The organism is Ensifer sp. ENS03 (assembly GCF_014852035.1).
Classification (GTDB): domain Bacteria; phylum Pseudomonadota; class Alphaproteobacteria; order Rhizobiales; family Rhizobiaceae; genus Ensifer; species Ensifer adhaerens.
The window spans coordinates 1-57,205 of sequence record NZ_JACVAV010000007.1 but is presented as its reverse complement, the minus strand read 5'-3'; the positions used below and the strand labels follow the sequence as shown (position 1 = coordinate 57,205).

Below are 57,205 nucleotides of genomic sequence, written 5' to 3'. Positions count from 1 at the left end.
CGTGCGGCCGTGGGAAGGGCGCCCGACGCCCTGGTGCTGAGATCAGCTGGGAGACGATCGGCGGACATCGTCGATCGTTCTGTGGAAAGTATCCGTCCTGCAATTCGACGGCGCGTTTTTCAGAAAATGCCTCTTGCGGTTTTTCTGCAATCATTCTAAATCCGCGCCAACGCTTGGTTATCCGAGCTGTGAGGCCTCGTGGCGGAGTGGTGACGCAGAGGACTGCAAATCCTTGTACCCCGGTTCAATTCCGGGCGAGGCCTCCAATAATCTCACCTCGTTAAATTTGGTTTGGCGTTCTGCCTTAGGGCAGCGCGGTAAAATTCGCGACCCCACGTCCGCGCAAGCCACGTCTCCTATGCCTCCGTCGGATCTTATCGCTTCGGTGAATTCGGTAGAGGGGGAACGATGACTCCGCTGAGATCAACCGCATCGGTAGCGTCCGTCAACATTAAGAACGGAGGCAATGGCATCAATGAAAAAGAGACTGATCCTGACGGCGTTGGCGTGTTTTGCGGCGACCGCTATGGAGGCGCGCGCGGACGACCTGGTTTTCCAGCTGAAGAACAACACCGGCGCGGTACTGACGAATTTCTATACGTCGCCGGTCGGCGTCAATGAATGGGAAGACGATGTTTTCGGTCGGCAGGTCCTGAACCCCGGCGAGAGCATGGAGATCACCATATCCGACGGGCGGGACGTCTGCAAATACGACATGCGATTCGAATTCGAGGAAGGCTCGGCCCTCGATACGACCGAGGACACGCAGGATCTCTGCGAACTCGGCGAATACACGATCCACGAATAAGCGATCTGGATTTCAGGTCGCCTTAAATGGAAAGAGCCTCGCCACTTTCTGTGGCGAGGCTCTTTTGATTCGGCGTTCTGCCTGGAATTCAATGGTAGCGGCGGATCAGCCCGACGAGCTTGCCCTGGATCTTCACGCGATCCGGTCCGAAAATGCGCGTCTCGTAGGCGGGGTTGGCCGCTTCGAGTGCAATCGACGCGCCCTTGCGACGGAAGCGCTTCAGCGTCGCTTCCTCGTCGTCCACGAGCGCCACGATGATGTCGCCGGGATTGGCCGAGTTGCCGTTGCGGATGATCACCGTGTCGCCATCGAAGATGCCGGCCTCGATCATCGAATCGCCCTTTACTTCGAGGGCGTAATGCTCGCCGCTGCCGATCATGTCGAGCGGAACGGTAATGTCATGGGTGTTGTTCTGGATCGCCGAGATCGGCACGCCGGCAGCGATGCGCCCCATCACCGGGACGGAAACAGACGTGCTTTCGGCGACCGGCGCCGGCTTCGGCGTGGCAGGAGCGGCGGCCGGCGGCTTTCCGAGGCTGCCCTCGATCACGCTCGGCGAGAAGCCTCTGCGCGGCTGTTGCTGGCCGGCGGCGTAGGCTTCCGGAAGCTTGATGACTTCGAGCGCGCGCGCCCGGTTCGGCAACCGGCGAATGAACCCGCGCTCTTCGAGCGCCGTGATCAAACGGTGAATGCCGGACTTCGACGCCAGGTCGAGCGCGTCCTTCATTTCATCGAAAGACGGCGGTACGCCCGACTCCTTCATGCGTTCGTGGATGAACAGAAGCAATTCCTGTTGCTTGCGGGTCAGCATGGCACGTCGCTCCAGAGGCGTGAAACAAATCAAGAACAGACACTATCTGTTCCATATGTGTTCCGCAAGTGCCTAAAATTCCGTGAATTCAGGCAATTGGCTGCTTCTGTGGGGGGCGATTGGTCACTTTTGCGGGAGCGGGGCGGTTTTCGGCGACGGTTGCGTCCCAAAACAGCGCCGGGCAGGCCGGTCGCGCGCGTGATTCGAACGAATCGCGGCTCTCTTCGCGGAGAGACTTAAGTCGCTTGCGAGGCCGAGCAGGCGTCTTCGAACTCCTTCACCGTTTCGGCGCTGTTGTCTTCCGGAAGCACTGCGTCGGCCGCATCGGTCGCAACGGGCGTATCGCCGTCATAAACGAAGGACTGGATGTAGAACGCGAGCGCGCCCTTCCAAACATTGCGTCCATCGATCTGATGGCACGGCACGGCCCGTTCGAAATCGGTCTGGAGTTCATCCACCGTCGCGGCACTGAGCTTGACGTCAGGCATATTGGGCGATGCGACTATCGAAGCGAGAAGCAGGGCGGCAAGCACGGTGATCGTCCACTTGATGAAGGGGTGGGACTACGGGGTGGTAAACGATGTGAACCGCGCTTTCGTTCCGAAGTCCAGCAAGCATGGCGATCACTCTGCCTTGTTCAACAGCTCTTTGCCCGCAGGCTGTGGCTGATTTGCGCCAGCCGCTCCATCTCAACCTCGTCTCGGCCGTTCTTTATGGACCGGCGCGGAGAATGCATCGGAGCTGCCAGCTTTCGCATCGGGCCTGGGGCGCGCAAAAATCCCTGCGGGGAAGGGCCTTCACCGTCTCGACAGGCCTCTAAAAAAAGATAACTTTGCGTGGAAAGTGGGGTGGTTGCATGCATAGATTGTCGTTGGTGGTGCTCGGCCTGTTGCTCACGGCTGGAGCGGCGTCTGCTGAAGAAGGGCGTTCGAATATCTGGAAACGGATCAACGCCTGGACGGTGGGATCCGATCCTTCCCTGGGAGGCTCGTGTTACGCGGCGACGAGCTATGACGCCGGCGCTATCCTTCGTATCGGCTTTTATCCGCGGGGATCGACGAACCTGGCGTTTCTTTCGATCGGCAATGCCGAATGGAAATCCATCGAGCCGCAGCGGGAATACGATGTTGCCTTGCAGCTCGACCGTGGTCGTCAGTGGCCGGCCGTTGCGTTCGGTGTTGATCTGACCGGAGCCAAGGCCCTTGTCGTCAACTTTTCCAACACCGACTTCTTTACCGAATTCGTTCGCAAAAACACCTTGGCGCTGGCCTTCGAGGGGCGCGTCGTCGCGAGCCTCAGCCTGCGTGATTCGATGAAGGCGGTAAGCGAGATGTTCAAGTGCCAGGAGGCGGTGAGCGCCTTGATCCCGAATGGCGGTCAGGGAGCGGCGAACGATCCCTTTGCGGGCGCCGGTGGCAATGCGCCGAACAACGATCCCTTTGCCGGCGGCGGCCAGACCAAGTCGTCGAAAGATCCTTTCGCCATGTGATGGGCGCGTCCGCTTGCCGCAGAGAGGTGAATATTCCTAAAATATTGCCTGGGATCGGCTAGGCACCCTCGACAGTGACGGGGGGACCTATCAAAATGCGGGCAAACGGGGGTTTTGCATGCGTAGATTGCTGGTCGGATTGGTAAGCTGTCTGATCGCCGCGGGATCGGCCGCGGCTGAGGAGTCCGAAATCATCAAGTGGAAGGATGTCGACGGCTGGACCGTTGCATCCGACACCTCGATGGAGGGCTCCTGCTTCATCTCGTCGGTATTCGACGGCGGGGTCACCTTGCGCCTTGGGTTCTATCCCAAGGGCTCCGAGTCGCCGCTCTATATGAGCTTCGCCAGCGACGACTGGAGGTCGCTCGAGGTCGGCAAAGAGTACGACCTGACCTTCCGCTTCGACAAGACCGATCCCTGGAGCGCCTCGGCGACCGCCGCCGGTGATGCGAGCGGAAAGTTTCTGTTCGTGAACGTCACCGACGCCGAGTTCCTGACGGGCTTCGTGCGCAAGCGGGCCTTGGCCATCGCGTTTGAAGATCGCGTCATCGCAAATCTCAGCCTGCGCGGCACCGGCCCGGCGGCCGACGAGCTGATGAAATGCCAGCGGGCGGTCGACGAGATCATCGCCGACGAGGGCCGCAAGTCCAAGGAGAAGAAAGCCGACCCGTTCAGTGCACCGAGCGAGAAGCGATCGGCGCGGGATCCGTTCAGCCTCTGAAAACAGGTGGCCACGGGATCGGGCAGCGTTTCGCGAAGGCCGGACGGTGGCTTAGCATGGTGGTGTCCCCAGAGAGACTCGAACTGGCGATCTGCTGATGACAAATCAGCCGCTGTTCCGATACCTCGGCAACCGGGCACCTTCTGATCGTTTTGGTGGAGCCGAAGGGAGTCGAACCCTCGACCTCCGCAGTGCGATTGCGGCGCTCTCCCAACTGAGCTACGGCCCCGTAGCATTCAGTCAACACGACCGGCGCCGATCCTGTCAATACGCGCGCCAGCGCGCCCGCTCGAACGCCGTTGCACGATATGCGTTGTTCGATCCGGCCGGGCGCCGAAGGCGGTCGGTCTCTGAACCGCTTCTGCACTCCACCCATTGTCGAACTCTGCCGGCGGGTTTACGCTGCAACCTGACGATGGCGCTACGTGAACCACGTTGAAGTGTTGGCGGTATACGCCAAGCAGGAAATGACGTCCGGGCACTGGCTGTGAGCGCCATGATGCTCGAGCCAATTACACGATTTTCGTATGTGAGATAGGCCCCTGCCGGCCCACTGTTCCCATAAGAAACCTCTCCGTGGCCCGGCGATTGGAGGAGGATTGGCAAATGGCTCAGGCGATGAAGGCAGCCGTCGTTCGGCAATTCGGCGCGCCCCTGACGATCGAAGAAGTGGCGGTGCCCACGCCGCAGCCGGGACAGATCCTCGTGAAGTACGAAGCAACGGGCGTTTGCCATACCGATCTCCATGCTGCAAATGGCGACTGGCCGGTGAAGCCCAGCCCACCGTTCATTCCCGGGCACGAGGGGGTCGGCTATGTCTCGGCGGTCGGCGCCGGTGTCAAAAGAGTGAAAGAGGGCGACAGGGTCGGCGTTCCCTGGCTTCACAGCGCCTGCGGCTACTGTCCGCATTGCCGCACCGGTTGGGAGACGTTGTGTGCGGCCCAGTCGAACACGGGATACTCGGTCAACGGGACGTTCGCCGAATATGGCCTGGCGGATCCTGATTTCGTCGGCAGCCTGCCCAATGGGCTGGAGTTCGGTCCTGCCGCGCCGGTTCTGTGTGCCGGGGTCACCGTTTACAAGGGGTTGAAGGAAACGGAAGTCCGTCCCGGTGAATGGGTTGCCATCTCCGGCATCGGGGGGCTTGGCCACATGGCCGTGCAGTACGCAAAGGCGATGGGCATGCATGTCGTCGCGGCGGACATCTTCGACGACAAGCTGGCACTTGCAAAGCAATTGGGCGCCGACCTGACAGTCAACGGCAAGGCCAAGGATGCGGTCGAGCAGGTGATCAAGGCCACCGGCGGCGTGCATGGAGCGCTTGTGACTGCAGTCTCGCCCGCTGCGATGGAACAGGCGTTCGGTTTCCTGCGTTCGCGCGGCACCATGGCGCTCGTCGGCCTGCCCCCAGGTATGATCTCGGTGCCGGTCTTTGAGACTGTTCTTAAGCGCATCACCGTGCGTGGATCGATCGTCGGCACCCGCCAGGACCTGGAAGAGTCGCTCCAGTTCGCCGCTGAAGGCAAAGTCGCGCCGCATTTCTCGTGGGATAGTCTCGAGAATATCAACGAGATCTTCCGCCGCATGGAAGCCGGGAAGATCGACGGTCGCATCGTGATGAGCCTGCAGTAATCGACTTTGACAGGCCCGGCTGGTCGAGGCTCGCCGGGTCCGTGTCGATGCCCAAGCGACACGTGTCGAGCATTTACTCTTATGCGCCTTCCTTAGATCGCCGGTCACCAGAGGGCCGTCGGGCGAGATGCCGATAGACCTTTTGCAGAAAGGAAATGGCAATGAGCAAAGGCATGTTCTCAGACCAGCATGCACTGTCCAGGCGCGATCTCCTGCTGGTGGCGGGAACTGCGGCGGCCACGCTAACAGCCTACAGTCATGCTGCCCGTGCCGCGCCAGGCCCAAGCAACCTCGTGATCAACGACGTGAAGCGGGATGAGGACGTCTTTGCCTATATCAGCAGGATCAAGGGCGGCTTTGACGAGACGACCTATCGGCAGGTTCTGGGATGCGCGAATGCGTTCAAGGAAGGAGACCAGACGATCGCCGTGGCTGCGGAAAATGATACGTCCCGAACGAACGCCCGAGCCCTCCTGGCAAGAACGAAAATCACAGACCTCGATCAGCACCCGCTGTTTGAGGACGATCTGCAACGACTGATTTGGCAGACCACCGACAGGGCTCAACAAGAAAAGCTGAAAGACTGGACGATGGGCCAGCTGAAGGAGTTTCTTCTGACCAAATCGGAAGATGAGATCAAAGGCGTCATGTATGGCCTGACCAGCGATACCATCGGCTGCGTGCCGAAGCTGATGAGCAATGAAGAGTTGATCACCGTCAGCCAGAAGATTTTCAATGTCATGCCCGGCACCAAGTTGGGCGCCAAGGGATACATGGGCGCACGTATCCAGCCGAATTCGCCGACCGACCACCCCGACGACATCATGTGGCAGGTCTTCGATGCGTTTTCCTATGCGACCGGCGACATCGTCATCGGCACCAACCCGGTGGACAGCACCGTCGACAGCGTCGTCACGGTGGAGCGGGCGCTCAAGGACATCGTGGATACGTTCAAGCTGGTCGACGTCATTCCGTGGTGCGTGCTCGCTCACATCGACGTCCAAGGTGAGGTAAGCGAAGACTTCCCCGGCACAGTTTCCACCGTGTTCCAGAGCCTTGCCGGTACGGATGATTGCAACAAGATCTTCGACATCACCAATGAGAAGATCCTGAAATATGCGCGCGCCAAGGCAGGGGAGCGGTACGGCCTTTACTTCGAAACCGGACAGGGCTCGGAATTCACCAACGGCGCGGCAAACGGCGTCGACATGATGGTGCTTGAGTCCCGGAAGTACGGGTTCAGCCGGGCTGTCGGCATGGAGCTTGCGAAAGTGCAGCCGAAAGGCGCATGGCTGCATGTCAACGACGTCGCCGGCTTCATTGGGCCGGAGGTCTTCAAGAGCCGAGAACAACTCGTTCGGTGCTGCCTCGAGGACATGGTCATGGGCAAGCTCCATGGGCTGACCATCGGTCTCGATATATGTACGACCCTGCACATGACCGTCAGCCTGGACGATCTGGATTGGTGCCAGGATCAGATCATGCCGGCCAATCCGGCCTATCTGATTGCTCTGCCGACCAAGAACGACCCGATGTTGAGCTATCTCACGACCGCATTTCAGGACCACGTACGCGTGAGGGATAAGTTCGGCTTCAAGGTCAACGATGCGATGTGGGATTTCTACAAACGCCTTGGAATTGTCGGCAAGGACAACAGCTACACGTCAAAATACGGCGATCCTCTTTGGGTCTATTATCAGTACCGCCTCGCCAAGGGGGACAAGCGCTCCAAGGACGCCGTTTACGCCGAGGGCAGGCGGATGATGACGGAGGTCGAGGCAAGAGGCGTCGACCTGGCCACGGGCCACGGTGAGAAGATATGGGATCTCAACCCGACGCTCGCGACGAAAGTGAGGGGTCTTTATGACGACGCCAAACTCTCTCTTTGGGCCGAGCTTACGCCGGAGTTCATAGCGGCAGTGCCCAGCGTCGTTCCGGTTCGCACCCTGTCCAAGGACCGGAACGACTACATCGCGCATCCGACGACCGGTGAAACGCTGAGCCCGGACTCAATCAGGGCGATTGACGCGATCAGGACGTCCTGGAAAGGCGATATGCCCAAGGGCCAGATTGTCATCTCAGATGGTCTGAACGCCAAGGCCATCATGGATGACGGCCATCTTTCGCCCTATCTGGAGGAGATGCGCAGGCTGCTCGGCGATGCCGGCGTGTCGGTGAGCGACAAGAATATCCTGGTCACCAGCGGCAGAGTGCGGGCCGGCTACCGGATTGGCGAGATGCTGTTTGCCGACGCCGATCCCAACACGTTTCGCGGAATTCTCCACATCATCGGCGAGCGGCCCGGAACCATGCACCACGCCTACTCGGTCTATATCACCGTTGCGAAGGGCAAGCGTTGGGCTGAGAAGGATATCGATCACGATATGACGAAGCTGGTAAGCAACGTCGCCGATACCGCACTCGCACCCAAGGAGGCGGCGAAGGAAACCCTGACCATTATCCGGGAGATCATCGGCAAGGACGTAAACGGCAGCCGGCGATTCGGGTGACCACAAACGCGCTACAGGGCAACAAGGGCGTCCGTCCGGAATAAGCGTCGGGCCGTGTATACCGCAGGGGCAGCCGCATACTCTCGCTTTCGGGCCCCCAAATCGCGGTTGCTTCTTCGGATCGTGGCTTTCCGGCGTCAGAATCGCTTCTTTAGAAAGTAGCGCGCAATCGCCCCATCACCGCCTTCAAGCTCGCCGAAAACTTCGAAGCCGAGTTTTTCATAAAAGGGCCTGGCCTGGAATTCGAAGGTGTCGAGCCAAAGGCCGACATAGCCGCGCTGGCGTGCGATCTTCTCCGCTTCTTCGACAAGGCGCCGGCCAAGGCCCTGGCCGCGGTACTCATCAGGGACGGCGAGGTAACGGATAAAGGCCCAGCCATAGCCATCCGTCGCATAGAGCCCGCCCGTCGCGACTTTCGTCTCCGGATCGCGAAGCACGATTGCAAAACCGGGCAGATCGACCATGCCGCTATGGGCATCGTTATAGGCATCCAGCGGCGCAACGATGCCGCTGAGGTCATTCTGACTGGGGTCTTCGAGAAGGATGGCTATGATCGGGGTGAGCATGATGGGAACTTGGTCGAATGGCGGTTCGGTCTATAAATTCTCGTTTTGTTCTCTAGAGAAATCCAACCCGAGGAAAACCTCGGGTTGGCAATGATGGTGGTCGTCGTCGTCATCAACGACGGGCCGCTTAGCTGCAGCCGCTCGTCGCGCCGCAGGTGTCGCACTTCTCGCAGGTACCGTTGCGCACCATCGTGAAGTTTTGGCATTCGGTGCACATGTTGCCGGTGTAGCCCTGCATGATCGAGCGGGCGCGGCGCTCAGCTTCCACCTTCTTGGCGTCCGACTTGGCCGATGCCGCTTCGGCGGCCGCCTTGTCGGAGAAGAGGGCGGTTACTTCCTGCTCGACTTCGTCGGCGATCTCTTCTGCCAGTTCCGCAGCGCGCTCTTCATAGTCGCGCTTGAAGGCGACGATTTCGGACGTTGCGATCGCCGTCGTCGTCTCGATCTTGCGCACCGTGTTTCCGGCGATCGCCGTCACGGTTGCGCCAGAGGAGGCGCGGGCAGGGGCTGCCGTCGACGAGCCCTTCGGCTCGCTGGAGGCCCGGTCACCGGTGCCGCCGACGATCGTCGGCTTGTAGCCGCGGGTCCAGCCGGTCGAGATCAGGTTGGTCTTGCCTTCCTGAATGCCCTTGCCGAGCGCGGTGTTGCCGAAGTCGGAGGTGTCGACATGGGCGAGGTCGTGACGGCCGAGATAGGAAACCGCCAGTTCGCGGAAGACGTAGTCGAGGATCGACGTCGCGTTCTTGATCGCGTCGTTGCCCTGGACCATGCCGGCCGGCTCGAACTTGGTGAAAGTGAAGGCCTCCACATATTCTTCGAGCGGCACGCCGTACTGCAGGCCGAGCGAGATGGCGATGGCAAAGTTGTTCATCATCGCACGGAAGGCGGCCCCTTCCTTGTGCATGTCGATGAAGATCTCGCCGAGGCGGCCGTCACCGAATTCGCCGGTGCGCAGATACACCTTGTGACCACCGACGACGGCCTTCTGGGTGTAGCCCTGGCGGCGGTTCGGCAGCTTTTCGCGGGCGCGGATCACCTTCTCGATGACGCGCTCGACGATCTTCTCGGTGATGGTGACGGCCTGGGCGGCGGCGGGCGCCTGGATCAGATCCTCCAGCGCATCCTCGTCCTTGTCGTCCTCGATCAGCGAGGCGTTCAGCGGCTGCGACAGCTTGGAGCCGTCACGGTAGAGCGCGTTTGCCTTCAGCGCCAGCTTCCACGAAAGCATGTAGGCGTTCTTGCAGTCCTCGACGGTCGCCTCGTTCGGCATGTTGATCGTCTTGGAGATCGCGCCCGAGATGAACGGCTGGGCGGCCGCCATCATGCGGATGTGGCTTTCGACCGAGAGATAACGCTTGCCGATCTTGCCGCAGGGGTTGGCGCAATCGAAGACGGGCAGGTGCTCGTTCTTCAGGAACGGTGCACCTTCGAGTGTCATCGCGCCGCAGACGTGAATGTTCGCCGCTTCGATGTCCTTCTTGGAGAAGCCCATGTGGTCGAGCAGGTTGAAGTCCATCGCAGCGAGCTGTTCGTCGGAGACCTTCAGCGTGCCCTTGAGGAAGTCGGCGCCGAGCGTCCACTGGTTGAAGACGAACTTGATGTCGAAAGCGGACTTCAGGGCGGCGTTGACGGCTTCCACCTTCTCGTCGGTGAAGCCCTTGGCCTTCAGCGTCGACGGGTTGATCGCCGGAGCCTGGTTCAGGTTGCCGTGACCGACTGCGTAAGCTTCGATTTCGGCGATCTGGCTTTCGCTGTAGCCGAGAGAGCGCAGCGCTTCCGGAACGGCGCGGTTGATGATCTTGAAGTAGCCGCCGCCGGCGAGCTTCTTGAACTTGACCAGCGCGAAGTCAGGCTCGATGCCGGTCGTGTCGCAGTCCATGACGAGGCCGATCGTGCCGGTCGGCGCGATAACCGTTGCCTGGGCGTTGCGATAGCCGTGCTTTTCGCCGAGTTCCAGTGCCTTGTCCCAGGCGCTCATGGCGTGGATGACGAGGTCCTGGTCCGGATTGTCGGCATGGATGAGCGCGACCGGGTTGACCGAAAGCGCTTCGTAACCGGTCGTCTCGCCATAGGCGGCGCGGCGATGGTTGCGGATGACGCGCAGCATGTTGTCGCGGTTTGGCGCAAAGCCCGGGAACGGACCGAGCTTTTCGGCCATCTCGGCCGAGGTGGCATAGGAGACACCGGTCATGATCGCCGTCAGCGCACCGGCGATGGCGCGGCCTTCGGTCGAGTCATAGGGAATGCCCGAGGACATCAAGAGGCCGCCGATGTTGGCGTAGCCAAGGCCGAGCGTGCGGTATTCGTAGGAAAGCTCGGCAATCTCGCGGGACGGGAACTGCGCCATCATGACCGAGACTTCGAGAACGATCGTCCACAGGCGGACGGCGTGCTCGTAGTCTGCGATGTTGATGCGCTTGGTCGCCGCATCCTTGAACATCATCAGGTTCAGGGAGGCGAGGTTGCAGGCGGTGTCGTCGAGGAACATGTATTCCGAGCACGGGTTCGATGCGCGGATCGGGCCGGCAGCGGGGCTCGTGTGCCAGTCGTTCATGGTCGTGTTGAAGTGCAGGCCCGGATCGGCCGACGCCCAGGCGGCGTAGGAGATCGATTCCCAGAGGTCGCGTGCCTTCAGCGTCTTCATGACGCGGCCGTCCTTGCGGGCGGTCAGGTGCCAGTCGCCATCGGCTTCGACGGCGCGCAGGAAGTCGTCCTTGATCGAGACCGAGTTGTTGGAGTTCTGGCCCGAAACCGTGAGGTAGGCTTCCGAATCCCAGTCGGTGTCGTAGGTCTTGAACTCAAGGTCCTTGTAGCCTTGCTTCGCGAACTGGATAACGCGCTGGACGTAGTTTTCCGGAACCAGCGCCTGCTTGGCCGCGCGGATCTCGCGCTTCAGCGCCGGGTTCTGCTTCGGGTCATAGCAGGCGTCGTCGGTGCCTTCGCAGTTGACGCAGGCCTTCATGATCGCCTTCAGATGCTTGGCGACGACCTTGGAACCGGTGACGAGGGCGGCAACCTTCTGCTCTTCCTTGACCTTCCAGTTGATGTATTCCTCGATATCCGGATGGTCGATGTCGACGACGACCATCTTGGCGGCGCGGCGGGTGGTGCCGCCCGACTTGATGGCACCGGCAGCACGGTCGCCGATCTTCAGGAACGACATCAGGCCGGAGGACTTGCCGCCGCCCGAGAGCTTTTCGCCTTCGCTGCGCAGATAAGAGAAGTTGGAGCCGGTGCCAGAACCGTACTTGAACAGGCGCGCTTCACGCACCCAGAGATCCATGATGCCGCCTTCGTTGACGAGATCGTCACCGACCGACTGGATGAAGCAGGCATGCGGTTGCGGATGCTCATAGGCCGACTTGGACTTGGTCAGCTTGCCGGTAAAGGGGTCGACATAGAAGTGGCCCTGGCCGGGGCCGTCGATGCCGTAGGCCCAGTGGAGGCCTGTGTTGAACCATTGCGGCGAGTTCGGCGCGACGCGCTGGGTGGCGAGCATGTAGGCAAGTTCGTCCTGGAAGGCCGAAGCGTCTTCCTCGGTGTCGAAGTAGCCGCCCTTCCAGCCCCAATAGGCCCAGGTGCCGGCCAGGCGATCGAAGACCTGACGGGCATCGGTTTCGGAACCGTACTGCTCATCCTTCGGCAGCGCCTTCAGCGCATCCGTGTCGGGAACCGCGCGCCAGAGGAAGGAGGGGACATCGTTCTCCTCGACGCGCTTCATCTTGGCGGGAACGCCGGCCTTGCGGAAATACTTCTGGGCGAGAATGTCGGCGGCAACCTGGCTGAACTGAGCCGGCACGTCGATATCGGCAAGGCGGAAAACGATCGAACCATCGGGGTTCTTGATTTCACTCGTAGCCTTGCGGAATTCGATCTCCGCATAGGCGGATTGCCCGGCTTTTGTGAAACGACGTTCGATCTTCATTGTCCCTGGTCCTTCGTGTTGCCTAGCGCCCGCCACAGGCGCAATTGTCCCCGCCCGGCCGCGAGGGCATCCCGCAGCCAGTCTCAGCTTCCGTCCTTGGAGAGAAACCCATAACTGGGTGACCCTGTATCTTGTGAGATAGGCTGTCTGCAAATACTAAATATAGTATCAACAACTTCTTGATGCCAGCCAAATATTGCCCCGGTGGACCCGAAAAATCGCACAGAAATCCTCAGGGCGACCCCATGGTGAAATCCATGACTGCCGCCTTTCAGAACCGCCGATTTGGGGAGAGGAACCGGGACTTGAACAATCCGGTCCGCCGCCGTTGCAACGTGAAATCCATTAACCGTGAATCGTCCGGAGGCGTCAAGGGGTGGTTTGTGACGGAAGTTTGAGCCCTAGATGTTGTGTGGACCGGCTGTGGAAAACGGGGACATCGGTCAACGCCATGAAAATCAGGCACTTCCGGAGGTTGCCTGTGAGACTGACGCAACGGTCGGCACGCAATCGAAATTTTGACGGGTAAAAACCCGCATAAAAAGTGTCCCTTACGGCAGGCTCGGTTGCATCGGTGAAAGCGATATGGGTGGGGCAGTGATTCGTTTTTTGGCGCTCCCGTAAGCACCGGCATTTGGTTCGCAGCCGACGTCGGCGCGGCCTCGGCACGCCTGAACATCAACGCCTTGCGACAGGCCCGAGACTCCAAGCGTGGTGGGGCTCTCGGGCGCGGATGCGCCCTAGGCGGGCCAGACGCGTCTGCGCGCGGTCTGGCCCTGCTGATCTCAATCGACGCGCTTTTGCAGCTCGCGTGCGCCGTTCGGCGCATTCACCTTGCCCTCGGTGATGAAGTAGGCAAACACGTCACGCGGCTCCTTCTTGGCCGTGCGATCAGGCGCACTTTTTTCAAGCCCACTCGGCTCGTCGCCCGCCGCAAACGCCTTGGCACGCTCGGCCCAGAGGTCGAGCTTGTCGGCAGCATAGCAAGTCTTGATGTCGTCGCTGCCCTTTTGCAGGCGCAGATAGACAAAATCGGCAGTGACATCGGCGATCATCGGATAGTCCGCATGCTCGGCGAGCACCACGGCGACGCCGTATTTCTCCAACAGGGAGACAAAATCCGGAGACTGAAAGGTCGGGTTGCGGACCTCGACCACATGGCGCAGCGGCAAGCCGTCCTGCTTATCCGGCAGAAGCTTCAAAAAGCCTTCGAAATCGTCGGGCTCGAACTTCTTCGTCGGCGCAAACTGCCAGAGGATGGGGCCGAGATGAGGCCCAAGCTCGGTCAGTCCCTGCGTCAGGAATCGCTCCATGGATTCACCGGCTTCCGAGAGAACCTTGCGGTTGGTGACGAAGCGGCTCGCCTTCAGGGAGAAGATGAAATCATCAGGCACTTCCGACGCCCACTTGGCGAAGGTCTCCGGCTTCTGCGACGAATAGTAGGTGCCGTTCACCTCGATTGCCCGCAACTGCTTGCCGGCATATTCGAGCTGTCGCTTCTTTGCCAGCGTGTCGGGATAGAAGGTGCCTTCCCAGGGCTCGAAGGTCCAGCCGCCGATACCAACGCGGATCTTTCCGGATTTTGCCATGCCATCCTCCTCAACAACGGCCATCGCTTGACCGCGTGCTTTTCAGTCTTTGATCGATTTCGTCATGTCCACGAGTGCCCACCCTGGACGATAGGGATTGGGTCGGCGACCCGTTTCTTGAAATCCATAGGCGCGATAGAGCGCGATGTTTCGCTCCATGCGCGAATTGGTGTAGAGCCGCACCTCCGGCAAGCCCCACTCGGCTGCTTTGGCATCCACGAAGCGCAGCAATTCGATGCCGAACCCCTGGCGCTGATAGGCCGGGGCAACCGCAAGGCTGAAGATCATAAGGTGATCGGCGTGCCGTTCGAAAACGGCAAGCGCCGAGACAACCTCATCTCGCTCCCGAAGCCAGACCTCGTCGCGAAGGATGCGAGGCGCGTAGTCCTCGGTGACCGGGAGCGGCGGCCCACCAAAGAGCGTCCGATAGGGCTCATAGGCCGCCTCCGTCACGCTTTGCACGGCGGCCAGATCTTCCAGACGAGCAGGCCGCATCATGCCGTGATCACTCCTAAAGCGCGCCGACCAGATCGGCAGACTTACTCTGCTGCTTCGACCTTCTTCATCGGCCGGCGCTCCAGCAGCTCCTTCAGGAACTGGCCGGTATAGGACCGCTTTTCCTTGACCACGTCTTCCGGCGTGCCCTTGGCGATGACTTCGCCGCCGCCGTCGCCGCCTTCAGGGCCGAAGTCGATCACCCAGTCGGCAGTCTTGATGACTTCGAGATTGTGCTCGATGACGACGACCGAATTGCCCTGGTTGACGAGCTCATGCAGAACTTCAAGAAGCTTAGCGACATCGTGGAAATGCAGGCCGGTGGTCGGCTCGTCGAGAATGTAGAGCGTGCGACCGGTCGAGCGCTTCGACAGTTCCTTGGCGAGCTTGACGCGCTGAGCCTCACCGCCCGAGAGCGTGTTGGCCTGCTGGCCGACCTTGATATAGCCGAGGCCGACCTGGTTGAGCGTGACGAGCTTGTCGCGCACCGAGGGAACGGCGGCGAAAAAGTCGACGCCTTCCTCGACGGTCATGTCGAGCACGTCGGCGATCGACTTACCCTTGAAATGCACGTCGAGCGTTTCGCGGTTGTAGCGTTTGCCGTGGCAGACGTCGCAGGTGACGTAGACATCCGGCAGGAAGTGCATCTCGATCTTGATGACGCCGTCGCCTTGGCAGGCCTCGCAGCGGCCGCCCTTGACGTTGAAGGAGAATCGGCCCGGCTGATATCCGCGTGCCTTGGCTTCCGGCAGACCGGCGAACCAGTCACGGATCGGCGTGAAGGCGCCGGTATAGGTTGCCGGGTTCGAGCGCGGGGTACGACCGATCGGCGACTGGTCGATGTCGATCACCTTGTCGATATGCTCGAAGCCATCGATGCGGTCGTGCTCGGCCGGGTTTTCGCGCGCGCCCATGATGCGGCGGGCGGCGGCCTTGTAGAGCGTCTCGATCAGGAAGGTCGACTTGCCGCCGCCGGAGACACCGGTAACGGCGGTGAAGACGCCGAGCGGGATCGAGGCGGTGACGTTCTTCAGGTTGTTGGCGCGGGCGCCGACGACGGTGATTTCCTTTTTCTTCTTCGGCTTGCGGCGTTCGGAGGGAACGGCAACGGAAAGCTCGCCGGACAGATACTTGCCGGTCAGCGATTTCGGATTGGCCATGATGTCCGACGGCGACCCTTGCGCGATGACTTCGCCGCCGTGGATGCCGGCAGCCGGGCCGATATCGACGACATAGTCGGACGTCAGGATCGCGTCTTCGTCATGTTCGACGACGATCACCGTGTTGCCGATGTCGCGCAGATGCCGAAGCGTGTCCAGCAGGCGGGCGTTGTCGCGCTGGTGCAAGCCGATCGACGGCTCGTCGAGCACGTAGAGAACGCCGGTGAGGCCGGAGCCGATCTGCGAGGCCAGCCGAATGCGCTGGCTTTCACCGCCTGAGAGCGTTCCGGAATTGCGCGACAGGCTCAGATATTCGAGACCGACGTCGTTGAGGAAGCGCAGTCGGTCACGGATCTCCTTCAGGATGCGGACGGCGATTTCGTTCTGCTTGGCATTCAGATGCTCCGGCAGGACCTCGAACCAGTCGCGTGCAACGCGGATCGACATTTCGGTCACCTGACCGATATGCAGCTTGTCGATCTTGACCGCCAGCGCCTCCGGCTTCAGGCGGAAACCGGCGCAAGCCGGGCAGGGCGCAGCCGACATGTAGCGCTCGATCTCCTCGCGCGCCCAGGCGCTGTCGGTTTCCTTCCAGCGGCGCTCGAGGTTGGGCACGATGCCCTCGAAGTTCTTGGTGGTGTTGTAGGAGCGGGCACCGTCCTCGTAATGGAAGACGATCTTCTCTTCCGTTCCGTGCAGGATCGCGGTCTGTGCCGCAGTCGACAGCTCGTTCCAGCGGCTGCCGAGTTTGAAGCCAAAGACCTTGCCGAGCGCTTCCAGCGTCTGGTTGTAGTATGGAGAGGAGGATTTCGCCCAGGGCGCAATTGCGCCGTCGCGCAGCGTCCGGTGCTCTTCCGGCACGATCAGCGCCGTGTCGATCTTCTGCTGGCTGCCGAGACCGTCGCAGGTCGGGCACGCGCCGAAGGGGTTGTTGAACGAGAACAGCCGCGGCTCGATCTCGGAAATGGTGAAGCCGGAAACCGGGCAGGCGAACTTTTCCGAAAACAGCACGCGCTCGTGGGTTTCGTTCAGCGACTTGTTGGCCGAGCCGCCGGCAGCGGTCTCTTCGGGTGGCAGCGGCTTGTCGGCGAATTCGGCGACTGCGAGGCCATCGGCGAGCGTCAGGCAGGTCTCAAGGCTGTCGGCAAGGCGCGAGGCGAGGTCGGGCCGCACGACCACGCGGTCGACCACGACGTCGATGTCATGCTTGTACTTCTTGTCGAGTGCGGGCACCTCGGCGATCTCGTAGAAGGTGCCGTCGACCTTGACGCGCTGAAAGCCCTTCTTCATCAGCTCGGCGAGTTCTTTCTTGTACTCGCCCTTGCGGCCGCGCACGAGCGGCGCAAGAATATAGAGGCGCGTGCCTTCGCCGAATTCGAGCACCCGGTCGACCATCTGGCTCACCGTCTGGCTTTCGATCGGCAGACCCGTCGCCGGCGAATAGGGCACGCCGACGCGCGCAAAGAGCAGGCGCATATAGTCGTAGATTTCGGTGACGGTACCGACCGTCGAGCGCGGATTGCGCGACGTCGTCTTCTGCTCGATCGAGATCGCCGGAGACAGGCCGTCGATCTGGTCGACGTCCGGCTTCTGCATCATCTCGAGGAACTGGCGCGCATAGGCCGAAAGGCTTTCGACATAGCGACGCTGGCCTTCGGCATAGATCGTATCGAAAGCAAGCGACGACTTGCCCGAGCCGGAAAGGCCGGTCATCACGATCAGCTTGTTGCGCGGCAGATCGAGGTCGATGCCTTTCAGATTGTGCTCGCGCGCACCACGAATGGAGATGGTCTTGAGTTCACTCATCGGAAGCCAGCTTTTGCATGTCGGTTGAAAGCCCCCTATGTAATGACGCTAACGCCCATGTCGAGGCGCAATCGGCAAAACAGGCGGCCAATTCGAGTCGGTTGACAGGATCATAGCCAAATACTAGAACAAATAAAGAACAAATCGCCCATAAAACGACCAAAACTGTTGTGGATTATGTGCGAGGCGGGGCGTATCGGCGGCATCAGGCCGCTAAGATGCGCGCTCTTGAAATTCCAAGCCGGGTCCATGGCCCGGTGAAACCACGGGAAAAGCAACATGGCTGGAAGCGTCAACAAGGTGATCTTGATCGGAAATGTCGGGGCAGACCCGGAAATCCGGCGCACGCAGGACGGCCGGCCGATCGCCAACCTGCGCATTGCAACGTCGGAGACCTGGCGCGACCGCAACAGCGGTGAGCGCAAGGAAAAGACCGAATGGCACACGGTCGTGGTCTTCAACGAAGGCCTCTGCAAGGTTGTCGAGCAATATGTGAAGAAGGGCGCCAAGCTCTACATCGAGGGCGCGCTGCAGACCCGCAAGTGGCAGGACCAGAACGGCAACGACCGTTACTCGACCGAAGTCGTGCTGCAGGGCTTCAACTCGACGCTGACCATGCTTGACGGCCGCGGCGAAGGCGGCGGCTCCGGTGTCAGCCGTGGCGGCGGCGGTGGAGCGGGTGACTTCGGCGGCGGCGGCAACTATGGCGGCGGCGGTTACGACGATTACGACCAGCCGCGCCAGTCCTCTGGCGGCGGTCGCTCGGGCGGTGGCCAGGGCGGTCAAGGCGGCCAGGGCGGCGGCTTCTCGCGCGACATGGACGACGATATCCCGTTCTGATCGCAAGCGGATCCTGTTTACAGAAAAAAACGCCACGTCCTCGGGACGTGGCGTTTTTCGTTTCCGGTCTTCTTCGACTGCATCGGGCGAAGGATGCGCCCAGCCATCCGACCTCAGGTCGCCATCGCGGATTTGACGCCGTCGACGACGAACTGCACCGCGAGTGCTGCCAGGATTACGCCGAGCAGTCGGGTGAGGATGGCGCGGCCGGTGACGCCGAGAAAGCGATCGACGCGTTCAGCGATGACCAGCGCCAGAAACAGGCTGAGCATCGACAGCGCGATGACGATCAGGAGCTGAGTGCGCTCGACAGCGGTCGGGAACGAGCCGGCAAGCAGGATCGTTGCCGAAATCGCGCCCGGCCCGGCAATGAGCGGCAGGGCCAGCGGGAAGACCGCGATGTTGTGAATGTGGTCCTTGACCGTCGCATTCTCGCCGGTCTTTTCCTTGCGCTCCTGGCGCTTCTCGAAAATCATCTCGAAGGCGATCCAGAAGAGCAGCAGGCCGCCGGCGATTCGGAAGGCGCCGATCGAGATGCCGAGCAGGCCGAGGATGCTGTTTCCGAAGAGCGCAAAGGCCGCCAGGATGAAGAAGGCGATCAGCGAGCCACGGGTGGCCACCTGAAAGCGCTCCTGCCGGCTGAGGCCGACCGTGAGGCTCAGGAAGATCGGCGCGAGGCCAGGCGGATCGAGCGTGACGAGAAGCGTCGTCAGCGCATTGACCAGGAGGTCGACATTGAACATCCGTTTCCCCTTCCGGAATTTGCCCCGGGTTTTCCCGGTGGCATGTCTACATTGTTAGGCAAGCGGCCGGGCATTGGGAAGGGGCAGACAAACAAAGTCTCAGCAATGACTTAATCAGCAATCGCTGCGAGCGTAGAGGCTGGAAATCCGCGGCGCAGCGGGCTTTGACGGACAGGGTCTTCCGATTTCCGGCGCGATGCCCTAGAAAAGCCTGCTCCGGCGGCAAAAGACTGTTCACAACTGCTGTGCGGCTCATCGATCCCGATCGGGATAACTGGGTGAATCGTACAGCGAATCAAGGCATTACAAGGACATCTTCACAGTCCGGGGGGCAAGTGGCGCCAAAGGCCGCAAATTGGCGCTTCCGATGGCAATCCGCTATAAATATCCGACTGATTCTGAACAAAGATCGTGATCACCATTGACTGAGCAAAGCACCCCCGGCGGCGGAAAAACTCCGCCAGGCATCGAGCCGATTTCCATCATCGAGGAAATGCAGCGGTCCTATCTCGATTACGCGATGAGCGTTATCGTCAGCCGCGCGCTTCCCGACGTGCGTGACGGTCTGAAACCCGTGCACCGCCGCATCCTCTACGGGATGAGCGAGCTCGGCATCGACTGGAACAAGAAATACGTCAAATGCGCCCGTGTGACCGGGGACGTGATGGGTAAGTACCACCCGCACGGCAACGCCGCGATCTACGACGCGCTGGCGCGCATGGCGCAGGACTGGTCGCTCCGCCTGCCGCTGATCGACGGCCAGGGCAACTTCGGTTCGGTCGACGGCGACCCGCCGGCGGCCGAGCGCTACACCGAATGCCGCCTGCAGAAGGCCGCGCATTCGCTTCTCGACGATCTCGACAAGGAAACGGTCGACTTCCGCGACAACTATGACGGCACCCTGCAGGAGCCGGCGGTCGTTCCCGCGAAGTTCCCGAACCTGCTCGTCAACGGCGCCGGCGGTATTGCCGTCGGCATGGCGACGAACATTCCGCCGCACAACCTGGTCGAAGTCATCAACGGCTGCATGGCGCTGATCGACAATCCGGCGATCGAACTGCCGGAACTGATGGAAATCATCCCCGGCCCCGATTTCCCGACTGGCGCGCTGATCCTTGGCCGCTCGGGCATCCGCTCGGCCTATGAGACCGGCCGCGGCTCCGTCATCATGCGCGGCCGCGCCCATATCGAGCCGATGCGCGGCGACCGCGAGCAGATCATCATCACCGAGATCCCGTTCCAGGTGAACAAGGCGACGATGATCGAGAAGATGGCCGAGCTGGTCCGCGACAAGCGTATCGAAGGCATCTCGGACCTGCGTGACGAATCCGACCGCCAGGGCTACCGCGTCGTCATCGAACTGAAGCGCGATGCCAATGCCGATGTCATCCTGAACCAGCTTTACCGCTACACGCCGCTGCAGACCTCGTTTGGCTGCAACATGGTGGCACTGAACGGCGGCAAGCCTGAGCACATGACGCTGCTCGACATGCTGCGTGCCTTCGTCTCGTTCCGCGAGGAAGTTGTTAGCCGGCGTACGAAGTACCTGCTGCGCAAGGCGCGCGACCGTGCCCATGTGCTCGTCGGTCTTGCCATTGCGGTTGCCAATATCGACGAAATCATCAAGCTCATCCGCCATGCGCCCGACCCGCAGACGGCGCGCGAGCAGTTGATGGAGCGCCGCTGGCCGGCCCATGACGTCGAGAGCCTCATCCGCCTCATCGACGACCCGCGCCACCGCATCAACGAGGACGGCACCTACAACCTCTCGGAAGAGCAGGCCCGCGCCATCCTCGACCTGCGCCTGCAGCGCCTGACAGCGCTCGGCCGCGACGAAATCGGCGACGAACTCAACAAGATCGGCGAGGAAATCAAGGATTACCTCGACATCCTGTCGTCGCGCCTGCGTATCATGAGCATCGTCAAGGACGAACTCGTCGCCATCCGCGACGAGTTCGGCACCCCGCGCCGGTCCGAGATCATGGAAGGCGGCCCCGACATGGACGATGAGGATCTCATCGCCCGTGAAGACATGGTCGTGACCGTCTCGCATCTCGGCTACATCAAGCGCGTGCCGCTGACGACCTACCGCGCGCAGCGCCGTGGCGGTAAGGGCCGTTCGGGCATGGCGACCCGGGACGAGGATTTCGTTACCCGGCTATTCGTTGCCAATACCCATACGCCGGTCCTGTTCTTCTCCTCGCGTGGCATCGTCTACAAGGAGAAGGTCTGGCGCCTGCCGATCGGCACGCCGCAATCGCGCGGCAAGGCTCTGATCAACATGCTGCCGCTGGAACCCGGCGAACGCATCACGACAATCATGCCGCTGCCCGAGGATGAGGCAACCTGGGAAAACCTCGACGTCATGTTCTCGACGACCCGCGGCACGGTTCGCCGCAACAAGCTGTCGGACTTCGTCCAGGTCAACCGCAACGGCAAGATCGCGATGAAGCTCGAGGAAGAGGGCGACGAGATCCTTTCCGTCGACACCTGTACTGAGCATGACGACGTCATGCTGACGACAGCGCTCGGCCAGTGCATCCGCTTCCCGGTCGACGACGTGCGCGTCTTTGCCGGCCGCAACTCGATCGGCGTTCGTGGCATCAATCTCGGCGACGGCGACCGCATCATCTCGATGGCGATCCTTGGCCATGTCGAGGCCGAACCGTGGGAGCGTGCCGCCTATCTCAAGCGCGCTGCGGCGGAACGTCGGGCGACGAACGGCGACGAGGAAGAAATTGCTCTGGTCGGCGAGGAAGTCGCTGACGGCGGAGAACTGTCGAACGAACGCTTCGAGGAACTGAAGGCACGCGAACAGTTCGTGCTGACGGTCTCGGAGAAGGGCTTCGGCAAGCGCTCGTCGTCCTACGATTTCCGGACTTCGGGCCGTGGCGGCAAGGGCATCCGCGCCACCGACACCTCGAAGACGACGGAAATTGGCGTGCTCGTCGCGGCCTTCCCGATCGAAGACAACGACCAGATCATGCTTGTATCCGACGGCGGCCAATTGATCCGCGTGCCGATCAATGGCGTCCGGCTTGCGAGCCGCGCGACCAAGGGCGTTACCATCTTCTCGACCGCCAAGGACGAGAAGGTCGTTTCGGTCGAGCGCATCAGCGAACCGGAAAGCGACGAAGAGGAAGGCGAAGAGGCGGCCGTCGAGAACGGCGCAGCGGAAACGCCAGCCGAATCCGAAGATTAAGCGCTCGACTTGAAGTGCCAAGGAAACTGAAAGCCCGCCATTTTGGCGGGCTTTTTCGCGCGTAGGACTAGTATTGAGCAGCAGCGGGAGGTGTCTGAAAGTCAGATTTCGGTATTCGCGTCTGCAAGCGCAGTGCCACGAATATAGGCCCGCAGTCCCGCGGCAAGTGCGTCGAACGTGACGCGACAGCGGGGAGCCGTCTTCAGGTTCTCATGCATCACCAGCCAGGTATCGAGCTTCATCTCGAACAGGCCGGGCAGCACTGGGAGGAGGTCGGGATCGCGTGCCGCAAGTCCGTTCTGGCAGATGCCTATGCCGAAGCCGGTGCGGATTGCGGCCAATTGGGCAAGATTGCTGTCGGCCCTCAGCGCAAAGCGTGTGGCCGGCAGTTCGGGCGAGCGGGCGATGATCGCCCGGATCGCCGCAGTCTCTCGGTCGTAACCGATCAGGCTGTGATTGCTAAGGTCTGCCAGTGTCTGCGGCATGCCGCGTCGCTCAATGTAGCGGCGATGAGCGTGAAAGCCTAAGGGAACCGCGCCGAGATGTCGGGCGATTAGCGCATCCTGTGCGGGCGCCACCATGCGCACCGCGATATCGGCCTCCTGGCGCAAGAGGTCCTCGACCGTGTCCGAGGCGGAAAGCTCGATCGTCAATGCAGGATAGGCGGCGTGCAGTTCTGAAAGGATCGGCGGCAGGACCTCGATGCCGATGACTTCGCTAGCGCTGATACGCACAGTGCCGCTGACCGTATCGCGCCGGCCCGACGCCGCGCGCAAGAGCGCAGCCGACGTCGCGGCGAGCGTCTCGGCATAGGGCTTGAGTGCCAACGCGGCGTCGGTCGGCAACAGACCGTGCGGGGAGCGCACGAACAGCGGATAGCCGAGTGTCGCTTCCATGGCGTCCACGTGCCGGCCAACGGTCGGTTGCGTCAGGCCAAGCTCGCGGGCGGCGGCTGACAACGATCCCTCCTTAAGCACGGCGAGGAATGTTCGGTAGAAATCCCAGCTCAAATCCATCTTGCTCATGGATTTCAGTATAGCCGCGCAAGGTTTTTCGGCAATGCCGTTTAGCTCGTGAATGCGTGATCCTGCCTTCATCGAAGCGGATGGAGTGTGACATGACCGAGATGCAGCAGAGAACAAGACGTGTGCTGGTGCTCGGCGCGACGGGCGGTATCGGCAGCGCCGTCGCCCGTGGGCTCCTCAGGCGCGGCTGGCAGGTGCGTGCCTTGAACCGAAACGCCGCGACGGCGGCGCAGGCCGAGCCGGCGTTCGACTGGCGGCAAGGCGATGCCATGAACGCGGACGACGTTCGCACTGCTGCCGAAGGGGTGGATCTGATCGTGCACGCGGTCAATCCGCCGGGTTACCGCAATTGGGGCACCTTGGTGCTGCCGATGCTGGACAATACGATCGCCGCCGCCAAGGCCACCGGTGCACGCATCCTCTTACCGGGAACGATCTACAATTTCGGCCGCGACGCCTTTCCCGTCCTGACGGAGGACACGCCGCAGAACCCGGATACCGACAAGGGTCTGATCCGCAGGGAGATGGAGCGCCGTCTGAAGGACGCCTCGGAGGCAGGTGTCGGCGTCATCATCGTGAGGGCAGGCGACTTCTTCGGTCCCGGTGCGGCCAATAACTGGTTTTCGCAAGGGCTGATAAAGCCGGGCAGAGCGTTGGGCGCGATTTCCTACCCGGGCCGCGAGGGGATCGGCCACCAATGGGCCTATCTGCCCGATGTCGCCGAAACCATGATCCGCCTCGTCGAGCGCGCAGAGGACCTGCCGCCTTTCGCCGTTTACCACATGCGCGGCTTCCTCGACCGCAATGGAACCGAGATGATCGCGGCGATCCGCCGGGTTGTCGGCAAGCCGGCGCTTCCCGTCCGGGCCTTCCCGTGGTGGCTGATCGACTTGGCTTCGCCCTTCGTTCCGCTCTTCAGGGAGTTGCGCAAGATGCGCTATCTCTGGCGCGAACCGTTGAGAATGCCGAACGAGCGGCTGCTTGCCGTGCTCGGCGAAGAGCCGCACACGCCGATCGACGAGGCGGTTGCAACGACGCTCGTCGGACTTGGCTGCCTGAACGCCCCGCGGGCGCTTCCGCAAGGGATTGCCGCAGGCTAGCGCGCGCTCATGTCCAGGATCAATTTCGGACGGGCCTCGATAGCTGTCAGTTCCGGAAGACGAGGCAAGCGCCGCCGCTCTTGCGGATGGTGGCGCAAAGCTTGTTCGCGTCCGCCTGGGTCTCGCGGCCGATGCGTGCAGCGTAGCGGATTCGCAGGCCGAAGCTGGCATTGCGCTCGCGCAGGAGAAGCGCCTTCTCGCTGCGGATCGGCTCCGGCAGGCGCTTGACGGCGCTGACGAACAGTCGCTGCGCCACTGATTTCTGGAAATGCGCGGCAAGCTGTACGCCCCAGGGCGCCCATTCGGCTTCGTCGATCACCTCGATGTCGCGGAGGTTGCGGGTGCTGGCGAGCGCCACGCAGCCGTCGATGAAGCTCTTGTTCTTGTCGAGCGTCAGGTCGAGGATCTTCGGCGGATTGTCGCGCCAGTCCTCGACGCTGTAGGCGGTGATCGCGAGCACGTAGTTGCGCGTTTCCGCCGGCAGCCAATCGACCTCGAGAAAACGCTCCAGCCCGTTCTCGCCGGCATTGTAGGCGGCAGCCGCATAGCCGAGATTGCCGTAGCGCGACTTCAGTTCGTTCAGATACTCTGCCGACTTGCCGAGCGCCTCGACGACATCGAAGCTGTTGTTGAGCCCTCGCATCTTCGCCGTTCCCGGCATAAATTGCGCGATGCCTTCGGCACCCTTGGGGCTGACGGCATTGGGCCGGAACAGGCTTTCGCGCCAGATGAGCCGGGCGAAGAAGGCCGCGGGCAGGTCGTTGACCGTCGCATAGTGGTCGATCACGCCGCAGATATCGCGGGCGAAGTTTTCCTTGCTGATGCAGAGCGACTTGGCGGAGTCGGTGGCCGACGGGCCGGAATAGACGCACTTGGGCTGCGCGGCGAAGTCGTCGATACGAGCCTCTGCCTCGGTCATGTTTAATGCCGGAATGCTGACAGCCAACGCCAGTGCCGCTCTCGCGACACGTGCCCAGGCGCCCGATCTGACCTTCCGCCGAAGACCCACGTCAAAACATTTCCAGAAACAGTCCTTGAAGGTTCATAGCATCTCCCGCCGCCTCGACAAACGGCCATCGTCGAGGCGTCGCCGCGGGTTAGCGCGGCGAGCCCGTCGGAAGCACCAGTTGCATGAATGTCAGATCAAGCCAGCGGCCGAACTTCGTGCCGACCTCACGCAGCCGGCCGGTATCCTCGAAACCCAGTTGGGCATGAAGGCGGATCGAGGCTGCGTTCTCCGATTCGATGCCGGCGATCATCACATGTTTGCCAAGCCGTTCGGCCTCGGCGATCAACGCGACCATGAGTTTCCGGCCGATGCCGCCACCGCGCCGATCCTTGTGAACATAGACGGAGTGCTCGACCGTATGGCGATAGCCATCGAAGGCGCGCCAATCGCCGAAGGACGCATAGCCGATGACATTGCCTTGCTCGCAGACCGCCACCAGCACAGGATAACCCACGTCCGTGCGCGCCTTCAGCCAGGCCACGCGATTGGCGACATCGACCAGGGTCTCGTTCCAGATCGCCGTCGTGTTTGCCACGGCGTCGTTGTAGATCTCGCAGATGACTGGCATATCGTCTTGGATGGCCGCCCGGATCAGCATGCTTGCTCCTCGCATTCGTTCACTATATGACTACGATATGAATACTAAAGTAGACAGTCTGGATCAACGGCTCAGTGAACGAATTCGTCTGGAAAGAGAGGCGCGCGGCTGGTCGCTGAGCGAGCTTTCGGAGCGATCGGGCGTCTCGCGCGCGATGATCCACAAGGTAGAGCGGGGCGATAGTAGCCCGACGGCCACGCTGCTGGCAAAGCTCGCCGGCGCGTTCGGGCTCACCATGTCCACTCTGATCGCGCGTGCGGAGATGAGCCAGGGCAGGCTGTCGCGGCGCCAGGATCAGGCGGTGTGGCGCGATCCGCAGACCGGATATCTTCGGCGCCATGTCTCGCCGATGTCGGACCTGCCGCTCGAGCTTGTCGAGGTTGAACTTCCGGCCGGCGCCGAGGTGCCGATCCCGGCATCCGCCTATGCGCTCCATCGCCGGTGGATATGGGTGACTGCGGGGCGCCTGACCTTCGTGGAAGGGTTGGAGACCTATACGCTCGGCATCGGGGATTGCCTGGAGCTCGGCCCGCCGCAGGATTGCGTCTTCCGCAATGTCGGCGGAGAGACCTGTATCTACGCCGTCGTCCTGTTGCGGACGGGTTGAGCCTAGCTGCCGAGCTCGGCGATGGCGATCCGCGCCATCGTAAGGTCGTTCTCGACGCCGAAATCGTCATGGTCTTCCAGGAACCAGGCCGCGGAAAGCCCGGCATAGGCAAGCACCCAGTTGAGAATGCGGTGCGGGTGAAGGCCGGTCTCCTTCGCGACGATCGGCAGATGCCGCTGCAGCCGGCCCGGAGCGGTGACCAGGGGCAGTTCCGGATTGCAGAACAGGTTGGCGTAGTCGTATCCGCGATCGCCGAGGACGCGTTTCGGATCGATCGCCAGCCAGCCGCGGTCGCCAAAATCGAGGATGTTGGCGTGGTGGACGTCGGCATGCAGCACGACCGGCGGTTCGGGATCTGCAAAAAGGCTTTTCGCCGCCTCGAGCGCGCGGGCAAAGAGACCGCCTTGAGCGGGAGCAGCCGTCTCCAGGGAAGCGAACCATTTGTCGAGTGGAACGAGACCGCCGGGAACCGGTGTTGAGCGCGGCGCATGGAGCTCGGCGACGGTGCGGCAGATGATGCGCGTCACTTCCTCGTCGCTTCCGGTCATCGCCATGTGGAAAAGGTTGCGCTGGCTGTCCGTGCGCTCCATCAGCACCGCGTCGCCATCGGCTTCATAGACCTTTGCAGCGCCATGCCCGTTCCAGTAGAGCAGGGGCAGGCGACCATACTTCTCTTCCGGGTCCTCGGCGACCTTGAGCATCGCCTGCTGGCCGCGATAGCGGACGGGGTAAAGGCGGCTGGAGGGGGTTACGATGACGTCGCCGTCAGGATGCAATGACCATTTTTCTGAATATAGCGAAAACATAAGCTCTTCATTCCCAAAGACAAATGCCCCGCCGAAGAGGCGGAGCATTGCCATGTGGGAGTGTCAGGCGACCTGTTCAAGGGCCGGATAGTCGGTATAGCCCTTGGCGCCACCGCCGTAGAAGGTTGCCTGATCCGGCGCGTTGAGCGGCGCATCGCGCTTCAACCGTTCGACGAGATCCGGGTTGGCGATGAACGGCTTGCCGAAAGCGACAAGGTCGGCTTCGCCGTCCTTGACCGTCTTTACCGCGAGTGCCCTGTCATAGCCATTATTGGTCATCCAGGCAGCCTTGCCGCCGGCAGCGACATAGGTCGAACGCAGGGCGTCGTAGTCGAATGGCTGGTCGCCCTGCTGGTGGTCGCGCGGGCCGCCGGTCGCGCCTTCGATGATGTGGATATAGGCGAGGGGATAGCGGGCGAGGTTCTTGACCACATGGCCGAACACCTCCTGCGGTTGCGGATCAAAGGCATCGTTGGCGGGAGTGACGGGCGAAAGGCGGATGCCGACCCGGCCGGCGCCGATTTCATTCGTCACGGCATCCATGACCTCGAACAAAAAGCGGGCGCGGTTTTCGATCGAACCGCCGTAGGTATCGGTGCGGTGGTTCGAACCCGAACGCAGGAACTGGTCGATGAGATAGCCGTTGGCCGCATGGATCTCGATGCCATCGAAGCCGGCGTCGATCGCGGCGCGCGCAGCCTTGCGATAGTCCTCGACGATCGCTTCGATCTCGGCGGTCTCCAGTGCATGCGGTTCGGAGGTTTCAGCAAAGGAGCCAGTACCGTCCGAATTGACCAGATAGGTCTTCGACTTGGCGCGAACGGCCGACGGCGCAACAGGCTTGCCGCCACCCGGCTGCAGAGAATCATGCGAAATGCGACCGACATGCCACATCTGGACGACGATGCGGCCGCCCTTGGCGTGCACCGCGTCCGTCACCTTGCGCCAGCCTTCAAGCGCTTCCGGCGTATAGAGGCCCGGAACGTCGGCATAGCCCTGGCCCTGCTGGGTGATCGCCGTTCCCTCCGAGATCAGCAGGCCTGCCGTCGCGCGCTGCTCGTAGTAGGTCACATTCAGGGTGTTCGGAACGGCGCCGGGGGATCGGTTGCGGGTGAGCGGCGCCATCACGATGCGGTTTTTCAGCGCGATGTCACCAATGGTGATGGGGTCGAAAAGCGAGGCCATGGGAGGTCCTTTCAGGGGGGCTGCTTGGGAGAAGGTGGTTGATTCAGAGATCGCCGATGCTCTCGAGGAAGGCGGCGATCGTCTCTTCATCGCGGCGGTAGAAGATCCATTGGCCAACCTTGCGGGTTGTCACGAGGCCGGCGCGCTGAAGCACAGCGAGATGCGAGGAAACGGTCGACTGCGACAGGCCGCAGCGTTCGAACTGGCCGGCACATACGCCGAGATCGAGCGGATGCTCCTGGGTCGGAAAATGGCGCTGCGGCTCCTTCAGCCAGGCGAGGATGTTCACCCGCACGGGATGGGCAAGCGCCTTGAGGATTTCGTCTCGGTCCATGGTATATCGCCATATCGTGTTTTAACGATAAATGTATCGCTAAAACACGATATTCAAATCACAAGACCGTGAGCGTGCTGCAGGCAAAAAAAGAGGGCCTCAAGAAAACTTGGGCCCTTGTAGTTGTGAAGGTAATAAGAACCTCCAGAGGGGAACAGCTAATGCGGTGGCGGGGAGGAGAAGCCACCAAGAATGCATCAGCTGCATTTTAATATGGGAAGCGAAGTATCGGCTTTCAATAGCCGGCTGTGATTTTCGTCACGTTTCGCCTGTATCTAACAGTAGACAAAAAAAGAGGGCCACAAGATGACTTGGGCCCTTATAAGTTGTGAAGGTAATTAAACCTCCAGAGGGGAACAGCTGCTGCGGTGGCACTGGGAGGAGAAGCCACCAAAGATGCATCAGCTGAGTTTGGTATGCTGCTTTTTTGGGCGCGCAACAATCATTTTCTGTGCATGACAGCCATGTCATGCGCGCATCCCTGCCTATTTCTGCGGCGAACAATAAAAATGCGCCGCACAATAGAGACGGCGCATCCGTAATATCGATGTAAAAACAGATGGTTGGCGGCCTCTTGGGAAAATGCTCGGAAAATGAGCATTCGCCGAAGCGTCCTAAAAGTTCCAGTTGCGGGCCTTGGCGACGATGTAGTCGCGGAAGACCTTGAGCTTGGCTGCGTTCTTCATCTCGTCCGGATAGCAGAAATAGGTATCGAACGACGGGATGTCGGCGCTGATCGGCAGCTGGATGAGGCCAGGATCGCGACCGACGATATAGTCGGGCAGCATGGCGACGCCGATGCCGAGCAGGCAGGCGCGCTTGATCGAGGTCTGGCTGTTGATCTGCAGGTGCGACACGCGTGGATTGTCGGAATCGCGGCCGGCGATCTCGAGCCAGTTCACGTCGAGCAGATAGTTCGGCGCCGGCTCGCCGAAGGTGATGATGCGGTGGTTGTCGAGATCCTCGACTGACTGCGGCTCGCCATACTTGTTGATGTAGGACGGAGCTGCATAGACGTGCATGTGCACGGTGAAGAGCTTGCGCTGGATGAGGTCCGACTGCTGCGGCTGACGCAGGCGGATGGCACAATCCGCGTGGCGCATGTTCACGTCCAGCTCCTCATTGTCGAGGATGAGCTGAACCTGCACGTCCGGGTGCAGCGACATGAACTCCTGGATCTTGTCGGTGAGCCAGCCCTGGCCGAGTCCGACCGTCGTGGTGATGCGCAGCTTGCCGCTCGGCTTGTCCGTGGTTTCGCTCAGTTGGACCTTGACACTCTCGAGCTTCATCAGCACTTCATGCGCGGTGCGATAGAGGATCTCGCCCTGTTCGGTGAGGATCAGGCCGCGCGCATGGCGGTGGAACAGCTTGATGCCGACATCCTGCTCCAGCGAACTCACCTGCCGGCTGATCGCGGACTGCGAAAGATGAAGCTTGTCTGCCGCATGGGTGAACGACCCAGCCTCGGCCGCCGCGTGAAAAATGCGCAGTTTGTCCCAGTCCAGCGACATGTAGTCCCCCATAAGAAACCACTCCGGAAGACGGGGTCCTGTCTTCCGGGCGTGGCTGATGCATCTGTTCCCACACGGGCGAGGTGCCTCAGCGGCACCACCCCGATTCGCAGCTTCTATTCGGCTGCAATTGCGACGGGCATATGACCCGCCAGGTATTTCTCGGCCTCAAGCGCTGCCATGCAGCCCATGCCGGCCGCCGTAACCGCTTGACGGTAAATGTCGTCCGTCACGTCGCCTGCGGCAAAAACGCCGGGCACGTCGGTCGCCGTCGAATCGGCCGCGGTCCAAAGATAGCCGTTGGACTTCTGCCGAAGCTTGCCTTTGAAAAGCTCGACTGCCGGCGCGTGGCCGATCGCGACGAACACGCCGTCGGTGACCATGTCGGAGGTTTCGCCGGTCTTGGTGTTGCGCAGCTTCACGCCGTTGACGGAAGCGGGCATCGGCGGCTTGGCCGGCGCACCCAGGTATTCCGTGACCTCGTGATCCCAGATCACCTTGACGTTCGGCTTGGCGAACAGGCGCTCTTGCAGGATCTTCTCGGCGCGGAAGCTATCACGGCGGTGAACGACAGTGACCGTCTTGGCGAGGTTCGAGAGATAGAGCGCTTCCTCAACGGCCGAGTTGCCGCCGCCGACGACGATCACGTCCTTGTTGCGATAGAAGAAGCCGTCACAGGTGGCGCAGGCCGAGACGCCGAAGCCCATGAAGGTCGGTTCGGTCTCGATGCCGAGCCACTTGGCCTTGGCGCCGGTTGCGATGATCAGCGCGTCCGCCGTCCAGTCGTTACCGCTGTCGGTCTTGATGCGGAACGGGCGCACCGACAGGTCGACATCGGTCACGAGATCGTTGACGATCTCGGCGCCGACATGGGTCGCCTGCTTCAGCATCTGTTCCATCATCCACGGGCCTTGGACCGGATCGGCATAGCCCGGGTAGTTTTCGACGTCAGTCGTGATCATCAACTGGCCGCCCTGTTCCATACCGGCGATCAGTACGGGCTCGAGCATGGCGCGCGCCGTATAGATGGCGGCGGTATAGCCAGCCGGGCCGGAGCCGATGATCAGCACTTTCACGTGACGGGCAGTCATAATCTTGTCCTTCGCTCATCGGAGAGGATTGCCTCCTCATCCGATTCCATTGCGTCAATGGGAAATCGTCCCATACTTTAGGTATTCCCCACCATGACTTTCAAGAGCGCGCAGCCTGATACACACAAGTGCTTGAGCTTCAAGCCCGCTTTTGCCACCAGATGACGCGCTTAGGGCACAGGCGTCGGCCCGGCATCGATCCGCGCCTCGCCCCGACAATGGAGCGCTCTTTTCGTCGCTCCTGAAGATGTCCACCTCTATTTGCGCATCTACCGGCATCGCCAACGCCATTTTCCCGCGAATAGTCGGCCGGGCTGCTTGTTGTCCAGCGGGTTTGACGATATTTCACGCGGATTCACTTTGCTGGAGAAGCATATGGGGTTGAATGCCGGCCGTGCATGGTTGCACTGCGAAAGCGCTGCGCTCGGCCACGCACCGACTCGAGACGACCTTGCCCTTGACGAGCGCGCCTTGCTGAAAATCTCGACCGAGATGATCGCGGCAGCGCCGGGATAGGCAGACATCAGTCGACGTCGCCCGCCATTGGGGCAACCTCACCATCGGCAGACACAAGTTTTCGACTTTGCCTCGCGCTCAAAGTCACCACGAAAAGGACGAACGTTCATGACGAAACAAGTCGAGCTCGACGCTATCGATCTCAAGATCCTTCGCGAGCTCCAGCGTGATGGCCGGATGACCAATGTCGATCTCGCGCAAAGGGTCGGCATCTCCGCGCCGCCCTGCCTCCGGCGCGTGCGCAAGCTCGAAGAGACCGGCGTCATCAAGGGCTATCACGCACTGCTGAACGCACCGGCGCTCGGCTTCGATCTCGTCGCTTTCTGTATGGTCGGCCTGAAGCGTCAGTCGGAGGCCGACCTCAAGGCGTTCTCGGCCGCTACAGCGGAATGGCAGATCGTCCGGCAGGCCTGGACGGTTTCCGGCGAAAGCGACTTCCTGCTGCATTGTGTTGCCGAAAACCTCACGACTTTCCAGGATTTCGTCATCGAAGTGCTGACGGCCAATGAACGGGTCGACACGGTGCGCACGATGCTGACCATTCGCCAGGTCAAGGATATCGGCCTCGTCCAGATCTAAGGCCCGCCCATGAACAAGCTTCCGCTGTCCGCCTTCATCATCTGCCAGAACGAAGAAGCCTATCTCGGCAATTGCATCGAGAGCCTCGAGCAGTGCTCAGAAATCGTCATCGTCGATTCCGGCTCGACCGACGGAACGGCAGCACTCGTGCAGTCCTACATCGACAAGGGTTGGCCGATCCGTTTCCTGCATGAGCCGTGGCGGGGCTATGCCGGCCAGAAGCAGTTCGCGCTCGACCAATGTACGCAGCCCTGGTGCTTCAACATCGATTCCGACGAACGCCTGGACGAACCGCTGAAGGCACTGCTGCCCTCGCTGCTCGATGCGCCGCCGGAGACGGTCGGCTGGCGCGTCGCGCGCAGGCCCTACCTCATCGGCTACGGCTACACGCCGGAGCGGGCGCACGAGCGGCGAAACCTGCGTCTGATCCGCCAGGGCAGGGGACGATACGATCTCAATCAGAAAGTCCACGAGGGGATCGTGCCGGATGGCGCGGTCGGCGCCGCTGCCAAGGGCAGCCTGCTGCACTATCGGCCGCTGATCATCGACGAGCAGATCCTCAAGGAAAACAAGTATTCGACGCTGAAGGCCGATCAGCAGTTCGCCGCCGGTAAGTCGGCGCGCCCTTACAAAATGCTGTTCAGCCCGCCACTCTATTTCCTTAGGCTTTATTTCCGCAACGGCCTGTGGCGCTGCGGTTTTCCAGGCTTCATTGAGGCGATGACGGGAGCGGTGTACGCTTTCCTGACCGCCGCCAAGATCTATCAGAGGCACGCGCTCAAGCGGCATCCGAACCATGACGACATGGATCGGCGCGCCAGCAAGCGGTGAGGTTTTCATGAAAGTCATGCATTTTCACTTCGGCAAGGATGGCGGCGCTGAGCGTTTCTTCGTCCACCTGGTCAACGCGCTCGCCGAGCGTGGCGTCGAGCAGACCTCGGTCATCCGCCATGGTCGTATCTGGAAGAAGGACATCGAGGGTGCGACGCGCATCATCGAAAGCAACTTCCGTAACCTGTCGCTCGACCGGATCCTCCTGCCGATGAAGGTCAGCAGCATGGCACGCCGCGAAAAGCCGGATGCGCTGTTTGCCTGGATGCCGCGCGCCAGCCGCCTGATGCCCAACTACAAGGGCTGCATCAAGATCTCGCGTCTCGGCGACTATCCGCTGCGGCTCGACTATTTCCGCAACACCGATTGCCTCGTCTGCAACACGCCGGGCATTGCCGAGCATGTGCGCAAGATCGGCTGGAAGCGCGACGTCGAAGTCATCTCCAACTTCACCGGAACCGAGCGGGTCGCGCCCATCAACCGCGCCACGCTCGACACGCCTGAGAACGTGCCTGTGGTCATGTCGATGGGGCGCTTCGTTCCGCGCAAGGGCTTCCACACGCTGATCCAGGCGATCGCCAAGGTGCCGGACGCCTATCTGTGGCTCGTCGGCGATGGCGAAGAACGTGCAAATTTGGAGAAACTGGCCGCCGACCTCGGCGTGGCAAAGCGCGTGCGTTTCGCCGGCTGGCAGAAGGACACGCGGCCTTTCCTTGCCGCTTCCGACATCTTCGTGATGGCGTCGAGCCACGAGCCGCTCGGCAACGTAATCCTCGAATCCTGGGCGCAAGGGACACCGGTTGTTTCCAGCCGTTCAGAAGGGCCGCAATGGTTCATGCGCGATGGCGAAAACGGTTTGATGGTCGATATCGGTGACGCCGACGGCTTTGCCCAGGCAATCGACCGCATCGCGGGCGATTCGTCGCTCGGTGAACGGCTTGCCGAACGTGGGCACGAGACCCTGATGAACCAGTTCTCGAAGCAGGCGATTACCGACGCCTATCTGAAGCTCTTCGCATCGAAGCGCTGAGACAGTCTAGTGCGAGGCTGCCACGCGGTGGCAGCCTGTCAGGGACGCATCAGGCGTTCATAGACCGCGTTGATCGCGCGGGCCTCGCCCTCTATCGCAAAGGATGCGCGGGTCAGCCCCAGACCGTTCGCGCCAGCCAAGGTCCGGCGATGATCATCGTCCATGAAGCCAGCCGTTGCCTCGACCATGGCCTGTAGATCGTTGGCGGCGATCACGGCGCCGGTTTCCTGCTCTCCGACGACGACCAGTTCCGAAAACGCGCCGACGTCGGTTGCGATAACGGGCACGCCTGTCGCCATCGCTTCGAGCGGCGTCAGCCCGAAACCTTCCCAGCGCTGCGGCGCGATGAAGAGATCGAGCCCACGATACCAGTCCGGAATGTTGGTGTGTTCGCCAACGAAACGGATGCGGTCGGTGAGCCCGGCCTTTGCGACCCGCCCTTTCAATTCGTTCTCGAAGGCGACGTGCGGGCCGGTGGCGCGACCGGCGACGATGGCACTCCAGCCGGGCCGGCACGGCAGAAGCGCAATCATGCTGTCGACGAAGAGATCCGTGCCCTTCTGCTTACGCACCCGCCCGAAGCAGCCGACGTATTTTTGGTTGGGGTCGAGCCCGAGCGCAGCTTTGGCTGCCGCTGTGTCAACCGGCGGCTGGAAGCGCTTGGTATCTATGCCGTGCAGGATCACCGTGTTCGGCACTTGCAGATAGGCGGCGGTCTTGCCGCTGGTCGCGATTACCGCGTCCATGCGCGAAATCAGAAACTTGCTCCAGCCGGTGTGGCGGCGCTGCGATGCGGAGGTGAAGACGATCCTCAGCTTCATGCCGAGAAGGTCGCGCAGCACGATCGCCGGCAGCATTTCGACATTGCGGCGCGCATGCCAGACCCGGCAGGGCCGTCCGTCCGGTGCGCTCCACAGGCGCAATAGATCGCGGAAGCGGATCGAGGGCAGGGTGTCAGGCAAGCCCGGGCCAAGCACGGCGATCTTTTCGCCGAGCGCGCGCTGGATCGGAATTAACTGGATGATGGTGGACGTCACGCCCGAGAGGCGACGCTTGAAATTGGGAGCGATGACCTCGACGTTCCGGATATCGGCCACGAAAGCGCACTCCTTGCGCGAGCAACGATCGTCTTTTGAAAAGGAGAAACGGGGCGAAGGCAGGCTTCGCCCCTTGGCTAGGGCTGATTAGCCCCAGTTGACGGCGAGAATTTCGTAGGCCTTGGAACCGCCAGGCGCGTTCACTTCGATGGAATCGCCGACTTCCTTGCCGATGAGCGCGCGCGCGATCGGCGACGAGATCGAAATGCGGCCAGCCTTCACGTCGGCTTCCTGGTCGCCAACGATCTGGTAGGTCTTTTCTTCTTCAGTGTCTTCGTCGACGAGTTTGACCTTGGCGCCGAACTTGATCTTGGAACCGGACATCTTCGAGAGATCAATGACTTCCGCGCGGGCGATCAAGTCTTCGAGCTCGGTGATCCGGCCCTCGTTGTGGCTCTGCGCTTCCTTGGCAGCGTGGTACTCGGCATTTTCCGACAGGTCGCCATGTGCACGGGCTTCGGCAATCGCCTCGATGATTCGCGGTCGTTCTTCCTGCTGGCGCCAGCGCAGCTCCTCCTGCAGGTTGACGAATCCGCCCTGTGTCATCGGCACTTTTTCGACCATTTCAATGTCCTTCATCAAGCACGAGGCGCCGCCCTTAGGGCGGCGCCAACGCAAAAGAAAACGGTCTCCGGCGCGTAAACGCCGGAACCGTCCGAAACTTCGAACCTTGGTTATAGCAGAAACGGAAGCGCGAAAGCCAGATATTTCGCCATCATCCACCGAACCCTGAGAGGCGACTGCAACTTGTGGGGGAAGCGATGGGGTGGCAAGCTACGCAGAAAGCGCTTTACCTCAACCGCGGTTGAGGTCGTAACAAAGGTGTTCCGAAGAGATAGCAGCGAGGAACGTTGGGCATGGTTCTGGCGAGGGACGAAACCAAGGCAGGCGGGGGCAATACCGCACTTCAGGAGGACGGCCGCTGGAGCGAACTGTTGCGGCCGGACTATCTGGCGACGACGGCTGCCCTTTGCCTCGGGGTCGCGTTGTTCGCATTCAACGAGTTTTTCGTAGCGACCGCGCTGCCCACAGCCGTCGAAGAGATCGGCGGCGCTACGCTGTTGTCCTGGGCCGTCACGCTCTATCTCGTCTTTGCCATTCTTGGCGGCGCTGTTGCCGCCACGCTCAAGTCAAGGTTCGGCGCACGCGGGACGCTGATTACGGCCGCGCTCATCTTTGTCGTCGGCACCCTCATCGCGACCGCCGCCGGCAGCATGCCGCAGGTCCTCGCCGGTCGCGTGTTTCAGGGATTCGGCGAGGGGATCATTGCTGCGGTCTGCTACGCGCTGATTCCCGAACTCTTCCCGCCGCGCCTGGTCCCAAAGGTATTCGGAGCCGAGGCCATCGTCTGGGCAACGGCGGCCTTTGGCGGGCCACTCGTGTCCGGATTCCTGACGGAACACTGGTCATGGCGGGTGGCTTTCGCCGTCAACGTTCCCGCAACCGTCATCTTCGTTGCGCTCGTTCTGCTGATCGTACCGGCACGCAAGGTGCCATCGACCGACACGCCTCGTCCAATCCCGCTGCTGCGGCTGACCGTGGTCGGTTCCGGCATATTGCTGATATCGGTCTCAAATACGGCGAGCAGCGTCCCCTTGATGGCGGCGGCGCTGGCGACGGCGCTGACCATCCTCTGGGCGGCCGTCGCAACCGACCGTCGGGCGGAGCATCCGATCCTGCCCGCGGGCGCCTTTCAGCTCACAAAACCGCTCGGCACCGGACTTTGGGTCGTGCTGCTGATGCCCCTCGCTCAAGCGTCCGGCTCGGTGTACCTCATTTATGGCCTGCAACATGTCTGGAATTTCAGCCCCACGGCCGCCGGTTTTTCGGCGGCATTGATGGCGATCTCCTGGAGTGTGACCGCTATCGCCGTTGCAAGCCTGCACTCGCACGCTCTGCGCGTGAAGCTCATCCCTGCGGGACCTGCGCTTCTCAGCCTCGGGCTTGCCGGTCTGATGATCGCCTTCGCGATCGACGATTACCGGCTGGTCTTCCCGAGCCAGATCGCGGTCGGGGCCGGGTTCGGCATGTCGTGGGGCACGCTCAGCCAGCTGATGATGGACGTCTCCTTGCGAGGAGAGCGGGACAAGACCTCAGCGTTTCTGCCGACGTTGCAGTCGGCCGGTTATGCGATCGGCGCGGCGATCTGCGGGCTGACGGCCAATCTTCGCGGTTTCGACGAGAAGGCGAACGTTGCCACGATGCACGCCGCCTTGTTCACGGTTTTCGTCGTCGCGTTCCTGATCTCCACGGCTTCTCTGTATCTGGGCGTCAGAACCGTGCGGCTCGCAGCGAGCCACGCGCGTCGTGATCGGGGCAGAACTGCTGCCGAGGCCCTGGCGGCAGACTAACAGTGTGATCAAGCGCAGGATGGATGTTCCTGCGCTTTGCTCGTGGCGCTGCTTCAGGCTGCAGCGTAGAGAGAGGCGCCGACCTGGCGGCGGGCAAGCAGAGCCCGCTGTTCGGCGCCGCGGCCGATGGAGGGCACGATTGTTGCCAGCAGCCTGCGGTTGCTGGAACGGACCTGGACCTTCAGCGAACCATAATCGGCATCGCGGCCGATCTTGTCTGCGATCCGCTGGCCGTAATAGAGGGCCGATCCCTCGTCGAAATGGCTGATACCGTCTTCATCGACGAAGTGCTCGTCGCCCCACAGCAAATCAAAGAAATAGAGTTGCACGATCTTGCCCCATGTCGCGCCCACCGGCGAAGCCGCCGATCTCTCAGTGCGCAGGGTCATAGAAACATGTGCCGGGGGAATGCAGGCTGAACCGGTCGTTCATGCGGCGTTCAGCGGAGGGGCGGGCTGTTGAAGCGCATCACACCCTCGGGGATGGCGGCGGCGCGCGAGGGTTTCGCGCGCCGCGGTCTTTCTTAGGCCTTGAAGTAGCTCTGCAGCGGGCGCACTTCGAGGCTGCCTGCCTTCAGAGCCTTGATTGCGTGCGCAGCCGCTTCAGCACCGGACATGGTGGTGTAGTAGGGCACCTTTTGCATCAGCGTGGCGCGGCGCAGCGACTTGGAGTCCGAGATCGCCTTGTTGCCGTCCGTCGTGTTGATGACGAGCTGAACGTGACGGTTGCGGATCGCATCCTCGACGTGCGGACGACCTTCCTGAACCTTGTTGATCTTGGTGGCGGCAATGCCGTGTTCACCGAGGAATCGAGCCGTGCCGCTGGTCGCCATGACCTTGAAGCCGATGTCGACGAGGATGCGGATTGCCGGCAACACCCGGGTCTTGTCCTCGTCGCGCACCGAAACGAACACTGTTCCATCGCGCGGCAGGTCGACGCCGGCGCCGAGCTGCGACTTGGCAAAGGCCAGTGCATAGTCGGTGTCGAGACCGATGACTTCGCCGGTCGAGCGCATTTCCGGGCCAAGCAGCGTATCGACGCCGGGGAAACGTGCGAACGGGAAGACTGCTTCCTTGACCGCGATGTGCTTGAGGTTGCGCGGATCCGGCTTTTCGCCATAGGCGGCGATCGCGACATCGAGCGCTTCGCCGGTCATGACGCGGGCCGCGATCTTCGCGATCGGTGCACCGATCGTCTTGGCGACGAAGGGTACGGTACGCGAAGCGCGCGGGTTGACTTCGAGCACGTAGATCGTGCCGTCCTTGATCGCGAACTGCACGTTCATCAGGCCGCCGACATTGAGCGCCTTGGCAAGGGCTGCCGTCTGGCGCTCGAGTTCGTCGACCATGTCCTTGTCGAGCGTGTGTACCGGCAGCGAGCAGGCGCTGTCGCCCGAGTGGATGCCGGCTTCCTCGATATGCTCCATAATGCCCGAGACGAAGACATCCTTGCCGTCGCACAGGCAGTCCACGTCGACTTCCGTGGCGTTGGTCAGGTAGCTGTCGAAGAGCAGCGGGTTCTTGCCGAGCAGCGTGTTGATCTGGCCGGTCTTGTCGTTCGGATAGCGCTGCTTGATGTCCTCAGGAACGAGGCCCGGAACCGTGTCGAGCAGGTAGCTCTGCAGCATGCTTTCCGAATGGATGATCTGCATGGCGCGGCCGCCGAGAACGTAGGACGGGCGCACGACCAGCGGGAAGCCGATTTCGGCAGCGACGAGGCGGGCCTGCTCGACCGAGTAGGCAATGCCATTGTTCGGCTGGTTGAGGTCGAGCTTCATCAGAAGCTTCTGGAAGCGGTCGCGGTCTTCGGCAAGGTCGATCGCGTCGGGTGCCGTGCCGAGGATCGGGATGCCGTTCTTTTCCAGCGCTTCGGCGAGCTTCAGCGGCGTCTGGCCACCGAACTGGACGATGACGCCGACGAGTTCGCCCTTTTCCTGCTCGGCGCGCATGATCTCAATTACATCTTCGGCCGTCAGCGGCTCGAAGTAGAGGCGGTCGGAGGTGTCGTAGTCGGTCGAGACCGTTTCCGGGTTGCAGTTGATCATGATCGCTTCGTAGCCGGCATCCTTCAGCGCGAAGGCGGCGTGGCAGCAGCAATAGTCGAACTCGATGCCCTGACCGATGCGGTTCGGACCGCCGCCGAGAATGACGACCTTCTTGCGGTCGGACACTTCAGCTTCCGAGCGGGCGGCACCGACGAAAGGCGTTTCGTAGGTCGAGTACATGTAGGCGGTCGGCGAGGCGAATTCGGCAGCGCAGGTGTCGATGCGCTTGTAGACCGGGCGGACATTAAGCGCATTGCGCAGTTCCGCCACTTCCTTCGGGCGCTTGCCGCCGAGCGTTGCCAGGCGGGCGTCGGAGAAGCCCATCGCCTTCAGCATGCGCAGGTTCTCGGCATCAGCAGGCAGGCCGTGCTCGCGGATGCGTGCTTCCATGTCGACGATCGCCTTGAACTGGGCGATGAACCATGGGTCGATCTTGCTCGCCTCGTGAACCTCGGCTTCGCTCATGCCAAAGCGCAGCGCCTGCGCAACCATGCGCAGTCGGTCCGGCGTCGGCGTGCCGATCGCCGCACGAATGGCGTTACGGCCATCGCCGTTCTCGTCCATGTCGGGGATTTCGATTTCGTCGAGGCCGGTAAGGCCGGTCTCGAGGCCGCGCAGCGCCTTCTGCAGCGATTCGGCAAAGGTACGGCCGATCGCCATGACTTCGCCGACCGACTTCATGGCGGTGGTCAGAACCGGCGATGCGCCCGGGAACTTTTCAAAGGCGAAGCGCGGGATCTTGGTGACGACGTAGTCGATCGACGGTTCGAACGAGGCCGGGGTCGCGCCGCCGGTGATGTCGTTGTCGAGTTCGTCGAGGGTGTAACCGATCGCAAGCTTCGCCGCGATCTTGGCAATCGGGAAGCCGGTCGCCTTGGAGGCGAGGGCCGACGAGCGCGACACGCGCGGGTTCATTTCGATGACGACGAGACGGCCGTCCTTCGGATTGACGGCGAACTGCACGTTCGAGCCGCCGGTCTCGACGCCGATCTCGCGCAGAACCGCGATCGAGGCGTTGCGCATGATCTGATATTCTTTATCGGTCAGCGTCAGCGCCGGCGCAACGGTGATCGAATCACCGGTGTGCACGCCCATCGGGTCGATGTTTTCGATCGAGCAGATGATGATGCAGTTGTCCGCCGTGTCGCGGACCACTTCCATCTCGTACTCCTTCCAGCCGAGCACCGATTCTTCGATCAGCACTTCGGTGGTCGGCGACGCATCGAGACCGCTGCCGACGATGTCGAAGAATTCCGTGCGGTTATAAGCAATGCCGCCGCCGGTACCGCCGAGCGTGAAGGACGGACGGATGATGGCGGGCAGGCCAACATCGTCAAGCGCCTGCGCGGCAATCGCCATCGCGTGGTTCATGTAGCGCTGCTTGCGGTCGCCTTCGCCAAGGTTCCACTGGTTCTCGAGGTCATCGAGCGCCTTGTCGAGCTCGGCGCCGGAAAGCCGGCTCTTCAGTTCGGCGCGCTCGGCCTCGTGCGTCTTGCGGTCATGGTCCTTGATGTCGGTGGCATTCGCCAGCCGCGACTTCGGCGTTTCGAGGCCGATCTTCGCCATGGCTTCGCGGAAGAGGGCGCGGTCTTCGGCCTTGTCGATGGCGTCCGGCTTGGCGCCGATCATCTCGACATTGTAGCGGTCGAGAACGCCCATGCGGCGCAGCGAGAGCGCCGTGTTGAGCGCGGTCTGGCCGCCCATGGTCGGCAGCAGCGCGTCCGGGCGCTCCTTGGCGATGATCTTGGCGACGACTTCAGGGGTGATCGGCTCGACATAGGTTGCGTCGGCCAGACCCGGGTCGGTCATGATCGTCGCCGGGTTGGAGTTGACGAGGATGACGCGGTAGCCTTCCTCCTTCAGCGCCTTACAGGCCTGGGTGCCGGAATAGTCGAATTCGCAAGCCTGACCGATGACGATCGGCCCCGCGCCGATGATAAGAATGGACTTGATATCTTGGCGCTTCGGCATGGTCGATCATCCGTTTCTAGCTGCGCGAAAAACCGGCCGAGGTGGGAGGTCACCGGCCGGGCACGCATTGATGGGTCTTTTCAGGCTAGAAGCGGCTTATAGGCAAATGTTTCTGCAAGCGAAACCCCGAAAATTCCGGAATCGACAGGAACCAGCCATATTTGCGCACCTCCGGCCATGCAGCGCGCTTCGCGCGCGGCGAAACAGCGCCGGGAATGTCAGGGGCGGCCGGGGATGACGAGAACCTTGACCTCTCCGGCCGCCGGCGGATGCGCAATGACGTCGGCTGCTTCGCCGAGCGTCACTTGCCGCGAAATCAGCTTGTCGATCTCGATGGCGCCCGAGGCGACGAGGTCTGCTGCACGGCGGTGGACGAAGGGGTTGATGAAGGATCCGAGCACCCGCAGTTCGCGAAAGAGAATGTCGAACGGTTCGATTTCCACGGTCTCGCCCTTCGGCATGACGCCGAGGATCACGACGGTGCCACCGGACCTGGCAAGGCGAGTCGACTGCGTGACGGTTTCGGCAACGCCGGCGCATTCGATGACGACATCGACCCCGCCGGGAACGAGCCCGGTGTCACCGGCGATCTGTTCGATGATATCGGCAGAGGAAGGATCGATCGTCGCCGTTGCGCCGACCTCTTCGGCAAGACGGCGCTTTGCCGCCTGTCGTGTGGAAAGAATGACCGTCGTTGCGCCGGCGAGGCGGACGAGCTGCACGACCAGTAGGCCGATCACACCGCCGCCAAGGACGACGACGGAGGAGCCGGCGCGAATGCCCGCCATATCCACGCCATGCAGGCAGCAGGCGAGCGGCTCGCAGAAGGCGCCATGAACGGGGTCGAGGCTCAGTGGTATGTCATGGGCCTGCTTGCGGGGCATAACCACGTACTCGGCAAAACCACCATCACGATGGATGCCGATCGCCCGGAGATTGCGGCAGAGATTGATGCGCCCCGCGGTACATTGCGGACAGATACCGCAAGCGATGTTGGGGTCGCCGGTGATTCTCGCGCCGATTGCGATATCGGAGACCCTGCTTCCCACCGCCTCGACGATGCCGCAGAATTCGTGGCCGAGCGTCACCGGCGGGGTCGAGGGGAATTCGCCGTGCAGCAGATGCCGGTCCGTGCCGCAGATGCCGCAGGCTTCGACCCGCACCAGCAGATCGTCCGGGCCGGGTAGGGGCTTTGGCACTTCTGCGACCCGCAGCTGACCGATTCCTTCGAGCCGCAATGCCTTCATCGCCCTGCCTCCTCGCCCTGTCCGCATGGGCATAGGAGCCGCAAAGCAGGTTTGCGTCAAGGCGAGCGCGGCTGTTCAAGAGAGGGCGGCCGGTCGGGCCGGCGGCCCGGCTGCCCGGCTGCCCGGCTGCCCGGCTGCGCCTTGGCGCAGTGGTCGCCTTGTCAAAAAGATTGGTGAGATCGCGAACTTACGGGGCGCGATTGCGTTTTACATCGACGTTCGGGCCGTCTTATAAAAGAGCAGACCGACAACGCCTTTCAGAGGCCGGGGAGGATAGATCATGGAATGGAAGGGCCGCCGCCAATCCGACAATATCGAAGACCAGCGCGGCGCGAGCCCCGGTGGCGGCAACCCGTTTGGGCGCGGGGGCGGTTTCCGCATGCCAGGCGGTGGCGGCGGCATGCGGCGCGCCGGAGGCGGTATGAGCTTCGGTACGATTATCTTCCTCGTCGTGCTCTATTTCATTCTCAAGGCCATGGGCATCGACATGCTGCAGGTGCTGGAAGGCGGCGGCGGCCAGGTGCAGATGCCGGGCTTCGAGCAGAGCGATGGTTCGCCGGCACCGCGCGGATCCGCTCAGGAAGAGGAAATGAAGCAGTTCATGGCGACGGTGCTCGCCGAGACTGAAGACACCTGGAACGGCATCTTCCAGGCAAACGGCCAGCAGTATGAAGAGCCGAAGATGGTGCTTTTCCGTGGCCAGGTGCGTTCTGCCTGCGGCTTTGCTTCGGCTGCCTCCGGGCCGTTCTATTGCCCGGGCGACCGCAAGGTCTATCTCGACATGAGCTTCTTCGACGAACTCGCGCAGAAGTTCGATGCGGCCGGCGATTTCGCCCAGGCCTATGTCGTCGCGCATGAGGTCGGCCATCATGTCCAGAACCTGATCGGCGTTCTGCCGAAGTTCAACCAGATGCGCCAGTCGATGAGCGAGACCGAAGCCAACCAGATGTCGGTGCGCGTCGAACTGCAGGCCGATTGCTTCGCCGGTGTCTGGGGCAAGTATACCCAGCAGAAGGGCCTGCTCGAACAGGGCGACCTTGAAGAGGCGCTGAACGCGGCCACCCAGATCGGCGATGATACGCTGCAGAAGCGCATGCAGGGCTATGTCGTTCCCGAGAGCTTCAATCACGGGACCTCCGAGCAGCGCATGCGCTGGTTCAAGCGCGGCTTCGACAGCGGCAAGATGACGGCCTGTGATACTTTCTCGGGCGCGGCCTGATTTCTTTGAACCAGAATCATTCGAAAGGGCCGGCTTGTCTGCCGGCCCTTTCGTTTGTGGCTTAGCGCTCGCTGTCCATGTGGGCGAGCTGGGCTTCTGGATACCGCGCGCCGGCTGCCGCATTCTTCGGCACTGACTGTTCGATCACCGCCAGATCGTCTGCGCTGAGATGGACGTCGCGCGACGACAGGGCCTCTGCCAGTCGATCGCGCCGCCGCGCGCCGACGAGCGGCACGATGTCCTTGCCCTTGGCCGCAACCCAAGCGATCGCGATCTGTGCCACCGACACGCCCTTGCCTTCGGCGATTCGTCTCAAAGCCTCGACGAGGGCGAGGTTTCGATCGATGTTGCCTTCCTGAAACCGCGGGCTCATGGCGCGGAAATCGCCCTTGCCGGCCGCGCCTTTCTGCCAATGGCCGCTGATCAGCCCGCGTGAAAGGACGCCGTAGGCGGTGATGCCGATACCGAGTTCGCGGCAGGTCGGCAGGATTTCATCCTCGATGCCGCGCGAAATCAGCGAATACTCGATCTGCAGGTCGACGATCGGATGCACGGCCGCCGCACGCCGGATGGTTTCTGATCCGACTTCCGAGAGGCCGACATGCCTGACGTAACCCGCCTTCACCAGATCGGCGATTGCGCCAATGGTGTCCTCGATCGGCACATCCGGGTCGAGCCGGGCGGGACGATAGATGTCGATATGGTCGACGCCGAGCCTCTGCAGCGTGTAGGCGAGAAAATTGCGAACGGCCTTGGGCCGGCAATCGTAGCCCAACCAGTTGCCGGCGGCATCGCGCAGGGCGCCGAACTTCACGCTCAGCAGCGCCCTGTCGCGCCTTCCGCCCTTCAACGCTTCGCCGATCAGCATCTCGTTGTGACCCATGCCGTAGAAATCGCCGGTGTCGAGCAGCGTGATGCCGGCTTCCAGCGCTGCATGGATCGTGGCGATGCTTTCGGCCAGGTCCGCAGGGCCGTACATGCCGGACATGCCCATGCAACCGAGGCCGAGCGCCGAAACCGAGGGACCGGACTTTCCGAGTGAAACGTAATCCATCTTCGTTCTCCTTCGACAAGGCCGAAAACCAGCCGGCCGTTTGCTCGGTCTCCTGTTTACTTCGTCCGATGCCGTGCGATAATCCGATCTCAATCGAACGACTTGTACGAAATTCCGCACAATGAGCGACTTGCCGCTTGCCGATCTCGATGCCTTCACCGCAGTGGCCGCGGCGCGGAGCTTCCGCGCGGCTGCGAAGAAGCGCGGCGTTTCCGCGTCGGCGCTGAGCGAGGCGCTCCGCCGCCTTGAAGCGAAGCTGCAGGTGCGCCTGCTCAACCGCACGACCCGCAGCGTTACCCTGACGGAGGCAGGCACGCGGCTGCTCGATCGGCTGACGCCGGCCCTCGGCGAGATCGCCGGTGCGCTCGATCAGGTCAACGAGATGCGCGACAGTCCGGCGGGAACGCTAAAACTGAACGTTCCGACCATCGTCGCGCGCGAAATTCTACCACCGATCATCGGCCGGTTCTTGCGCGAGCACCCGGCAATTTCCCTGGAGGTGACGGCGGAGGACGGTTTCGTCGATGTCCTCGCTGCCGGTTTCGATGCGGGCGTCCGCTACGAGGAACGCGTCGAGCGCGACATGATCGCGATCCCGATCGGGCCGAGCCGCCAGCGTTATGTCACCGCCGCGGCGCCGGATTATCTCGCAAGGCGCGGCGTGCCCGGCCATCCGCGCGACCTGCTTGAACACGCCTGCATTCGCCACCGCTTCGCCAGCGGCTTCTCGCTTCCCTGGGAGTTCGGCGAGGGCGAGGCGGCGCTGACGATCGCGCCGCCAGCCGTCGTCACCGCCAACACGATCGATCTCGAACTCGGGGCGGCCATCGACGGCCTTGGCGTGATCCGGACCTTCGAGGAATTCATCGCGCCCGCGGTCGCCGCAGGGCGCCTGATGCTCATCCTTGAGGCGTGGACGACGAGCTTCTCCGGTCCGCTTCTCTATTATGCAAGCCGCAAGCATATGCCGGCGGCGTTGCGTGCCTTCGTGGACTTCCTGAAGCGCGAACAGCGGCGGGACCACCGCTGAGGCATGGGCTGTAAGCGGCCCGACCTATCAACCATTGCGATAGTCCCATCAGAAAATTTGGGACGTTCACGGATTGTTTCGTGCGAAATGATCCGTTACACCTAAATTGGTAGCGTTGTTCACGTTCTGTCTCTTTTCCCGGGGCAGGCCGCCGGGGAGGGATCGCATGCGCGACGAGAAATTTGTGCGACGCGGCCTGTTCCTCGTCTTCCTCATCCTGTTTCTCGATATCATCGGCATCGCAATCATCGTGCCGGTGCTGCCGGCCTATCTCGAGGAATTGACCGGCGCCAATGTCAGCGAGGCGGCGATCGACGGTGGATGGCTGCTGCTCGTATATGCGGCGATGCAGTTTCTCTTTGCGCCGCTGATCGGCAATCTCAGCGATCGATTCGGCCGCCGCCCGGTGCTGCTCGCATCCGTCTTCACCTTCGCGCTCGACAACCTGATCTGCGCGCTCGCCACCAGCTACTGGATGCTGTTCATCGGTCGTGTACTCGCCGGCGTCAGCGGCGCCAGCTTCGGCACGGCATCGGCCTACATCGCCGACATCAGTCATGACGGGAACCGAGCCAAGAATTTCGGGCTGATCGGCATTGCCTTTGGTACCGGCTTCGCGCTCGGGCCGGTGCTTGGCGGTCTGCTTGGCGAACTCGGCCCGCGGGTCCCGTTCTACGGCGCGGCAGCGCTGTCCTTCGTCAACTTTATCCTTGGCGTATTCCTGCTGCCCGAGACACTCGACAGCGCCAACCGCCGCCGGTTCGAGTGGAAACGCGCCAACCCGCTCGGCGCCCTCAAGCAGATGCGCAATTACCCCGGCATCGGCTGGGTGGGGCTGGTGTTCTTTCTCTTTTGGCTTGCCCATTCGGTCTATCCGGCCGTCTGGTCCTTCGTTTCCAGCTACCGCTACGGCTGGAGCGAGGGGCAGATCGGACTTTCGCTCGGGATCTTCGGTATCGGCGGTGCCTTCGTCATGGCCGTCATCCTGCCGCGCGTGGTGCCGCGGCTTGGGGAGTGGCGCACGGCCGTGCTCGGCCTGACCTTCACCACGCTCGGAGCCATCGGCTATGCCGGCGCCTGGCAGGGGTGGATGATCTATGCGGTGATCATCGCGACCGCGCTCGAAAGCCTCGCCGATCCGCCGCTGCGCAGTATCGCCGCGGCCCACGTGCCGTCGTCGGCACAAGGCGAGCTTCAGGGCGCGCTGACCAGCATCGGCAGCATCACCACGATCATCGGTCCGTTGATCTTCACCCAGGCCTTCGGTTATTTCACCAGCCCTGCCGCGCCCGTCGCCTTTGCCGGCGCGCCCTATGCGCTCGCCAGTTGCTTCCTCGTCGGCGCGCTTATCGTGTTCTTCCTGAAGATACCGAGAAGCAGGGCGGTCGGACCGCAAGGCGCGGAGAATGTCGGGCCGGCCGACGCCGTAGCGCCGGACGAGCCAGAGGCGATGGAGCGGCCACGATTGCACGGAAATTGATCAATTTTCGTGATCTATCGATGAAACTTTGAGCAACCTCGCCCTTGCTGCTGGCTCTTTGCCCGACGGTATTCTATTTCCGGATTCCTCCCCCCGATCTTCGGTTGCGGCCCGGAGCCGCATTGACTGCCAGGAATCTGCCATGCTGACCGCGAATGCGAGCCCGATACCGTTGACGACCGACAATTCCTGGCGGACGCACTATCGCGCGAGCTTCTATCTGGGCGTGCCGTTCATCGGTGCGCAGCTTGCGCAGCTCGCGATCAACACGACGGACGTCCTGATGGTCGGTAAGCTCGGCGCCACCGAGCTCGCGGCGATCATCCTCGCGACCCAGATGTATTTCACCGTCTATGTTTTCGGCAACGGATTTGCCAATGCGGTGGTGCCGATGGCAGCACAGGCCGTCGGCCGTGGCGACAAGGTTTCGGTGCGCCGCTCGGTGCGCATGGGCATGTGGGTGGTGATGCTCTACGGCCTGTTGACCGCGCCGATCCTCTGGATGGCCGAGCCGATCCTGCTATTTGCCGGCCAACAGCCCAAGGTCGCAGCCCTTGCAGGAGAATATGTCCGCATCGCGCAATGGGCGATCTTCCCCGGTCTCATCTTCATGGTGCTGAGGGCCCTCCTAAGTGGCCTGGAGAGGGCAGGGATCATTCTCTATGTCACGCTGGCGACGCTCGTGCTCAATGCCGCGCTCTGCTACGTGCTGATCTTCGGCCACTTCGGCTTCCCGAAACTCGGAATCTTCGGTGCGGCGGTCGCAGCGCTTGGCGTTGCCGTGCTCGGCGCGGCGTTGACGATCGGCTATATCAAGAGCAAGCCGGAGCTCAACCAGTACGAACTCTTCGTCCGCTTCTGGCGGCCCGACTGGGTCGCCTTCCGCGAAGTCGTTTTTCTCGGAATTCCGATTTCGCTGACGATCCTTGCCGAGGTCAGCCTGTTCACCGTCGCCTCGCTGCTGATGGGCACGATCGGCACGGTCGAGCTTGCGGCGCACGGCATCGCGCTGCAATTCGCCTCGATGGCCTTCATGATCCCGCTCGGGCTTGCGCAGGCCGCCACGGTGCGGGTCGGGCTTGCCTATGGCCGCGGTGACCTCCTGGGCGTTCGGCGCGCGGCGATCGCTTCGCTGGTGCTCGGCGCCGGCTTTGCCATTGTCGGCAGCGCCATCTTCGCATTCTTCCCCAGCCAACTGGCTGCCCTTTATCTCGACACAGCCCGTCCGGACGCTGCGGCGGTGCTTGCCTTCGCGGCTCCGCTCATTGTCATTGCCGGTGCGTTTCAGCTCGTCGATGGCATGCAGGCGATCGCCGCCGGCATGCTGCGCGGCCTGAAGGACACCAAGGTGCCGATGCTGCTGGCGATGGTTTCTTATTGGCCGATCGGCTTCGTCTGCGCCTGGCTCTTTGCCTTTCCCTTCAATTTCGGCGGGATCGGCGTGTGGTTCGGCTTCGTCCTCGGGCTTGCAGCCGCCGCGGTGCTGTTGAACTGGCGCTTCTTCCGGATGCTCGGCGAGATAACGGCGAAGGCTGCCGCCAAGGGCGCCTGACTTGGGGCGAAGAAGAGCAAAGAAAAAGCCGGACGGGCAGGGGATGCCGTCCGGCTTACAATGGCGGTCGCCTCAGGGGAAGGGAACGACGGCCGCTTACTACCACGCTTCGTTTTACGAAGCTTTGGAACTGCTAGACGTTAAAGCCGTCGAGCCGTTCCGAACCCTGGCGATCGCGCTGGAGGTCGCGTATCGTCCGGGCAAAGTCGATCAAGAATACGAGACTGATGACCGCTGCCGCGATCATGAATAGGGTGGCCATAGTGCCCTCCATCAACGGAAGATTTTCTGTGTCGCGTAGCGCTCGCGCCGGTCACGGGACTCGTTGCGCAGTCCATGTATCGTCGCAAAGATCATCGCGAAAAACATCGCCATCGAAAACAGAGCAAGTCCCATAGCCGTAATCCTTTCGCATCCTAAACGGCAGTACGTTCAAAAAAGTTCCGTTGTTACTGGCACTACACTTAACGTCTTTGCTGTGAAGCACCGTTGAACATGGCATTCATCTAGCATTCATTCTTTCTGTCCCGCTGTTTCCCAGGGAACAGGGCCAAGGGCCGTACAACTCTTGCGATCTGTCGCCGTCCGTGACAAAAGGCTTCACCAAACGGAAACAGGTGCGATGACCACGGCATTTTATCCCGGCTCCTTCGATCCGATGACGAACGGGCATCTCGATGTGCTCGTGCAGGCGCTGAACGTGGCGGCGAAAGTCATCGTCGCGATCGGCATCCACCCCGGCAAAGCACCACTCTTCTCCTTCGACGAACGCGCCGAGCTCATCCGCCGCTCGCTCCAGGAATTTCTGCCGGACAGGGCAGGCGACATCGATGTCGTTTCCTTCGACAATCTGGTCGTCGATGCGGCGCGGGAGCGCGGCGCAAAGCTGCTTGTGCGCGGCCTTCGCGATGGCACCGACCTCGACTACGAGATGCAGATGGCCGGGATGAACCGGCAGATGGCGCCGGATATCCAGACCTTGTTCTTGCCGGCGGGCACGGCATCACGGCCCATTACGGCCACATTGGTCCGCCAGATCGCGGCCATGGGCGGCGACGTCAGTGCCTTCGTGCCCAAGTCCGTCTACGAAGCACTGCAGGCCAAACGCCGTACCTGACGGGCGGCCCCAAATTCACCACGCAGGGAGAAACCATGAAAATCCTCCACCTCGCATTTGCCGGCGCAATCGCGCTTGCCTCCTTCACAGGCACGGCGCTTGCGCAAGCGGCCGACAACTTCATCACCATCACGCTCAAGGATGGTCCGGTCGTCGTCGAACTCAGGCCTGACATCGCGCCGAAGCATGTCGAGCAGATCAAGGCGCTGGCCGCGGCCGGTGAATACGACAACGTCGCTTTCCACCGCGTGATCAAGGGCTTCATGGCCCAGACCGGCGACGTGCAGTATGGCGACATGGAAAACGGCTACCAGCCGCAGGCTGCCGGCACCGGCGGTTCGTCGCGTCCGGACGTCCCGGCAGAGTTCTCCGAAGTCCCGTTTGAACGCGGCACGGTCGGCATGGCCCGCTCGCAGGACCCGAACAGCGCGAATTCGCAGTTCTTCATCATGTTCGCCCCGGGCGACTTCCTCAACGGCCAGTACACGGTCGTCGGCAAGGTCGTCTCCGGCATGGAGAATGTCGATAAGATCAAGCTCGGCGACGACGCCAACAACGGCTCCGTCACCGATCCCGACCGCATGATCAGCGTCAAGGTCGGCAAGTAAAATCAACAGAAGGAGAAAACCCATGGCCGAGATCAAGGATCCGGAAAACACGATCATCCTGGAGACCACCAAGGGCAAAGTCGTCATCGAGCTTCTGCCCGACGTCGCTCCGGGGCATGTCGCCCGCATCAAGGAACTGGCCCGCGAAGGCGCCTATGACGGCGTGGTATTCCACCGCGTGATCGAGGACTTCATGGCCCAGACCGGCGACGTGCAGTACGGCAAGACCGGCGGCGAGCACTTCAACCCGGCCCGCGCCGGCATGGGCGGCTCCTCAAAGCCGGACCTGAAGGCCGAATTCTCGAACGTCAGCCACGTTCGCGGCACGTGCTCGATGGCCCGTAGCCAGATGCCGAACTCGGCCAACTCGCAGTTCTTCATCTGCTTCACCGACGCGCCGTGGCTCAACAAGCAGTACTCTGTCTGGGGCCAGGTCATCGAAGGCATGGACAACATCGACAAGATCAAGCGCGGCGAGCCGGTGCGCGATCCCGATACGATCGTCACGATGCGGGTTGCCGCAGACGCCTGATTTGCGCTAATGCACGAACCCGCCCCGGTCGCCAACTGCGCCGGGGCGGGTTTGCTTTTGTCTGAAGATAACAATGCGCGTAGACCTGTTCGACTTCGACCTCCCGGAAACTTCGATTGCGCTTCGGCCCGCAAGCCCGCGCGACAGCGCCCGTATGCTCGTGGTGCGCCCCGATGGCGCCGACGTTCTTGCGGACAGGGGCGTGCTCGACCTGCCGTCGTTCCTGAGGGAAGGCGACGCGCTTGTCTTCAACGACACCAAGGTGATCCCGGCGCAGCTCGAAGGCATCCGCCGCCGCGGCGAGGAGATCGCGACGCAAGTTTCGCTGACGCTGCATATGCGGGTCGCACCCGACCGCTGGAAGGCTTTCGCCCGCCCGGCACGACGCCTCAAGGTCGGCGACCGCATTGCCTTCGGCCACGGTGGCTCAAGCTGCTTTCTCGGAACGCTCGACGCGACCGTCGAGGAAAAGGGCGATGCCGGCGAAGTGACGCTGCGCTTCGATCTCTCGGGTCCCTCGCTTGACGAGGCGATCATGGCGGTCGGCCACATTCCCTTGCCGCCTTACATCGCCTCCAAGCGCGCCGAGGATGCGCAGGACCGCGCCGACTACCAGACCATGTATGCCCGAGAGGAGGGCGCCGTTGCGGCGCCGACCGCCGGTCTGCATTTCACCGACCGTCTTTTCGCCAAGCTCGACGAGGCCGGCATCGAGCGCCACTTCGTGACGCTGCATGTGGGTGCGGGCACGTTCCTGCCGGTCAAGGCTGATGATACCGACGACCACGTGATGCACCAGGAGATCGGCCACGTCGATGCCCGGACCGCCGAGAGGCTGAACGCCGTCAAGGCGAGGGGCGGGCGCATCGTCTGCGTCGGCACGACCTCGCTGCGGTTGATCGAAAGCGCCACCTCGGAAGACGGCACGGTCAAGTCCTGGTCCGGTCCGACGGGTATCTTCATCACGCCCGGCTACCGCTTCCGCGCGGTGGACATGCTGATGACCAATTTCCATCTGCCGAAATCAACGCTGTTCATGCTGGTTTCGGCCTTCAGCGGCCTGGACACGATGCGCGCGGCCTACGCGCACGCGATCGAAACCGGGTACCGCTTCTATTCCTATGGCGACGCCAGCCTGCTTTTCCGGAAAGACTAAATGACCGAGACCTTCCAGTTCAAGCTACACAAGACCGACGGCAAGGCCCGTCGCGGCGAAGTGTCCATGCCGCGCGGCACGATCCGCACACCGGCCTTCATGCCCGTCGGTACCGTCGGCACGGTCAAGGCGATGTATCTCGACCAGGTGAAGGATCTTGGCGCCGACATCATTCTCGGCAATACCTACCACCTGATGCTGCGCCCAGGCGCCGAACGCGTCGCGCGGCTCGGCGGTCTGCATGGCCTGATCCGCTGGCAGGGCCCGATCCTGACGGATTCGGGCGGCTTCCAGGTCATGTCGCTGGCGGGCCTTCGCAAGCTCGACGAGCAGGGCGTCACCTTCAAGAGCCACGTCGATGGCGCGCTCTTCCATATGTCGCCGGAGCGCTCGATCGAGATTCAAGGCTTGCTCGACAGCGACATCCAGATGCAGCTCGACGAATGCGTGGCGCTGCCGGCCGAGCCAAAGGAAATCGAGCGCGCGATGGAAATGTCGCTGCGTTGGGCCGAGCGCTGCAAGGTCGCCTTCGGCGACCAGCCGGGCAAGGCGATGTTCGGTATCGTGCAGGGCGGCGATATCCCGAAGCTGCGCGAACGCTCGGCTGAAGCGCTGAAGGGCCTCGATCTCAAGGGCTATGCGGTGGGCGGTCTCGCCGTCGGCGAGCCGCAGGAGGTAATGCTGCGCATGCTCGACATTACCTGCCCGATCATGCCGGTGGACAAGCCCCGTTACCTGATGGGCGTCGGTACGCCAGACGACATCCTGCGGTCGGTCGCCGAGGGCATCGACATGTTCGACTGCGTGATGCCGACCCGCTCGGGACGCCACGGCCTCGCGTTCACGCGCCACGGCCGCATCAACCTGCGCAATGCCCGTCACGCCGAAGACATGCGCCCGCTCGACGAGCAATCCTCTTGCCCTGCGACGCGCGACTATTCGCGTGCCTATCTGCACCATCTGATCCGCTCGAACGAATCGCTCGGCGGCATGCTGCTCAGCTGGAACAATCTGGCCTACTATCAGGAACTGATGGCCGGAATTCGCCTGGCGATCGAAGAAGGTCGCTTCGCTGACTTCATGGCCGAAACGCAGGAAACCTGGCGGCGAGGGGACCTTCCCCCGGTCTGATGGCCGCCAGCGGACCGGTGTCTCAGATGGCCGGTCCCGACGCCGACTGCAAAATCATCACGCCGTTGATCTTGTAGCTGCCATCCGGCTGTTTCACGAGTTCGTAGACTGCGGTCCAGTCCTTGCCGTCTGGCGCCGAGATCAGAACTTCCTGCAGCACCTGATCGCCAACCACCTTCGATCGACCAAAAGCAAAGTTGCCAGGCCGGTAGACGGGCTGGTAGCCGCGCTTCACCATCTCGAAGAAGCTTGTCTTATCGGGAAACTTGCCGCGGATCGTGGGTGAAGCGAAGGAGTAGGCGGTCTCCGCATCATCCTGCAGAAAGGCAGTGATCTGTTCCCGTATGATCGTTCGCGCCGTATCGACGGGTTCCTCCGCGCAAGCCGCAGTCGCGGCTGCCAGTTGTGCCACCAAACCGAGGGCAATCGCAAAGCTCCTGAACATCGCCGATCTCCATAGCCGCAATGAAAGACCATAGGACAGTCGCGGCTTTTGGAAACAGGAGCTTTGGTGGCAGCTTCAGATAATCGCTCAGATTTGTCTATGTAAATCGTGTTAATTCAATTTGTTGCCTGGCGATATGAAAGTCAGATATCAGATATCATAAGTTGGTGATGTCCGCGTAATGGCGTGCGCAGGCTGGCGGCGGCGAAGCGCCCGCTGCCAATGGGCGATCTAGTTGAACGTTGTCGCCATCCATTCCTGCCATTTCGGCTCGCTGCCTTTCGCGCGCGCCTTGGCACCGTCTCCATAGTGATAGAGCGCGATGCTGGCATTGGTGCCTTCGCCGGTCGAGTAGCTTCCGAAGAGCGCGATGCCGGCGCCGGGTTCCTTCAGGCGCAGCAGCAGATAGCGTTGCTTGGTGTCCTGCTGCACCCGTTCGACGATGCCGGCAAGGCGTTCGGGCCGTGGTGGCGTGCTGCGCTCCTCGCCGACATTGGCGCCGAGAAGTCCCAGCGCTTCGGTCAGGCGTTCCCAGACTCTTGCCTGCGGTTCCCCGGTTGAAACCATGGCGAAGCTGCTGACCGCCTTCTCGCCGGCGAAATGTGCGAGATAGATCTTCAGGATCTCGAAGAACGCCGGCCATCCGCCCTCGAAGCCTTCCAACTGGTCGTCCCAGTCGTCGTTCGCTGTGAACAGCGAATGCACCATGCGCAGCACGCAGCGATCGCCGGAACGCGCCGTGACGGTGATTTCGGTTGCGACCGGCGGCGCGCCCTCGCTCCACTCGCGTTCCACATAGGCAAAGCGGGCAGGCGGCTCCCAATGCGTCACCTCGCCGGTCGAGCTGCCGTTCGGACCGAAGTCGAAGGCGATCTTGCCTCCGACCCGCTCATCGATTTCCGTCTTGGTGAACCAGGCATTGTTGCCGCTGCCGGTTGCGATCGCCTGCCAGACCTCTTCGGGCGAGCCGGGCACGATCAGTTCCATTTCAACCCAGCGCTTTCCGCTGCCATCCTTCTTGATCGGCATGGGATATCCTTTCAGGAGTTGGTGTCGTCGGGTTCTCCCTTGGCTGCGCTCTCGTCGCTCGGCGCAGGGTAGGAGGCGATGATGAGCCGGTGCGGCCGGGCGTCCGGCGCACCTTCATCGTGGTAGCGCGCGGCGAGCGCGCTCACCGCCTGGGCGAGATCGGCGGTAAAGGCGGCGCGCTCCGCAGGCGAACGAAAGTTGATCACGGTGTCGATCGACAGCGTCGCCAGGCGCTTGTCCTGCGTGCGGGCGCTGCGCAGCAGTCCGCCGACCTCACGGACCATGCGGGCCGCCAGTGCGACCAGATAGCTCGCAGACAGGCGATCGCTGCTCCGCCCGGGGTCGGCAGCAATCGGCCCCAGCGCCGCCGGCGAAACTACATAGGACGTGGCGGTTGCGACCATCAGGCGCTCGGTCAACCCGCCCCAGCGGCGTTGCTCTGCCGGTTCTATCAGTTTGTGCTCTTCGAGCGCACGCAGATGGTAGTTGACCTTCTGGCGCGTCAGCCCCACCCGCACAGCCAGCGCGGCAGCCGATGCCGGCGCGGCAAGTTCCGCCAGCAAGCGGGCCTTGATCGGCTCCAGGGCAAGTGCGGCGGCGGCCGGCGCGTCTATGACATCGAGATCGAGCATGGTGCAATCATCGCCTTGACAGATTTTTTTGTCAAGGCGATGATTGCACCTAATGCGGGTAGGGGAATGCCGAGTGCCCGCTGACATGCACGACCTCAGCTATGCGGAGCCTTCCAACCATTCAGGCTCGCCCAATGGAACCAGCCATGCGGAAAGGCGCTGAGCCGGGTTAGGTTCCCGGTTGAGCTTCTCCACGCGACGCGACGCTAACGTTTGCCGACCGCTTGGCAGGTCGTCGTTTTCTCTGAATGTCACCACCCAAGGTAGCGGGAGGCAATGTATCGATGGAAGCGCGCCGATGAATACCGGAACGATCGAGATTTACCGCCCACGTGATGTTTCCACCCTGGGCGACTGGAACATCGGCGGTCTCAAGCTCAAAGCCTATGGCGTTGCCGCCGATGGCAGACACATCGATGACGCGATGGTTACGCTGGCTCAGTCATTCGTCCGACAGGACGTCATTCCGTGCGTGGCGGCTGGGGGCGATAGCAATGGCCTCGGCTTTGTCATCGTCCATCCCTGCAGCCTCGGCATCTCCATCTCGGCTCACTGGTGGATACAAGGTTCGGTTCTGTGTCAGCGCAATTATCGGAAGCTCTATACGGCTTCTGAGCCGATGGATGCTGCAAGGAGACCGGCCATTGCCTGTGTTTGGGAATTGGCGCTGATCAACGCCGAGCAGGAAGCCTGGCGAAAGACGATGATGAAAGACAAACCTGATCCATTGGCCTACATGGAAGAGCGTGCCGCGTTTGGGACGGCTTGAGCGCCAGGGGCGTGCCGCAAGTGACGAGGGCGCGCTTTGCGCAAACGTTGGAGAGAGGGGCGCATGTCATCCTTGAACCCGCCCGACCACATGAATGTGGCAGCCAAGTTGAACTGTCCGCTTTGGCGCAAAGTTAAAATGTCAATTTGAGCTGCCCTACGGCACGACGACCAGCCCCGATCTGACCGGCTGATCCGGTTGCAAGATCAGATCGGGGTGGGT

50 protein-coding genes and 2 tRNA genes (1 of these 52 cut by a window edge) are annotated in these 57,205 nt (G+C 61.9%); 25 read left to right on the top strand and 27 right to left on the bottom strand.

Annotated features, from left to right (window positions below):
- The 3 genes from IB263_RS22455 to IB263_RS22445 form a co-directional block, all read left to right on the top strand.
- Window positions 1-40, top strand: the final stretch of a protein-coding gene (locus tag IB263_RS22455; protein WP_063894943.1) for a thermonuclease family protein. The gene continues 695 nt to the left of window position 1, outside the view; only the last 40 of its 735 coding nucleotides appear in the window; its start codon lies beyond the left edge, outside the window; the stop codon is at window positions 38-40.
- 152 nt (window positions 41-192) lie between these two features.
- Window positions 193-266, top strand: a tRNA-Cys gene (locus IB263_RS22450).
- Between the two features lie 200 nt (window positions 267-466).
- The gene (locus tag IB263_RS22445) at window positions 467-808 is read left to right on the top strand and encodes a hypothetical protein (RefSeq protein WP_371814182.1); all 342 of its coding nucleotides are present in this window, start codon (window positions 467-469) and stop codon (window positions 806-808) included.
- Between the two features lie 88 nt (window positions 809-896).
- Here the strand turns inward: IB263_RS22445 and lexA are convergent, their stop codons facing one another.
- The gene (lexA, locus tag IB263_RS22440) at window positions 897-1,619 is read right to left on the bottom strand and encodes a transcriptional repressor LexA (RefSeq protein WP_034791199.1); all 723 of its coding nucleotides are present in this window, start codon (window positions 1,617-1,619) and stop codon (window positions 897-899) included.
- 236 nt (window positions 1,620-1,855) lie between these two features.
- Window positions 1,856-2,152 carry a hypothetical protein gene (locus IB263_RS22435; RefSeq protein WP_034791202.1) on the bottom strand — a complete coding sequence of 99 codons (297 nt, stop codon included), beginning with the start codon at window positions 2,150-2,152 and terminating at the stop codon, window positions 1,856-1,858.
- Between the two features lie 338 nt (window positions 2,153-2,490).
- Here IB263_RS22435 and IB263_RS22430 point away from each other — a divergent pair, with 338 nt between their 5' ends.
- A complete protein-coding gene (locus tag IB263_RS22430; protein WP_060539237.1) occupies window positions 2,491-3,108 on the top strand; it encodes a hypothetical protein in 618 nt (205 codons plus the stop codon).
- Between the two features lie 127 nt (window positions 3,109-3,235).
- Window positions 3,236-3,829 (top strand): hypothetical protein, encoded by a 594-nt coding sequence (locus tag IB263_RS22425; protein ID WP_060582150.1) that lies wholly within the window; start codon window positions 3,236-3,238, stop codon window positions 3,827-3,829.
- A 153-nt stretch (window positions 3,830-3,982) separates the two neighbouring features.
- On the opposite strand, the gene IB263_RS22420 is transcribed toward IB263_RS22425, so the two are convergent.
- Window positions 3,983-4,058: transfer RNA gene (locus tag IB263_RS22420), tRNA-Ala, on the bottom strand.
- A gap of 377 nt (window positions 4,059-4,435) precedes the next feature.
- On the opposite strand from IB263_RS22420, the gene adhP reads away from it, so the two are divergent.
- Window positions 4,436-5,461, top strand: a complete 1,026-nt coding sequence (gene adhP / locus IB263_RS22415; protein WP_034791206.1) for an alcohol dehydrogenase AdhP — start codon at window positions 4,436-4,438, stop codon at window positions 5,459-5,461.
- Window positions 5,462-5,622: 161 nt separating this feature from the next.
- Window positions 5,623-7,971 carry an ethanolamine ammonia-lyase gene (locus IB263_RS22410; protein ID WP_192439028.1) on the top strand — a complete coding sequence of 783 codons (2,349 nt, stop codon included), beginning with the start codon at window positions 5,623-5,625 and terminating at the stop codon, window positions 7,969-7,971.
- 137 nt (window positions 7,972-8,108) lie between these two features.
- Here IB263_RS22410 and IB263_RS22405 read toward each other — a convergent pair whose 3' ends face one another.
- From IB263_RS22405 to uvrA, 5 genes are all read right to left on the bottom strand, one after another.
- The gene (locus tag IB263_RS22405; RefSeq protein ID WP_192439027.1) at window positions 8,109-8,537 is read right to left on the bottom strand and encodes an N-acetyltransferase; all 429 of its coding nucleotides are present in this window, start codon (window positions 8,535-8,537) and stop codon (window positions 8,109-8,111) included.
- Between the two features lie 127 nt (window positions 8,538-8,664).
- Window positions 8,665-12,462 carry a vitamin B12-dependent ribonucleotide reductase gene (locus IB263_RS22400; RefSeq protein ID WP_089045908.1) on the bottom strand — a complete coding sequence of 1,266 codons (3,798 nt, stop codon included), beginning with the start codon at window positions 12,460-12,462 and terminating at the stop codon, window positions 8,665-8,667.
- A 785-nt stretch (window positions 12,463-13,247) separates the two neighbouring features.
- Entirely contained in the window at window positions 13,248-14,051 is an 804-nt protein-coding gene (locus IB263_RS22395; protein WP_034791394.1) for a DUF72 domain-containing protein, read from the bottom strand.
- 42 nt (window positions 14,052-14,093) lie between these two features.
- A complete protein-coding gene (locus IB263_RS22390; RefSeq protein WP_192439117.1) occupies window positions 14,094-14,546 on the bottom strand; it encodes an N-acetyltransferase in 453 nt (150 codons plus the stop codon).
- A 44-nt stretch (window positions 14,547-14,590) separates the two neighbouring features.
- Window positions 14,591-17,512: an excinuclease ABC subunit UvrA gene (gene uvrA, locus IB263_RS22385; RefSeq protein ID WP_089045909.1), complete on the bottom strand. Its 2,922-nt coding sequence runs from the start codon at window positions 17,510-17,512 to the stop codon at window positions 14,591-14,593.
- Between the two features lie 279 nt (window positions 17,513-17,791).
- Between uvrA and IB263_RS22380 the strand changes: the two genes are divergently transcribed.
- Window positions 17,792-18,352 (top strand): single-stranded DNA-binding protein, encoded by a 561-nt coding sequence (locus tag IB263_RS22380; protein ID WP_034791264.1) that lies wholly within the window; start codon window positions 17,792-17,794, stop codon window positions 18,350-18,352.
- 113 nt (window positions 18,353-18,465) lie between these two features.
- Here IB263_RS22380 and IB263_RS22375 read toward each other — a convergent pair whose 3' ends face one another.
- Entirely contained in the window at window positions 18,466-19,095 is a 630-nt protein-coding gene (locus tag IB263_RS22375) for a MarC family protein (protein ID WP_090295526.1), read from the bottom strand.
- Window positions 19,096-19,516: 421 nt separating this feature from the next.
- Here IB263_RS22375 and gyrA point away from each other — a divergent pair, with 421 nt between their 5' ends.
- Window positions 19,517-22,297 (top strand): DNA gyrase subunit A, encoded by a 2,781-nt coding sequence (gene gyrA / locus IB263_RS22370; RefSeq protein ID WP_192439026.1) that lies wholly within the window; start codon window positions 19,517-19,519, stop codon window positions 22,295-22,297.
- 101 nt (window positions 22,298-22,398) lie between these two features.
- Here the strand turns inward: gyrA and IB263_RS22365 are convergent, their stop codons facing one another.
- Window positions 22,399-23,313, bottom strand: a complete 915-nt coding sequence (locus IB263_RS22365) for a LysR family transcriptional regulator (protein ID WP_371814195.1) — start codon at window positions 23,311-23,313, stop codon at window positions 22,399-22,401.
- A 101-nt stretch (window positions 23,314-23,414) separates the two neighbouring features.
- On the opposite strand from IB263_RS22365, the gene IB263_RS22360 reads away from it, so the two are divergent.
- On the top strand, window positions 23,415-24,422 hold the full coding sequence (locus IB263_RS22360) for an NAD-dependent epimerase/dehydratase family protein (RefSeq protein ID WP_192439025.1): 1,008 nt from the start codon (window positions 23,415-23,417) through the stop codon (window positions 24,420-24,422).
- Window positions 24,423-24,468: 46 nt separating this feature from the next.
- Here IB263_RS22360 and IB263_RS22355 read toward each other — a convergent pair whose 3' ends face one another.
- The gene (locus IB263_RS22355; protein WP_082566343.1) at window positions 24,469-25,341 is read right to left on the bottom strand and encodes a lytic transglycosylase domain-containing protein; all 873 of its coding nucleotides are present in this window, start codon (window positions 25,339-25,341) and stop codon (window positions 24,469-24,471) included.
- 178 nt (window positions 25,342-25,519) lie between these two features.
- A complete protein-coding gene (locus IB263_RS22350) occupies window positions 25,520-26,029 on the bottom strand; it encodes a GNAT family N-acetyltransferase (protein WP_113188681.1) in 510 nt (169 codons plus the stop codon).
- Between the two features lie 37 nt (window positions 26,030-26,066).
- On the opposite strand from IB263_RS22350, the gene IB263_RS22345 reads away from it, so the two are divergent.
- On the top strand, window positions 26,067-26,636 hold the full coding sequence (locus IB263_RS22345; protein ID WP_192439024.1) for an XRE family transcriptional regulator: 570 nt from the start codon (window positions 26,067-26,069) through the stop codon (window positions 26,634-26,636).
- A gap of 2 nt (window positions 26,637-26,638) precedes the next feature.
- Here the strand turns inward: IB263_RS22345 and IB263_RS22340 are convergent, their stop codons facing one another.
- The 5 genes from IB263_RS22340 to trxB form a co-directional block, all read right to left on the bottom strand.
- Entirely contained in the window at window positions 26,639-27,442 is an 804-nt protein-coding gene (locus IB263_RS22340; protein WP_090295782.1) for an aminoglycoside phosphotransferase family protein, read from the bottom strand.
- A gap of 63 nt (window positions 27,443-27,505) precedes the next feature.
- On the bottom strand, window positions 27,506-28,627 hold the full coding sequence (locus IB263_RS22335; protein ID WP_113294527.1) for an alkene reductase: 1,122 nt from the start codon (window positions 28,625-28,627) through the stop codon (window positions 27,506-27,508).
- A gap of 43 nt (window positions 28,628-28,670) precedes the next feature.
- On the bottom strand, window positions 28,671-28,961 hold the full coding sequence (locus IB263_RS22330) for a helix-turn-helix transcriptional regulator (RefSeq protein WP_034791288.1): 291 nt from the start codon (window positions 28,959-28,961) through the stop codon (window positions 28,671-28,673).
- A 614-nt stretch (window positions 28,962-29,575) separates the two neighbouring features.
- On the bottom strand, window positions 29,576-30,472 hold the full coding sequence (locus IB263_RS22325) for a LysR family transcriptional regulator VtlR (RefSeq protein ID WP_034791460.1): 897 nt from the start codon (window positions 30,470-30,472) through the stop codon (window positions 29,576-29,578).
- Between the two features lie 116 nt (window positions 30,473-30,588).
- Window positions 30,589-31,563: a thioredoxin-disulfide reductase gene (gene trxB, locus IB263_RS22320; RefSeq protein ID WP_034791290.1), complete on the bottom strand. Its 975-nt coding sequence runs from the start codon at window positions 31,561-31,563 to the stop codon at window positions 30,589-30,591.
- A 624-nt stretch (window positions 31,564-32,187) separates the two neighbouring features.
- Between trxB and IB263_RS22315 the strand changes: the two genes are divergently transcribed.
- Genes IB263_RS22315 through IB263_RS22305 form a run of 3 tightly spaced genes read left to right on the top strand, consistent with a single transcriptional unit; the run spans window position 32,188 to window position 34,519 of the window.
- Window positions 32,188-32,658 (top strand): Lrp/AsnC family transcriptional regulator, encoded by a 471-nt coding sequence (locus IB263_RS22315; RefSeq protein ID WP_034791292.1) that lies wholly within the window; start codon window positions 32,188-32,190, stop codon window positions 32,656-32,658.
- A gap of 9 nt (window positions 32,659-32,667) precedes the next feature.
- A complete protein-coding gene (locus IB263_RS22310; RefSeq protein WP_034791294.1) occupies window positions 32,668-33,489 on the top strand; it encodes a glycosyltransferase family 2 protein in 822 nt (273 codons plus the stop codon).
- A gap of 7 nt (window positions 33,490-33,496) precedes the next feature.
- A complete protein-coding gene (locus IB263_RS22305; protein WP_192439023.1) occupies window positions 33,497-34,519 on the top strand; it encodes a glycosyltransferase in 1,023 nt (340 codons plus the stop codon).
- A 38-nt stretch (window positions 34,520-34,557) separates the two neighbouring features.
- Here the strand turns inward: IB263_RS22305 and IB263_RS22300 are convergent, their stop codons facing one another.
- Together IB263_RS22300 and greA are read right to left on the bottom strand one after the other, a co-directional pair.
- Window positions 34,558-35,616 carry a glycosyltransferase family 4 protein gene (locus tag IB263_RS22300; RefSeq protein WP_060517133.1) on the bottom strand — a complete coding sequence of 353 codons (1,059 nt, stop codon included), beginning with the start codon at window positions 35,614-35,616 and terminating at the stop codon, window positions 34,558-34,560.
- 87 nt (window positions 35,617-35,703) lie between these two features.
- Window positions 35,704-36,180 carry a transcription elongation factor GreA gene (gene greA, locus IB263_RS22295; protein ID WP_034791305.1) on the bottom strand — a complete coding sequence of 159 codons (477 nt, stop codon included), beginning with the start codon at window positions 36,178-36,180 and terminating at the stop codon, window positions 35,704-35,706.
- A 293-nt stretch (window positions 36,181-36,473) separates the two neighbouring features.
- Here greA and IB263_RS22290 point away from each other — a divergent pair, with 293 nt between their 5' ends.
- A complete protein-coding gene (locus IB263_RS22290) occupies window positions 36,474-37,967 on the top strand; it encodes an MFS transporter (protein WP_192439022.1) in 1,494 nt (497 codons plus the stop codon).
- 53 nt (window positions 37,968-38,020) lie between these two features.
- On the opposite strand, the gene IB263_RS22285 is transcribed toward IB263_RS22290, so the two are convergent.
- From IB263_RS22285 to IB263_RS22275, 3 genes are all read right to left on the bottom strand, one after another.
- Window positions 38,021-38,356: a hypothetical protein gene (locus tag IB263_RS22285; protein WP_051659217.1), complete on the bottom strand. Its 336-nt coding sequence runs from the start codon at window positions 38,354-38,356 to the stop codon at window positions 38,021-38,023.
- Window positions 38,357-38,490: 134 nt separating this feature from the next.
- Window positions 38,491-41,982, bottom strand: coding sequence for a carbamoyl-phosphate synthase large subunit (gene carB, locus IB263_RS22280; protein WP_034791307.1), 3,492 nt, complete (start codon window positions 41,980-41,982; stop codon window positions 38,491-38,493).
- Window positions 41,983-42,200: 218 nt separating this feature from the next.
- The gene (locus tag IB263_RS22275; protein ID WP_192439021.1) at window positions 42,201-43,229 is read right to left on the bottom strand and encodes a zinc-dependent alcohol dehydrogenase family protein; all 1,029 of its coding nucleotides are present in this window, start codon (window positions 43,227-43,229) and stop codon (window positions 42,201-42,203) included.
- Window positions 43,230-43,509: 280 nt separating this feature from the next.
- Between IB263_RS22275 and IB263_RS22270 the strand changes: the two genes are divergently transcribed.
- Window positions 43,510-44,448 carry a neutral zinc metallopeptidase gene (locus IB263_RS22270; RefSeq protein ID WP_034791344.1) on the top strand — a complete coding sequence of 313 codons (939 nt, stop codon included), beginning with the start codon at window positions 43,510-43,512 and terminating at the stop codon, window positions 44,446-44,448.
- A 61-nt stretch (window positions 44,449-44,509) separates the two neighbouring features.
- On the opposite strand, the gene IB263_RS22265 is transcribed toward IB263_RS22270, so the two are convergent.
- Window positions 44,510-45,502: an aldo/keto reductase gene (locus tag IB263_RS22265; protein ID WP_192439020.1), complete on the bottom strand. Its 993-nt coding sequence runs from the start codon at window positions 45,500-45,502 to the stop codon at window positions 44,510-44,512.
- Between the two features lie 121 nt (window positions 45,503-45,623).
- Between IB263_RS22265 and IB263_RS22260 the strand changes: the two genes are divergently transcribed.
- The 3 genes from IB263_RS22260 to IB263_RS22250 all read left to right on the top strand — a co-directional run bounded on the left by IB263_RS22260 (window position 45,624) and on the right by IB263_RS22250 (window position 49,564).
- Window positions 45,624-46,532 (top strand): LysR family transcriptional regulator, encoded by a 909-nt coding sequence (locus tag IB263_RS22260; RefSeq protein ID WP_192439019.1) that lies wholly within the window; start codon window positions 45,624-45,626, stop codon window positions 46,530-46,532.
- 166 nt (window positions 46,533-46,698) lie between these two features.
- Entirely contained in the window at window positions 46,699-48,012 is a 1,314-nt protein-coding gene (locus IB263_RS22255) for a TCR/Tet family MFS transporter (RefSeq protein WP_060517141.1), read from the top strand.
- 142 nt (window positions 48,013-48,154) lie between these two features.
- Window positions 48,155-49,564: an MATE family efflux transporter gene (locus IB263_RS22250; RefSeq protein ID WP_192439018.1), complete on the top strand. Its 1,410-nt coding sequence runs from the start codon at window positions 48,155-48,157 to the stop codon at window positions 49,562-49,564.
- Between the two features lie 133 nt (window positions 49,565-49,697).
- On the opposite strand, the gene IB263_RS34500 is transcribed toward IB263_RS22250, so the two are convergent.
- Entirely contained in the window at window positions 49,698-49,826 is a 129-nt protein-coding gene (locus IB263_RS34500; RefSeq protein WP_255380878.1) for a hypothetical protein, read from the bottom strand.
- 360 nt (window positions 49,827-50,186) lie between these two features.
- Between IB263_RS34500 and coaD the strand changes: the two genes are divergently transcribed.
- The 5 genes from coaD (at window position 50,187) to tgt (ending at window position 54,108) form a co-directional block, all read left to right on the top strand.
- Window positions 50,187-50,681, top strand: coding sequence for a pantetheine-phosphate adenylyltransferase (coaD, locus tag IB263_RS22245; protein WP_060517145.1), 495 nt, complete (start codon window positions 50,187-50,189; stop codon window positions 50,679-50,681).
- A gap of 35 nt (window positions 50,682-50,716) precedes the next feature.
- Complete coding sequence (locus IB263_RS22240; protein WP_112975380.1) at window positions 50,717-51,289, top strand: peptidylprolyl isomerase; 573 nt, start codon at window positions 50,717-50,719, stop codon at window positions 51,287-51,289.
- A 22-nt stretch (window positions 51,290-51,311) separates the two neighbouring features.
- Window positions 51,312-51,821: a peptidylprolyl isomerase gene (locus IB263_RS22235; protein ID WP_034791362.1), complete on the top strand. Its 510-nt coding sequence runs from the start codon at window positions 51,312-51,314 to the stop codon at window positions 51,819-51,821.
- Window positions 51,822-51,894: 73 nt separating this feature from the next.
- Complete coding sequence (gene queA, locus IB263_RS22230; protein ID WP_060582135.1) at window positions 51,895-52,977, top strand: tRNA preQ1(34) S-adenosylmethionine ribosyltransferase-isomerase QueA; 1,083 nt, start codon at window positions 51,895-51,897, stop codon at window positions 52,975-52,977.
- A complete protein-coding gene (gene tgt / locus IB263_RS22225; RefSeq protein ID WP_034791366.1) occupies window positions 52,978-54,108 on the top strand; it encodes a tRNA guanosine(34) transglycosylase Tgt in 1,131 nt (376 codons plus the stop codon).
- 22 nt (window positions 54,109-54,130) lie between these two features.
- Here the strand turns inward: tgt and IB263_RS22220 are convergent, their stop codons facing one another.
- The 3 genes from IB263_RS22220 to IB263_RS22210 form a co-directional block, all read right to left on the bottom strand.
- On the bottom strand, window positions 54,131-54,553 hold the full coding sequence (locus IB263_RS22220) for a DUF4864 domain-containing protein (protein WP_192439017.1): 423 nt from the start codon (window positions 54,551-54,553) through the stop codon (window positions 54,131-54,133).
- 231 nt (window positions 54,554-54,784) lie between these two features.
- A complete protein-coding gene (locus IB263_RS22215; RefSeq protein ID WP_192439016.1) occupies window positions 54,785-55,582 on the bottom strand; it encodes an SRPBCC domain-containing protein in 798 nt (265 codons plus the stop codon).
- Window positions 55,583-55,593: 11 nt separating this feature from the next.
- On the bottom strand, window positions 55,594-56,214 hold the full coding sequence (locus tag IB263_RS22210; RefSeq protein ID WP_034791373.1) for a helix-turn-helix domain-containing protein: 621 nt from the start codon (window positions 56,212-56,214) through the stop codon (window positions 55,594-55,596).
- A gap of 298 nt (window positions 56,215-56,512) precedes the next feature.
- Here IB263_RS22210 and IB263_RS22205 point away from each other — a divergent pair, with 298 nt between their 5' ends.
- Window positions 56,513-56,983, top strand: a complete 471-nt coding sequence (locus IB263_RS22205) for a hypothetical protein (RefSeq protein WP_192439015.1) — start codon at window positions 56,513-56,515, stop codon at window positions 56,981-56,983.
- The last annotated feature ends 222 nt before the right edge of the window (window positions 56,984-57,205 follow it).

Coding starts and splice junctions, on each gene's coding strand:
- IB263_RS22445 (WP_371814182.1), top strand. CDS start 467: ATGGCATCAATGAAAAAGAGACTGATCCTGACGGCGTTGGCGTGTTTT.
- lexA (WP_034791199.1), bottom strand. CDS start 1,619: ATGCTGACCCGCAAGCAACAGGAATTGCTTCTGTTCATCCACGAACGC.
- adhP (WP_034791206.1), top strand. CDS start 4,436: ATGGCTCAGGCGATGAAGGCAGCCGTCGTTCGGCAATTCGGCGCGCCC.
- IB263_RS22410 (WP_192439028.1), top strand. CDS start 5,623: ATGAGCAAAGGCATGTTCTCAGACCAGCATGCACTGTCCAGGCGCGAT.
- IB263_RS22405 (WP_192439027.1), bottom strand. CDS start 8,537: ATGCTCACCCCGATCATAGCCATCCTTCTCGAAGACCCCAGTCAGAAT.
- IB263_RS22400 (WP_089045908.1), bottom strand. CDS start 12,462: ATGAAGATCGAACGTCGTTTCACAAAAGCCGGGCAATCCGCCTATGCG.
- IB263_RS22395 (WP_034791394.1), bottom strand. CDS start 14,051: ATGGCAAAATCCGGAAAGATCCGCGTTGGTATCGGCGGCTGGACCTTC.
- IB263_RS22390 (WP_192439117.1), bottom strand. CDS start 14,546: ATGCGGCCTGCTCGTCTGGAAGATCTGGCCGCCGTGCAAAGCGTGACG.
- uvrA (WP_089045909.1), bottom strand. CDS start 17,512: ATGAGTGAACTCAAGACCATCTCCATTCGTGGTGCGCGCGAGCACAAT.
- IB263_RS22380 (WP_034791264.1), top strand. CDS start 17,792: ATGGCTGGAAGCGTCAACAAGGTGATCTTGATCGGAAATGTCGGGGCA.
- IB263_RS22375 (WP_090295526.1), bottom strand. CDS start 19,095: ATGTTCAATGTCGACCTCCTGGTCAATGCGCTGACGACGCTTCTCGTC.
- IB263_RS22365 (WP_371814195.1), bottom strand. CDS start 23,313: ATGGATTTGAGCTGGGATTTCTACCGAACATTCCTCGCCGTGCTTAAG.
- IB263_RS22360 (WP_192439025.1), top strand. CDS start 23,415: ATGACCGAGATGCAGCAGAGAACAAGACGTGTGCTGGTGCTCGGCGCG.
- IB263_RS22355 (WP_082566343.1), bottom strand. CDS start 25,341: ATGACCGAGGCAGAGGCTCGTATCGACGACTTCGCCGCGCAGCCCAAG.
- IB263_RS22350 (WP_113188681.1), bottom strand. CDS start 26,029: ATGCTGATCCGGGCGGCCATCCAAGACGATATGCCAGTCATCTGCGAG.
- IB263_RS22345 (WP_192439024.1), top strand. CDS start 26,067: ATGAATACTAAAGTAGACAGTCTGGATCAACGGCTCAGTGAACGAATT.
- IB263_RS22340 (WP_090295782.1), bottom strand. CDS start 27,442: ATGTTTTCGCTATATTCAGAAAAATGGTCATTGCATCCTGACGGCGAC.
- IB263_RS22335 (WP_113294527.1), bottom strand. CDS start 28,627: ATGGCCTCGCTTTTCGACCCCATCACCATTGGTGACATCGCGCTGAAA.
- IB263_RS22330 (WP_034791288.1), bottom strand. CDS start 28,961: ATGGACCGAGACGAAATCCTCAAGGCGCTTGCCCATCCCGTGCGGGTG.
- IB263_RS22325 (WP_034791460.1), bottom strand. CDS start 30,472: ATGTCGCTGGACTGGGACAAACTGCGCATTTTTCACGCGGCGGCCGAG.
- trxB (WP_034791290.1), bottom strand. CDS start 31,563: ATGACTGCCCGTCACGTGAAAGTGCTGATCATCGGCTCCGGCCCGGCT.
- IB263_RS22315 (WP_034791292.1), top strand. CDS start 32,188: ATGACGAAACAAGTCGAGCTCGACGCTATCGATCTCAAGATCCTTCGC.
- IB263_RS22310 (WP_034791294.1), top strand. CDS start 32,668: ATGAACAAGCTTCCGCTGTCCGCCTTCATCATCTGCCAGAACGAAGAA.
- IB263_RS22305 (WP_192439023.1), top strand. CDS start 33,497: ATGAAAGTCATGCATTTTCACTTCGGCAAGGATGGCGGCGCTGAGCGT.
- greA (WP_034791305.1), bottom strand. CDS start 36,180: ATGGTCGAAAAAGTGCCGATGACACAGGGCGGATTCGTCAACCTGCAG.
- IB263_RS22290 (WP_192439022.1), top strand. CDS start 36,474: ATGGTTCTGGCGAGGGACGAAACCAAGGCAGGCGGGGGCAATACCGCA.
- IB263_RS22285 (WP_051659217.1), bottom strand. CDS start 38,356: ATGACCCTGCGCACTGAGAGATCGGCGGCTTCGCCGGTGGGCGCGACA.
- carB (WP_034791307.1), bottom strand. CDS start 41,982: ATGCCGAAGCGCCAAGATATCAAGTCCATTCTTATCATCGGCGCGGGG.
- IB263_RS22275 (WP_192439021.1), bottom strand. CDS start 43,229: ATGAAGGCATTGCGGCTCGAAGGAATCGGTCAGCTGCGGGTCGCAGAA.
- IB263_RS22270 (WP_034791344.1), top strand. CDS start 43,510: ATGGAATGGAAGGGCCGCCGCCAATCCGACAATATCGAAGACCAGCGC.
- IB263_RS22265 (WP_192439020.1), bottom strand. CDS start 45,502: ATGGATTACGTTTCACTCGGAAAGTCCGGTCCCTCGGTTTCGGCGCTC.
- IB263_RS22260 (WP_192439019.1), top strand. CDS start 45,624: ATGAGCGACTTGCCGCTTGCCGATCTCGATGCCTTCACCGCAGTGGCC.
- IB263_RS22255 (WP_060517141.1), top strand. CDS start 46,699: ATGCGCGACGAGAAATTTGTGCGACGCGGCCTGTTCCTCGTCTTCCTC.
- IB263_RS22250 (WP_192439018.1), top strand. CDS start 48,155: ATGCTGACCGCGAATGCGAGCCCGATACCGTTGACGACCGACAATTCC.
- IB263_RS34500 (WP_255380878.1), bottom strand. CDS start 49,826: ATGGCCACCCTATTCATGATCGCGGCAGCGGTCATCAGTCTCGTATTC.
- coaD (WP_060517145.1), top strand. CDS start 50,187: ATGACCACGGCATTTTATCCCGGCTCCTTCGATCCGATGACGAACGGG.
- IB263_RS22240 (WP_112975380.1), top strand. CDS start 50,717: ATGAAAATCCTCCACCTCGCATTTGCCGGCGCAATCGCGCTTGCCTCC.
- IB263_RS22235 (WP_034791362.1), top strand. CDS start 51,312: ATGGCCGAGATCAAGGATCCGGAAAACACGATCATCCTGGAGACCACC.
- queA (WP_060582135.1), top strand. CDS start 51,895: ATGCGCGTAGACCTGTTCGACTTCGACCTCCCGGAAACTTCGATTGCG.
- tgt (WP_034791366.1), top strand. CDS start 52,978: ATGACCGAGACCTTCCAGTTCAAGCTACACAAGACCGACGGCAAGGCC.
- IB263_RS22220 (WP_192439017.1), bottom strand. CDS start 54,553: ATGTTCAGGAGCTTTGCGATTGCCCTCGGTTTGGTGGCACAACTGGCA.
- IB263_RS22215 (WP_192439016.1), bottom strand. CDS start 55,582: ATGCCGATCAAGAAGGATGGCAGCGGAAAGCGCTGGGTTGAAATGGAA.
- IB263_RS22210 (WP_034791373.1), bottom strand. CDS start 56,214: ATGCTCGATCTCGATGTCATAGACGCGCCGGCCGCCGCCGCACTTGCC.
- IB263_RS22205 (WP_192439015.1), top strand. CDS start 56,513: ATGAATACCGGAACGATCGAGATTTACCGCCCACGTGATGTTTCCACC.